49 protein-coding genes (1 of these 49 running past the window's edge) are annotated in these 57,671 nt (G+C 60.8%); 24 read left to right on the top strand and 25 right to left on the bottom strand.

The window, feature by feature from the left end; translation table 11 throughout:
* The 7 genes from flgK to PMI25_RS12890 all read right to left on the bottom strand — a co-directional run.
* A protein-coding gene (flgK, locus tag PMI25_RS12920; RefSeq protein WP_007965497.1) for a flagellar hook-associated protein FlgK crosses the window boundary here: on the bottom strand, positions 1-543 show its 5' end (the start). It extends 1,503 nt beyond the left edge of the window; only the first 543 of its 2,046 coding nucleotides appear in the window; its start codon is at positions 541-543; its stop codon lies beyond the left edge, outside the window.
* 21 nt (positions 544-564) lie between these two features.
* Complete coding sequence (gene flgJ, locus PMI25_RS12915) at positions 565-1,851, bottom strand: flagellar assembly peptidoglycan hydrolase FlgJ (RefSeq protein WP_007965499.1); 1,287 nt, start codon at positions 1,849-1,851, stop codon at positions 565-567.
* A gap of 11 nt (positions 1,852-1,862) precedes the next feature.
* Complete coding sequence (locus PMI25_RS12910; protein ID WP_150113624.1) at positions 1,863-2,951, bottom strand: flagellar basal body P-ring protein FlgI; 1,089 nt, start codon at positions 2,949-2,951, stop codon at positions 1,863-1,865.
* Positions 2,952-2,978: 27 nt separating this feature from the next.
* Entirely contained in the window at positions 2,979-3,674 is a 696-nt protein-coding gene (gene flgH, locus PMI25_RS12905) for a flagellar basal body L-ring protein FlgH (protein WP_007965503.1), read from the bottom strand.
* A gap of 52 nt (positions 3,675-3,726) precedes the next feature.
* Complete coding sequence (gene flgG / locus PMI25_RS12900; protein ID WP_003222804.1) at positions 3,727-4,512, bottom strand: flagellar basal-body rod protein FlgG; 786 nt, start codon at positions 4,510-4,512, stop codon at positions 3,727-3,729.
* A 45-nt stretch (positions 4,513-4,557) separates the two neighbouring features.
* On the bottom strand, positions 4,558-5,298 hold the full coding sequence (locus tag PMI25_RS12895) for a flagellar basal body rod protein FlgF (protein WP_007965507.1): 741 nt from the start codon (positions 5,296-5,298) through the stop codon (positions 4,558-4,560).
* Positions 5,299-5,650: 352 nt separating this feature from the next.
* On the bottom strand, positions 5,651-7,213 hold the full coding sequence (locus PMI25_RS12890) for a sigma-54-dependent phenylalanine hydroxylase transcriptional regulator PhhR (protein ID WP_045122050.1): 1,563 nt from the start codon (positions 7,211-7,213) through the stop codon (positions 5,651-5,653).
* A gap of 389 nt (positions 7,214-7,602) precedes the next feature.
* Between PMI25_RS12890 and phhA the strand changes: the two genes are divergently transcribed.
* The 6 genes from phhA to PMI25_RS12865 all read left to right on the top strand — a co-directional run bounded on the left by phhA (position 7,603) and on the right by PMI25_RS12865 (position 12,077).
* Positions 7,603-8,394, top strand: coding sequence for a phenylalanine 4-monooxygenase (gene phhA, locus PMI25_RS12885; RefSeq protein ID WP_007965510.1), 792 nt, complete (start codon positions 7,603-7,605; stop codon positions 8,392-8,394).
* A 118-nt stretch (positions 8,395-8,512) separates the two neighbouring features.
* On the top strand, positions 8,513-8,869 hold the full coding sequence (locus tag PMI25_RS12880) for a 4a-hydroxytetrahydrobiopterin dehydratase (RefSeq protein ID WP_003222798.1): 357 nt from the start codon (positions 8,513-8,515) through the stop codon (positions 8,867-8,869).
* Positions 8,869-10,062 (top strand): amino acid aminotransferase, encoded by a 1,194-nt coding sequence (locus tag PMI25_RS12875; RefSeq protein ID WP_007965512.1) that lies wholly within the window; start codon positions 8,869-8,871, stop codon positions 10,060-10,062. The genes PMI25_RS12880 and PMI25_RS12875 overlap by 1 nt, the downstream gene beginning before the upstream one ends.
* Positions 10,063-10,390: 328 nt before the next feature.
* Positions 10,391-10,522, top strand: coding sequence for a hypothetical protein (locus tag PMI25_RS29775; protein WP_007965514.1), 132 nt, complete (start codon positions 10,391-10,393; stop codon positions 10,520-10,522).
* Between the two features lie 69 nt (positions 10,523-10,591).
* Positions 10,592-10,774, top strand: a complete 183-nt coding sequence (locus PMI25_RS12870; protein WP_007965516.1) for a hypothetical protein — start codon at positions 10,592-10,594, stop codon at positions 10,772-10,774.
* A 115-nt stretch (positions 10,775-10,889) separates the two neighbouring features.
* Entirely contained in the window at positions 10,890-12,077 is a 1,188-nt protein-coding gene (locus tag PMI25_RS12865) for an MFS transporter (protein WP_177325720.1), read from the top strand.
* Here the strand turns inward: PMI25_RS12865 and arfB are convergent.
* Positions 12,074-12,487 (bottom strand): alternative ribosome rescue aminoacyl-tRNA hydrolase ArfB, encoded by a 414-nt coding sequence (arfB, locus tag PMI25_RS12860; RefSeq protein ID WP_007965520.1) that lies wholly within the window; start codon positions 12,485-12,487, stop codon positions 12,074-12,076. The two genes, PMI25_RS12865 and arfB, sit on opposite strands and share 4 nt — an antisense overlap.
* Positions 12,488-12,671: 184 nt before the next feature.
* A complete protein-coding gene (locus PMI25_RS12855) occupies positions 12,672-14,090 on the bottom strand; it encodes an amino acid permease (protein ID WP_007966008.1) in 1,419 nt (472 codons plus the stop codon).
* An 892-nt stretch (positions 14,091-14,982) separates the two neighbouring features.
* On the opposite strand from PMI25_RS12855, the gene PMI25_RS29475 reads away from it, so the two are divergent.
* Both PMI25_RS29475 and PMI25_RS12845 read left to right on the top strand, forming a co-directional pair.
* On the top strand, positions 14,983-15,120 hold the full coding sequence (locus tag PMI25_RS29475; RefSeq protein ID WP_003222780.1) for a hypothetical protein: 138 nt from the start codon (positions 14,983-14,985) through the stop codon (positions 15,118-15,120).
* Between the two features lie 71 nt (positions 15,121-15,191).
* Positions 15,192-16,157: a hypothetical protein gene (locus tag PMI25_RS12845; RefSeq protein ID WP_007966010.1), complete on the top strand. Its 966-nt coding sequence runs from the start codon at positions 15,192-15,194 to the stop codon at positions 16,155-16,157.
* Between the two features lie 198 nt (positions 16,158-16,355).
* Here PMI25_RS12845 and rluB read toward each other — a convergent pair whose 3' ends face one another.
* From rluB to PMI25_RS12815, 6 genes are all read right to left on the bottom strand, one after another.
* Positions 16,356-17,576, bottom strand: a complete 1,221-nt coding sequence (rluB, locus tag PMI25_RS12840; RefSeq protein ID WP_007966012.1) for a 23S rRNA pseudouridine(2605) synthase RluB — start codon at positions 17,574-17,576, stop codon at positions 16,356-16,358.
* Between the two features lie 142 nt (positions 17,577-17,718).
* Positions 17,719-17,910 carry a DUF1289 domain-containing protein gene (locus PMI25_RS12835; RefSeq protein ID WP_003222773.1) on the bottom strand — a complete coding sequence of 64 codons (192 nt, stop codon included), beginning with the start codon at positions 17,908-17,910 and terminating at the stop codon, positions 17,719-17,721.
* Positions 17,911-18,053: 143 nt separating this feature from the next.
* Entirely contained in the window at positions 18,054-19,031 is a 978-nt protein-coding gene (gene scpB, locus PMI25_RS12830; RefSeq protein ID WP_007966014.1) for an SMC-Scp complex subunit ScpB, read from the bottom strand.
* 11 nt (positions 19,032-19,042) lie between these two features.
* Positions 19,043-19,741, bottom strand: coding sequence for a segregation and condensation protein A (locus PMI25_RS12825; RefSeq protein WP_171061841.1), 699 nt, complete (start codon positions 19,739-19,741; stop codon positions 19,043-19,045).
* 123 nt (positions 19,742-19,864) lie between these two features.
* Positions 19,865-20,494, bottom strand: a complete 630-nt coding sequence (locus PMI25_RS12820; RefSeq protein WP_007966016.1) for an L-threonylcarbamoyladenylate synthase — start codon at positions 20,492-20,494, stop codon at positions 19,865-19,867.
* Between the two features lie 13 nt (positions 20,495-20,507).
* Positions 20,508-21,371: a PHP domain-containing protein gene (locus tag PMI25_RS12815; RefSeq protein WP_007966017.1), complete on the bottom strand. Its 864-nt coding sequence runs from the start codon at positions 21,369-21,371 to the stop codon at positions 20,508-20,510.
* An 87-nt stretch (positions 21,372-21,458) separates the two neighbouring features.
* On the opposite strand from PMI25_RS12815, the gene PMI25_RS12810 reads away from it, so the two are divergent.
* The 6 genes from PMI25_RS12810 (at position 21,459) to PMI25_RS12785 (ending at position 25,971) form a co-directional block, all read left to right on the top strand.
* The gene (locus tag PMI25_RS12810) at positions 21,459-22,055 is read left to right on the top strand and encodes a septation protein A (RefSeq protein WP_007966018.1); all 597 of its coding nucleotides are present in this window, start codon (positions 21,459-21,461) and stop codon (positions 22,053-22,055) included.
* A gap of 1 nt (position 22,056) precedes the next feature.
* Complete coding sequence (locus tag PMI25_RS12805; protein WP_007966019.1) at positions 22,057-22,356, top strand: YciI family protein; 300 nt, start codon at positions 22,057-22,059, stop codon at positions 22,354-22,356.
* A gap of 283 nt (positions 22,357-22,639) precedes the next feature.
* The gene (locus tag PMI25_RS12800; protein ID WP_007966020.1) at positions 22,640-23,050 is read left to right on the top strand and encodes a hypothetical protein; all 411 of its coding nucleotides are present in this window, start codon (positions 22,640-22,642) and stop codon (positions 23,048-23,050) included.
* Between the two features lie 7 nt (positions 23,051-23,057).
* The gene (locus tag PMI25_RS12795; protein ID WP_007966021.1) at positions 23,058-23,735 is read left to right on the top strand and encodes a response regulator transcription factor; all 678 of its coding nucleotides are present in this window, start codon (positions 23,058-23,060) and stop codon (positions 23,733-23,735) included.
* A 276-nt stretch (positions 23,736-24,011) separates the two neighbouring features.
* The gene (locus tag PMI25_RS12790) at positions 24,012-24,461 is read left to right on the top strand and encodes a hypothetical protein (protein WP_007966022.1); all 450 of its coding nucleotides are present in this window, start codon (positions 24,012-24,014) and stop codon (positions 24,459-24,461) included.
* 169 nt (positions 24,462-24,630) lie between these two features.
* The gene (locus tag PMI25_RS12785; RefSeq protein WP_007966023.1) at positions 24,631-25,971 is read left to right on the top strand and encodes a sensor histidine kinase; all 1,341 of its coding nucleotides are present in this window, start codon (positions 24,631-24,633) and stop codon (positions 25,969-25,971) included.
* Between the two features lie 110 nt (positions 25,972-26,081).
* Here PMI25_RS12785 and PMI25_RS12780 read toward each other — a convergent pair whose 3' ends face one another.
* On the bottom strand, positions 26,082-26,648 hold the full coding sequence (locus PMI25_RS12780) for a nitroreductase family protein (protein WP_007966024.1): 567 nt from the start codon (positions 26,646-26,648) through the stop codon (positions 26,082-26,084).
* Between the two features lie 121 nt (positions 26,649-26,769).
* On the opposite strand from PMI25_RS12780, the gene PMI25_RS12775 reads away from it, so the two are divergent.
* Positions 26,770-28,224 (top strand): TrkH family potassium uptake protein, encoded by a 1,455-nt coding sequence (locus tag PMI25_RS12775; RefSeq protein ID WP_007966025.1) that lies wholly within the window; start codon positions 26,770-26,772, stop codon positions 28,222-28,224.
* On the opposite strand, the gene PMI25_RS12770 is transcribed toward PMI25_RS12775, so the two are convergent.
* Positions 28,181-29,236 carry an AraC family transcriptional regulator gene (locus PMI25_RS12770; protein WP_202962693.1) on the bottom strand — a complete coding sequence of 352 codons (1,056 nt, stop codon included), beginning with the start codon at positions 29,234-29,236 and terminating at the stop codon, positions 28,181-28,183. The two genes, PMI25_RS12775 and PMI25_RS12770, sit on opposite strands and share 44 nt — an antisense overlap.
* Positions 29,237-29,400: 164 nt before the next feature.
* Here PMI25_RS12770 and PMI25_RS12765 point away from each other — a divergent pair, with 164 nt between their 5' ends.
* Both PMI25_RS12765 and PMI25_RS12760 read left to right on the top strand, forming a co-directional pair.
* On the top strand, positions 29,401-29,712 hold the full coding sequence (locus PMI25_RS12765; protein WP_007966027.1) for a DUF962 domain-containing protein: 312 nt from the start codon (positions 29,401-29,403) through the stop codon (positions 29,710-29,712).
* Positions 29,713-29,738: 26 nt separating this feature from the next.
* Complete coding sequence (locus PMI25_RS12760) at positions 29,739-30,329, top strand: HD domain-containing protein (RefSeq protein ID WP_007966029.1); 591 nt, start codon at positions 29,739-29,741, stop codon at positions 30,327-30,329.
* Between the two features lie 116 nt (positions 30,330-30,445).
* Here the strand turns inward: PMI25_RS12760 and PMI25_RS12755 are convergent, their stop codons facing one another.
* Positions 30,446-31,261, bottom strand: coding sequence for a UDP-2,3-diacylglucosamine diphosphatase (locus tag PMI25_RS12755; protein WP_007966031.1), 816 nt, complete (start codon positions 31,259-31,261; stop codon positions 30,446-30,448).
* A gap of 136 nt (positions 31,262-31,397) precedes the next feature.
* Here PMI25_RS12755 and PMI25_RS12750 point away from each other — a divergent pair, with 136 nt between their 5' ends.
* Together PMI25_RS12750 and PMI25_RS12745 are read left to right on the top strand one after the other, a co-directional pair.
* Positions 31,398-32,162 carry an AraC family transcriptional regulator gene (locus PMI25_RS12750; protein WP_007966033.1) on the top strand — a complete coding sequence of 255 codons (765 nt, stop codon included), beginning with the start codon at positions 31,398-31,400 and terminating at the stop codon, positions 32,160-32,162.
* Between the two features lie 157 nt (positions 32,163-32,319).
* Positions 32,320-33,213 (top strand): DMT family transporter, encoded by an 894-nt coding sequence (locus PMI25_RS12745; RefSeq protein ID WP_007966036.1) that lies wholly within the window; start codon positions 32,320-32,322, stop codon positions 33,211-33,213.
* Here the strand turns inward: PMI25_RS12745 and PMI25_RS12740 are convergent.
* A complete protein-coding gene (locus PMI25_RS12740; RefSeq protein WP_007966038.1) occupies positions 33,207-33,494 on the bottom strand; it encodes a SelT/SelW/SelH family protein in 288 nt (95 codons plus the stop codon). The two genes, PMI25_RS12745 and PMI25_RS12740, sit on opposite strands and share 7 nt — an antisense overlap.
* Positions 33,495-33,565: 71 nt before the next feature.
* Here PMI25_RS12740 and PMI25_RS12735 point away from each other — a divergent pair, with 71 nt between their 5' ends.
* The gene (locus PMI25_RS12735) at positions 33,566-35,767 is read left to right on the top strand and encodes a patatin-like phospholipase family protein (protein WP_007966039.1); all 2,202 of its coding nucleotides are present in this window, start codon (positions 33,566-33,568) and stop codon (positions 35,765-35,767) included.
* Between the two features lie 141 nt (positions 35,768-35,908).
* Here the strand turns inward: PMI25_RS12735 and PMI25_RS12730 are convergent, their stop codons facing one another.
* The 3 genes from PMI25_RS12730 to recQ form a co-directional block, all read right to left on the bottom strand.
* Positions 35,909-37,678, bottom strand: a complete 1,770-nt coding sequence (locus tag PMI25_RS12730) for a FimV/HubP family polar landmark protein (RefSeq protein WP_007962150.1) — start codon at positions 37,676-37,678, stop codon at positions 35,909-35,911.
* 127 nt (positions 37,679-37,805) lie between these two features.
* The gene (locus tag PMI25_RS12725; RefSeq protein ID WP_007962151.1) at positions 37,806-38,240 is read right to left on the bottom strand and encodes a MarR family transcriptional regulator; all 435 of its coding nucleotides are present in this window, start codon (positions 38,238-38,240) and stop codon (positions 37,806-37,808) included.
* 133 nt (positions 38,241-38,373) lie between these two features.
* Complete coding sequence (recQ, locus tag PMI25_RS12720; RefSeq protein ID WP_007962153.1) at positions 38,374-40,503, bottom strand: DNA helicase RecQ; 2,130 nt, start codon at positions 40,501-40,503, stop codon at positions 38,374-38,376.
* 393 nt (positions 40,504-40,896) lie between these two features.
* Here recQ and PMI25_RS12715 point away from each other — a divergent pair, with 393 nt between their 5' ends.
* From PMI25_RS12715 to PMI25_RS27710, 4 genes are all read left to right on the top strand, one after another.
* Positions 40,897-41,484: a UPF0149 family protein gene (locus PMI25_RS12715; protein WP_007962155.1), complete on the top strand. Its 588-nt coding sequence runs from the start codon at positions 40,897-40,899 to the stop codon at positions 41,482-41,484.
* Positions 41,485-41,494: 10 nt separating this feature from the next.
* Positions 41,495-41,890 carry a YbaN family protein gene (locus PMI25_RS12710; RefSeq protein WP_007962157.1) on the top strand — a complete coding sequence of 132 codons (396 nt, stop codon included), beginning with the start codon at positions 41,495-41,497 and terminating at the stop codon, positions 41,888-41,890.
* 191 nt (positions 41,891-42,081) lie between these two features.
* Positions 42,082-46,884: an Ig-like domain-containing protein gene (locus PMI25_RS12705; protein WP_007962159.1), complete on the top strand. Its 4,803-nt coding sequence runs from the start codon at positions 42,082-42,084 to the stop codon at positions 46,882-46,884.
* Between the two features lie 183 nt (positions 46,885-47,067).
* The gene (locus PMI25_RS27710) at positions 47,068-50,883 is read left to right on the top strand and encodes a hypothetical protein (RefSeq protein ID WP_024164456.1); all 3,816 of its coding nucleotides are present in this window, start codon (positions 47,068-47,070) and stop codon (positions 50,881-50,883) included.
* 46 nt (positions 50,884-50,929) lie between these two features.
* Here PMI25_RS27710 and PMI25_RS12695 read toward each other — a convergent pair whose 3' ends face one another.
* The 3 genes from PMI25_RS12695 to PMI25_RS12685 form a co-directional block, all read right to left on the bottom strand.
* Positions 50,930-51,307, bottom strand: coding sequence for a DUF6124 family protein (locus PMI25_RS12695; RefSeq protein ID WP_007969716.1), 378 nt, complete (start codon positions 51,305-51,307; stop codon positions 50,930-50,932).
* A gap of 159 nt (positions 51,308-51,466) precedes the next feature.
* Positions 51,467-51,838 carry a DUF6124 family protein gene (locus PMI25_RS12690; protein ID WP_024164455.1) on the bottom strand — a complete coding sequence of 124 codons (372 nt, stop codon included), beginning with the start codon at positions 51,836-51,838 and terminating at the stop codon, positions 51,467-51,469.
* Positions 51,839-52,580: 742 nt separating this feature from the next.
* The coding region (locus tag PMI25_RS12685; protein WP_024164454.1) for a beta strand repeat-containing protein at positions 52,581-57,671 on the bottom strand (5,091 nt) is incomplete at its 5' end.

Genomic DNA, 57,671 nt, shown 5'->3' with positions numbered 1-57,671 from the left:
CTTCTGGTTCAGATTGGCAATCGAAGTGGCCAGCTTGTTGACCTGGGAGGTCATGTCGCCCAAGTTGCCGTTGATCGTGGTGTTCTGATCATTCAGCTGTTTGGCCAGCGCATTGAAACGGCTGGTCAGCGCCTGCGCACCCGTCAGCACCGACTGACGAGAAGTGTCGTCAGTGGCCGAGGTCGCCACGCCCTGCATCGTGGTGAAGAACTTCTGCAGCACACCGGTCAGGCCAGTGTTGGTATCGGACATCGAGGCATCCAGCGCAGTGGCCTGGGCACCGTACGCAGCCGCTTCGCTGTTGAGCGAGGTGGCGGTATGCAGCTGGTTTTCGAGGTAAGAGTTGTAGACCCGGCGCACGTCAGCCAGGGTGGTACCGGTACCGATGAAGACGTTGCCGAACTGCTGCGAGGCTTTGGTGCCCTGCACGGTTTGCTGGCGTGAATAACCGGCGGTGTCGACGTTGGCAATGTTGTTACCTGTCGTCGCCAGAGAGGAAGAGCTCGCGGCCAACCCCGACATCCCGATATTGAGCAAACTCATGATTCAAACCTTACCGTATGTTTATAGAGGCGTCGTGGAAACGCCGGCCGCAGCGTAGTTTTCGAAACTGTTCATCTGCTTGGCTATCTGCGAAATCTTCGTCGCGTAGTTCGGGTCGGTCGCGTAACCGGCCTTTTGCAACTCGCGTACAAACTGTTCTGGGTTATCGGCCGACTTCACGACATCTTGATAGCGATTATTGGTCTGCAGCAAAGTCACCAGATCGTGGAAACTGTCCTTGTACGAGGCGTAGGAACGGAACTGCGCCGTCTCCTTGACCATCTGCCCGTTGCGGAACTCGCTGGTGATCGCCCGGGCCGAATCGCCGGTCCAGTTGCTGCTGGCCTTGATCCCGAACAGGTTGTGACTGCTGCTGCCATCCTGGGCGCGCATGACCGATTTGCCCCAGCCGGTTTCCAGTGCGGCTTGCGCCACCAGATAACGCGGATCGACGCCAATACGCGCAGCGGCTTCTTTGGCCATCGGCAGCATGGTGTTGACGAATTCATCGGCGGAGCTGAAGGCGCGCTTGGCCGGTGCCAGCGGAATCTGCGCCATTGCCCGGCCGTAAATCTGCATCTGCCCGCCGGACGCCTTGGCGTCTTCGGCACGGCTCAGCCAGTCGCCGTTGTACAGCGGGCCGGCGCCGGTGGCGGCCGTGGTCGCGGTGCGTTGCGGCAACGCATTGGCGGCGGCCGGCGTGGCCGACGGCACCAGACCGGCGAGCAATCGATCGGCCAGCTTTGGTGGCAGCGCCAGGCGACGCTTGTTGATCATCGCCATGTCATTGCTGTGCGAGGCTTCGGTATTGGCGACACGCCCGGAACGCGAGGCCCACAACGGACGCTCGCCATTGAGCCGCGATAACGGCCCGCTGGTGGCGGTGGTGCCGGCAGCAATCGGGGTCTGCACCGCAGCGGCTTTCGCCGCCTCTTGCTTGGCGGCGGACGCAGCTGCAGCCTCACCCGGCGCCAGCGGCTTGTTCCTCGACATCTGCTTCATCAGCACGTCGGCCAGACCGATACCACCGCCCTCGCGGGACAGCGACACCGCCAGTTGCTGGTCGTACATTTCCTGATATTGCTTGGCCGCCGGGGTGTTCATCGGGTTGTCTTTACCCAACGCTTCGGTGGCCGAACGCATCGACTTGAGCATTTCGCCGAGGAACAGCGATTCGAATTCCTGCGCCACCTTGCGCATGTTCGCATCGCTGTTCTTGTCGCCGACCTTGAGCTGGTTCAGACGATTGAGGTCGGAGTACGAACCCGAATCGCCCGTGCCCACCAGACTGCCTTTGCGCATATCCATGGTCGCCGTCCTCAGATCACGATCAGGTCGGCTTGCAACGCGCCGGCCTGCTTGAGTGCTTCGAGAATGGCCATCAGGTCACCCGGTGCCGCGCCGACCTGGTTCACCGCCCGCACGATTTCGTCGAGGGTGGTGCCCGGGCCGAACTTGAACATTGGCTTGGCCTCCTGCTGAGCATTGACCCGCGAGCGTGGCACCACGGCGGTCTGCCCATTGGACAGCGGACCCGGCTGGCTGACGATCGGGTCTTCGGTGATGGTCACGGTCAGGCTGCCGTGGGTCACGGCGGCCGGCGAAACTTTCACGTTCTGGCCGATGACGATGGTGCCGGTACGCGAGTTGATGATGACTTTCGCCACCGCCTGACCCGGGTCGACTTCAAGGTTTTCGAGGATCGACAGATAGTCGACGCGCTGGCTCGGATCGAGCGGCGCCGTCACCCGGATCGAGCCACCGTCGATAGCTTGCGCCACGCCAGGGCCGAGCATGTCGTTGATCTTGTCGACGATGCGCTTGGCAGTGGTGAAGTCGGAACGGTTGAGGTTCAGCGTCAGGCTGTTGCCCTGGTTGAAACCGCTCGGCACCGAACGCTCGACCGAAGCACCGCCCGGAATACGACCGGCCGACGGAACGTTGACGGTGATCTTCGAACCGTCACGACCTTCGGCATCGAAACCACCCACCACCAGGTTGCCCTGAGCGATGGCGTAGACGTTGCCGTCGATACCCTTGAGCGGGGTCAGCAACAGGGTGCCGCCGCGCAGGCTCTTGGAGTTACCGATCGAAGACACGGTGATGTCGACCTGCTGCCCCGGTTTGGCGAACGCCGGCAGATCGGCACTCACCGACACCGCCGCAACGTTTTTCAACTGCACGTTGCCCGAGCCTGGCGGCACCTTGATGCCGAACTGCGAGAGCATGTTGTTGAAGGTCTGCAGGGTGAACGGGGTCTGCGTCGTCTGGTCGCCGGTACCGTTAAGCCCGACCACCAGGCCGTAACCGATCAACTGGTTGGAACGCACGCCGGAAATGCTGGCGATATCTTTCAGCCGCTCGGCGTGGGCACCAAAGGCTGCGGACATCATGGCCGCCGCCAGCATGAAGCTTTTCAGATTCAACGTAGCCACCTAGAAAGGGAACAGCGGGCTGAGGAAGAAACGGTCGAACCAGCCTGGCTGACTCGCATCGGCAAACGAACCGGTGCCCGAGTAGGTGATGCGCGCATCGGCGACGCGGGTCGACGACACGGTGTTGTCGGTGGCGATGTCATCGGCACGCACCAGACCTGCGATCCGCACCAGCTCGTCGCCGGTGTTGAGGGTCATCCACTTTTCGCCGCGCACGGCGATGATGCCGTTGGGCAGCACGTCGGCCACGGTCACGGTGATCGAACCGGTCAGGGTGTTGCCCTGCGCCGCCTTGCTGTCGCCCTTGGTCGCGCGGTCGCCGCTGTAGCCGACGTCCAGGCTCAGGTCATTGCCACCCAACGGGTTGTTGGTGGTGCCACTGCCGCCGAACAGCGAAGTCAGGCCGATGCCGGTCTTGCTGTTCTTGGCCACTTGCGAGTTAGCGTTTTTGCTGGCCTGAGTCTTCTCGTTCAGGGTGATGGTGATGATGTCACCGACCCGGAACGCCTTGCGGTCGCTGTACAGGTTCTGCTCGAAGCCGGCCTGATAGATCGAGCCGTTGTTGGCTGCCGCCGGCAACGGCGTGCGTGGCAACACCGGAGCGTAATAAGGGTCATTGGGCTTGGGCGTCGGTGCGACGCAGCCCGCGAGCGAGACGACCCCACCCAATGCCAGAACAGATACGAAGCGTTTCATGACCCTACCTCACGGTGTTGCTGGCGACCGCATGGCCGCCCCATAGACTTGATTACAGATTCTGCGTTACGAACGAGAGCATCTGGTCGGCGGTGGAGATCACCTTGGAGTTCATCTCGTAGGCGCGCTGAGTGGTGATCATGTTGACCATCTCTTCAACGGTGCTGACGTTGGAACCTTCCAGGGTGTTCTGCAGCGTGGTACCGAAACCGTTCAGGCCCGGGGTGCCGATTTGCGGCGCGCCGGATGCAGCGGTTTCCAGGAACAGGTTGTTGCCCACTGCTTGCAGACCGGCCGGGTTGATGAAGTCGGCGGTTTGCAGGTTGCCGATCACCTGAGCGGCCGGGTTGCCTGGCACCGTGATCGACACGGTGCCGTCGGTGCCGACGGTGAAGCTCTGGGCGTTGTTCGGGATGACGATGGCCGGCTCCAGGGCGAAACCGCTGGCGTTGACGATCTGGCCATTGGAATCGAGGTGGAAAGTACCGTCACGGGTGTAGGACGTGGTGCCGTCCGGCTGCAGGATCTGGAAGAAACCGCGACCGTCGATGGCCATGTCCAGCGGCTGCTCGGTGGTTTGCAGGCTGCCGGCGGTGAAGTTTTTCTGGGTGCCGACGATGCGCACACCGGTACCCAGTTGCAGACCCGACGGCAGTTCGCTGTCTTGGGTCGACTGGGCGCCTGGCTGACGCTTGATCTGGTACAGCAGGTCCTGGAACTCGGCACGGTCACGTTTGAAACCCGTGGTCGAGACGTTCGCCAGGTTGTTGGAAATGGTGGTCAGGTTGGTGTCCTGGGCGGACAGACCGGTTTTGGCAACCCATAGAGCCGGAAGCATTCGATTCTCCTCGTGCGCCTGTTTTACGGCGCGACGTTCTGATAATTAGCTGATCTGCAAGACCCGAGCCATGGCCTGGTCGTCGTCTTTGGCGGTGTTCATCATCTTGACGTGCAACTCGAACTGCTTGGCCAGAGCCAGCACCGAGGTCATTTCTTCCACGGCATTGACGTTGCTCGACTCAAGGAAACCCGACACCAGTTTGACGTTGGCATCGGCCGGCGCCGGCTGGCCGTCCTTGGTGTAGATCGAGCCATCGAGGCCTTTGTTGAGGTTCTTGATGTCCGGGTTGACCAGTTTGATCCGGTCGACTTCCGCCATGACGCGCGGGCCTTCGCCCATCGCACGAATACTGATGGTGCCGTCTTCACCGACTTCGACCTGCTGCTCCGGCGGCACGGCGATCGGACCGCCATTGCCCAATACCGGCATGCCGTTGCCGGCGCGCAATACGCCGAGGGCGTCGATATTCAGGCTGCCGGTGCGCACGTAGCTTTCACCACCGTTGGGGTTCTGCACGGCAATAAAACCGTTGCCGGTCACGGCCACGTCGAGATCACGCCCGGTCTGCACCAGCGAACCGGCGGTGAAGTCGGTGGCGGGCCGTTCGCTCATGGCAAACGCACGCGCCGGAAAGCTGTCACCGAACACCGGCATCGAACGCGCCTGCTCCAGGTCGCGCTGAAAACCATTGGTGGAGATGTTCGCCAGGTTGTTGGCATGGGCCTTTTGCGCCAGTGCGTTCTGACTGGCGCCGGTCATTGCCACATAAAGGTACTTGTCCACACTCTTTCCTCTGCATGCCGGACGTTTGCCGCCCACCGCTGTACTGCTGAGCCATAAGCAATTTGCAGACCAACTTTTTTCTGGCGGCTTGCGGCCCGGTAAACAAAGGACTTGAGGGATGGCGAGGGGAAATTTGAAAGGTAGCGAAGTCGAAAAACCGGCGGTGTTATGCCGCTTGGCGGCAATCCCGATTTTTGCAGATGGAAAAAGAACCTTGTGGTGAGGGGATTTATCCCCGATGGGCTGCACAGCAGCCCCAATCCATCCATTGATGGTGTATTGAATGGACCGCATTTGCCGGGTTTGGGGCGGCTTCGCCCCCCATCGGGGATGAATCCCCTCACCACAATAGCTACTCGGCTGGGTCTTTACCGACTTCGTACTCACGCAGCTTGTTGGCAATCGTCGTATGCGAAACCCCCAACCGCTTCCCCAGTTGCCGACTGCTCGGGTGCTCGGAATACAAGCGCTCCAGCACCGCTTTTTCAAAGCGCCCGACGATCTCGTCCAGCCCACCCTCCAGCGAGAAATCGCCAAGCGGCTGACGCACGCCGTAATCCGGCAAGCGAATATGTTCGACCTTGACCGTGCCACCCTCGCACAGCGAAACCGCTTGGAACAGCACGTTCTCCAGCTGCCGCACGTTGCCCGGCCAGTGATAGTGACTGAGGCGATCCATCGCCGCCGGCGCCAGTTTCGGCAGCGAACAGCCGATCTGCCGGCTGGCCTGATCGAGGAAATGCTCGACCAGCGGAGTCAAACCGTCGAGGCATTCGCGCAGCGGCGGGATGTGCAGCGACAGCACGTTCAAGCGGTGATACAGGTCCTGACGAAACTCGCCGCGCGCGCACAGTTCGGACAGGTCGACCTGGGTCGCGCAGATCACCCGCACATCCAGATACACCTCTTCATCACTGCCGACCCGACGGAAGCAGCCGTCCTGCAGAAAGCGCAGCAGCTTCACCTGCAAGCGCGGGCTCATTTCGCCGACGCCATCGAGAAACAGCGTGCCGCCTGCCGTCAGCTCCAGCAGGCCGAGTTTGCCTTCCGCTCGCGCGCCTTCGAACGCGCCGGGGCCGTAGCCGAACAGCTCGGTCTCGGCCATCGACTCCGGAAGTCCTGCGCAGTTAAGCGCCATCAGCGGCGACTGCCCGCGCGGACTGGCGAGGTGACAGGCACGGGCCAGCAACTCTTTGCCGGTGCCGGTTTCGCCTTCTATCAATAGCGGCGCATCCAGTGGCGCCATGCGTCGTGCCTCACGCACCACCGCCGCCATGACTTTTGAACTCTGAAAGATGCTGTCGAAGCCGCGCAATTCCTGTTTGCGCACGTTATAGATGCGCTCGCCGACGCGATCGGCGCGGTGCAAGGTCAGTACCGCACCGGCCATGGCTTCGCTGTCGTCGTGCTCCGATTGCAGCGGCGCGATGTCGGCGAGAAAGATGTCGCCCTTGACCTTGACGCGCATGCCATTGATTCGCGATTTGTTGGCGCGCACCAGTTCCGGCAGGTCGAAATCCTCGGCGTAACGTGACAGCGGAATCCCCGGCACCTCGTCCACCCGCACCCCAAGCAACTGCGCCGCCGCGCGGTTGGCGGCGACGATCGAGCCGCCCATGTCGATCGACAGCACCGGGAACTCCAGCGCACCGAGCAGCGCGTTCAACTCCATGTGCCGACGCTCGCTGGGCATCAACCCGACACGCTTGACGCCAAACACCCCGGCAATCGCCTCGAATTTGGGCCGCAGCGCCTGGAACTGGATGTTGATGAGGTTCGGGCAATGCAGGTAAATCGCATTGCCGTGCTCACCACCGACCTCGCCGCGCGCGACGTTGATCCCGTACTCCACCAGCAGGTTGAGGATGTCGCGCAGGATGCCGATGCGGTTCTGGCAGTGGACTTTGATACGCATATGAATGACCCGAAAAATTGGGATTGAACACAACTCCTGTGGGAGCGAGCTTGCTCGCGAAGGCGTCAGCACATCCAACATTGATGTGTCAGACCTAGCGCTTTCGCGAGCAAGCTCGCTCCCACAGGGTATTGCGGTGCGCCCGGAACCCATTTTTCTGCCGAGGCGCGCAGATTGTTGTCAAGATTATGTGACAGCAACCGCCGTTTTCAAACCTGCAAATCACCGCAAACGCGAGATACGCGCCAAAGCGTAACGATTTTTTTACGAAATCCAGCGGCTTTTCCTACAAGAAGCACATTCAACCTGCTGCATCCACCCCGCTCTCAGGTAATTCTGAAGCCATCGCTGGACATAACAAGAACGAATTCCCCTAGCAGGAGAGCAGTATGAAGCAGACGCAATACGTGGCCCGCGAGCCCGATGCGCAAGGTTTTATCGATTACCCCGCCGAAGAACATGCGGTGTGGAACACGCTGATCACTCGCCAGTTGAAAGTGATCGAGGGTCGGGCGTGCCAGGAGTACCTGGACGGTATCGAAAAACTCGGTCTGCCCCACGACCGCATTCCGCAGCTCGGCGAGATCAACAAGGTGCTCGGTGAGACCACCGGTTGGCAGGTTGCCCGCGTCCCGGCACTGATTCCCTTCCAGACCTTCTTCGAATTGCTCGCCAGCAAACAGTTTCCGGTGGCCACGTTCATTCGTACCCGCGAAGAACTGGACTATCTGCAAGAGCCGGACATTTTCCACGAGATCTTCGGTCACTGCCCGCTGCTGACCAACCCGTGGTTCGCCGAATTCACCCACACCTACGGCAAACTCGGCCTGCAGGCCACCAAGGAAGAGCGTGTGTACCTGGCGCGCCTGTACTGGATGACCATCGAGTTCGGCCTGGTCGATACCCCGCAAGGCAAACGCATCTACGGCGGCGGCATCCTGTCCTCGCCGAAGGAAACCGTTTACTCGCTGTCGGACGAACCCGAGCATCAGGCCTTCGATCCGCTGGAAGCCATGCGCACACCGTATCGCATCGATATCCTGCAGCCGCTGTATTTCGTCCTGCCAAACCTCAAGCGCCTGTTCGACGTTGCCCATGAAGACATCATGGCCATGGTTCGCCAAGGCATGCAGCTGGGATTGCACGCACCGAAATTTCCGCCAAAACCGAAAGCCGCGTGATCCGCGACTTTTGCTGAGAATTGAGTCTGTCAGTCGCCGCCACTTTGGTTTAGCGTGACGGCATTGACAGGCCGATAGTTTCTATAAAAAAAACACACTCGATTTCAGGAATCACACCATGTCCACTTTGAACCAAGCCCACTGCGAAGCCTGCCGCGCGGATGCGCCACAAGTCAGCGACGAAGAACTGCCGATCCTGATCAAGCAGATCCCGGACTGGAACATCGAAGTACGCGACAGCATCATGCAGCTGGAGAAGGTCTTCCTGTTCAAGAACTTCAAACACGCACTGGCCTTCACCAACGCCGTCGGCGAGATCTCCGAGGCCGAAGGTCACCACCCGGGCCTGCTGACCGAGTGGGGCAAAGTTACCGTGACCTGGTGGAGCCACTCGATCAAGGGCCTGCACCGCAACGACTTCATCATGGCCGCACGCACTGACGAAGTGGCCAAGACCGCAGAAGGACGCAAGTAATGCACTTCGACGCCATCGGCCGGGTTCCCGGCGACCCGATCCTCGGTTTGATGGAGGCCTATGCGCAGGACACTAACCCGCGCAAGTTCGACTTGGGCGTTGGCGTCTACAAGGATGCCCAGGGCCTGACGCCGATCCCCGAAGCGGTGAAAATCGCCGAGGCGCGACTGGTCGAAAGCCAGGACACCAAGACTTACATTGGCGGGCACGGCAATCCGCTGTTCGGCAAGCTGATCAATGAGCTGGTGCTTGGCGCCGACTCGAAGCTGATCACCGAACAGCGAGCCGGCGCCACCCAGACTCCGGGCGGCACTGGCGCGCTGCGTCTGGCGGCCGACTTCATTGCCCAGTGCCTGCCGGGCAAGGGCGTGTGGCTGAGCAACCCGACCTGGCCGATCCACGAAACTATCTTTGCTGCGGCCGGGGTCAAGGTCAGTCACTACCCCTACGTGGGCAGCGACAATCGCCTCGACGTCGATGCGATGCTGGCCGTGCTTGACGAAGTACCGCAAGGCGACGTGGTGCTGCTGCATGCGTGCTGCCACAACCCGACCGGTTTCGACCTGAACCACGAAGACTGGCAGCGTGTGCTCGAGGTCGTGCGCCGCCGTGATCTGCTGCCGCTGATCGACTTTGCCTACCAGGGCTTTGGCGATGGTCTGGAGCAGGACGCATGGTCGACCCGACTGTTCGCCGCCGAAGTACCCGAGCTGCTGATTACCAGTTCCTGCTCGAAGAACTTCGGCCTGTATCGCGACCGCACCGGGGCGCTGATTGTCTGCGCGAAAACCGCCGACAAGCTGATCGACATCCGCAGTCAACTGGCCAATATCGCCCGCAACCTGTGGTCGACGCCACCGGATCACGGCGCGGCCGTGGTCGCGACCATCCTCGCCGACCCGGAGCTGAAAGCGCGCTGGGCCGATGAAGTGGAAGCCATGCGCTTGCGCATTGCCCAGTTGCGCAGCGGTCTGGTCGAAGCACTGGAACCGCACGGTCTGCGCGAGCGCTTTGCGCACATTGGCGTGCAACGCGGCATGTTCTCCTACACCGGGCTGTCGCCGGAGCAGGTCAAACAACTGCGTGAGCAACACAGCGTGTACATGGTCAGTTCGGGCCGGGCCAACGTCGCCGGGATCGATGCCACCCGCCTGGCACTGCTGGCCGACGCCATCGCCAACGTCAGCAAGTAACCCCGCAATCCCCCCTTGTAGGAGTGAGCCCTGTGGTGAGGGGATTTATCCCCGATGGGCAGCGAAGCGGCCCCAACACTGCAATCGCGAAATGTCTGACATGGCGCGTGCAATTGTTTTACGGCTGCTTCGCAGCCGATCGGGGATAAATCCCCTCGCCACAGGTTCATTCACACCCACACTTGGAATACGCCCTCCCCCTGCGGCCATCTGTCGCATTATTTTGAATTAAAAGTCTGATTGTCATTTTTCCTGCTGTATCCTGCGCAGGCTTTCAAGAAGCGCGGATCTACCAGATCTATCAACAGACTTAGCGAGGAGCGCAACCATGCACGAGATTCCTAATCTCCCCTTCCCAAGCCTGCACGTACCTGAGCAGACGACCACGCAACAAGCCGGCGCGGAGCAGCCCGAGCCGAAAGAAGCCGTTGAGAGCCGCCAGGCCGACAGCGAAGAGTAAAACCCGCCGTACAGACCGTGTGGAAAGCGCTAAGATGCGCTTTCCACACTGCCTGAAACCGAGCCCGCCATGACCGACGAATTCTCTGAAAGCCAAGCCGCCGTCCTGATCGGCGCCACCGAGAAAATGATCGAGATCTGGCAGCGCCTTTCCCCGGAAAAGCAGGCCGCCCTGCTCGCCCGTTTCGGCAGCGAAGAAAACGCTCTCGCCGCCCTCGTTACCACACAACTGGTCGCCCCGGCCAAACCCTGAAGCCAGCGCCCGGTAAATAGTTTTACTTTTCCCCGCCCCTGACTCGTTAGCGCCGGTATCATAAGCAGCCTATCTAATCCTGCTTTGCCGTGGATCGTTACCCATGTCGTCCTCTATGCCCGAACCGCAGCGCCCCCTGGCGGTCACGCTGCAAGTCGTCTCTATCGTTCTCTTCACCTTTATCGGCTATCTGAACATCGGCATTCCGCTCGCGGTGCTGCCGGGTTACGTCCACAGTGATCTGGGCTTTGGCGCGGTGATCGCCGGGCTGGTGATCAGCGTGCAATACCTCGCCACCCTGCTCAGCCGTCCGTACGCCGGCAAGATCATCGACAACCAGGGCAGCAAGCGCGCGGTGATGATCGGGCTGGCCGGATGCGGCTTGAGCGGTGTGTTCATGCTGATTTCGGCGTGGACACCGAACCTGCCGATGCTCAGCCTGATCAGCCTGTTGATCGGCCGACTGGTGTTGGGCAGCGCGGAAAGCCTGGTCGGCTCCGGCTCGATCGGCTGGGGCATCGGCCGGGTCGGCGCGGCGAACACCGCCAAAGTCATCTCGTGGAACGGCATCGCCAGTTACGGTGCGCTGGCGGTCGGCGCGCCGTTCGGTGTGTGGCTGGTCGGCCAGTTGGGACTGTGGAGCATGGGCGTCAGCATCATCCTGCTGGCGGCGCTGGGCCTGCTGTTGGCGTGGCCGAAAACCGCGGCGCCGATTGTCGCCGGTGAGCGCCTGCCGTTCATGCATGTGCTCGGTCGCGTGTTCCCGCACGGCTGCGGCCTGGCGCTAGGCTCGATCGGGTTCGGTACCATCGCCACCTTCATCACCCTGTATTACGCCACCCGGCACTGGGACAACGCGGTGCTGTGCCTGAGCCTGTTCGGCGCCAGCTTCATCGGCGCGCGCCTGCTGTTCGGCAACCTGATCAACCGTCTCGGCGGCTTTCGCGTGGCGATTGCCTGCCTGTCGGTGGAAACCCTGGGCCTGTTGCTGCTGTGGCTGGCACCCGACGCACATTGGGCGCTGGCCGGGGCGGCACTCAGTGGTTTCGGCTTCTCGCTGGTATTCCCGGCGCTGGGCGTGGAAGCGGTGAATCTGGTGCCAGCCTCCAGCCGAGGCGCGGCAGTCGGCGCCTATTCGTTGTTCATCGATTTGTCGCTGGGGATCACCGGACCGCTGGCCGGGGCCATTGCGTCGGGCTTCGGTTTTGCTTCGATCTTCCTGTTCGCCGCCCTCGCTGCACTGAGCGGTCTGGCGTTGAGCGTGTATCTGTACAAGCACACGGCGAAGTACCGCGAAGACTAGAAATCCACCTTGCCACGCCCGGCCTTGATGTTGCCCCGCTTGGTCTTGGATTCGAGCCGGCGCTTCTTCGAGCCGAGGGTCGGCTTGGTCGGGCGGCGCTTCTTTTCAACCTTGGTGGCGCTGAGGATCAGCTCGACCAGACGCTCCAGCGCATCGGCACGGTTGGCTTCCTGCGTGCGGTACTGCTGGGCCTTGATGATCAGCACGCCATCGCTGGTGATGCGGCTGTCGCGCAGCGCCAGCAGCCGCTCCTTGTAGAACTCGGGCAAGGACGAGGCCGGAATGTCGAAGCGCAGGTGCACGGCGCTGGAGACTTTGTTGACGTTCTGCCCACCGGCGCCTTGCGCGCGAATGGCCGTCAATTCGATCTCGGCATCCGGCAGATGCACGTTGTTGGAAATCACCAGCATGGAAAAGCATCCGTAATCAGAAGCAGCAGGATACGCCATCAACCGTGTAGGAGCTGCCGAAGGCTGCGATCTTTTGATCTGTTTTAAAGATCAAGATACAAAAGATCGCAGCCTTCGGCAGCTCCTACTGGGGCAATAAAAAACCCGGCACATTGGCCGGGTTTGTCGTTTGTTGCTTCAGCGCTTACTTGGAGGCACTCGCCGCGTGCAGCGCCTGCTGCGCACCGCGCTTGTTCTTGATCACGTAGCAGACCCACATGAACACGACCCACACCGGAATCGCGTACACCGAGATCTGGATGCCCGGGATCAGCAGCATCACGCCAAGGATGAACGCGACGAACGCTAGACAGATGTAGTTGCCGTACGGGTACCACAGCGCCTTGAACAATGGCGTCTGCTGCGTCTTGTTCATGTGCTGACGGAACTTGAAGTGCGACAAGCTGATCATCGCCCAGTTGATCACCAGGGTCGCAACCACCAGCGACATCAGCAGTTCCAGCGCCTGCTGCGGGATCAAGTAGTTGAGCAGCACCGCCACTAGCGTGACCGCTGCCGACGCGAGGATCGAACGCACCGGCACGCCGCGCTTGTCGATTTTCGCCAGACCTTTCGGCGCATCGCCCTGCTCGGCCATGCCCAGCAGCATGCGGCTGTTGCAGTAGGTGCCGCTGTTGTACACCGACAGCGCTGCGGTCAGCACCACGAAGTTGAGGATGTGCGCAGCGGTGTTGCTGCCGAGCATCGAGAACACCTGCACGAACGGGCTGCCGCTGTACGAATCGCCGGACGCGTTGAGCGTCGCCAGCAGACTGTCCCATGGGGTCAGCGACAGCAGGATCACCAGCGCGCCGATGTAGAAAATCAGGATGCGGTAAATCACCTGGTTGATCGCTTTCGGGATCACGGTTTTCGGCTTGTCCGCTTCTGCAGCGGTGAAACCGAGCATTTCCAGGCCACCGAAGGAGAACATGATGATCGCCATCGCCATCACCAGACCGCTGACGCCGTTGGGGAAGAACCCGCCGTGCGACCACAGGTTGCTGACCGAGGCCTGCGGGCCGCCATGGCCGCTGACCAGCAGGTAGCTGCCCAGCGCGATCATGCCGACGATCGCCACGACCTTGATGATCGCGAACCAGAATTCGGCTTCACCGAAGACTTTGACGTTGGCCAGGTTGATCGCGTTGATCAGCACGAAGAATGCCGCAGCGGTGACCCAGGTCGGGATGTCCGGCGCCCAGTAATGGATGTATTTGCCGACTGCGGTCAGCTCCGACATGCCTACCAGAATGTACAGAATCCAGCAGTTCCAGCCCGACAGGAAACCGGCAAAACCGCCCCAGTACTTGTGCGCGAAATGGCTGAAGGAACCGGCCACCGGCTCTTCGACGATCATCTCGCCGAGCTGGCGCATGATCATGAAGGCGATGAAGCCGCAGATGGCATAGCCGAGGATCATCGACGGGCCGGCGGATTTCAGCACCCCGGCCGAGCCGAGGAACAATCCGGTACCGATCGCGCCACCGAGGGCGATCAGTTGAATGTGGCGATTTTTCAGGCCGCGTTTCAGCTCGCCTGATTGCGAGGGTTGTCCACTCATGAAAAAGGTCTCACGCAAGGTTTGATGATGTTCAGTAGACGTTGCTGCAAGGTTGCGATTTCAGACAACCCCGATCAAACCCCAGCGCAAGCACCAGGAATTCAGCTTTTTTACAACGGTCATGCGTCACCTGTTTGTTTTTATCTGTGACGAAATCGAACCCGACACGCTTGTGACGCGGCGGAGTGAACAAGGCGGATGGCCTTGAGGTTTCGCGATTACGCAGAGGGTCACAGTTAAAACGCGGCGCATTGTACACCGCCAACCCCCTGCTGCCAGACCCCGCTGGATCAGCGTGGCGCTTGCCGGGATTGCGTGGGTCCGCCTCGAGATGTCCGGGCGGCTGCAAAAATTGAGTCAGGCCTTTGCAGGCCATCGACGGGGACGCGCGAAAAACCGCCCCACGGAGAGAAGTGAAGATCAATCTCGGCGTTCATTGCGCCTCCTTCTTGTTATGTACCTGCACGACAGGCATGAGGCGCATCTCACCCTGCAAACGGCGCTGAAACAAGCGCGCCAGAGCCCTGCGCCACGCCTTTGCAGGCGGGCTTCGGCAGGTTTTCCTTACAGCGTTGGCAACGGGGTGAATCCACTGGTCTTTACCGGGGTTTCCGTAAACTTTTCTTTACTACGCGTAACGCAGATTTTCCATTTCGGAAAATTCTGTAGGACGTCTGCAAATTGACGGTAGCAAGCTTGCTAATGAAAGTTGCCGTTTAGTTTTTTGTTTTCAAATAAGAAAATCGTCGCTTGAAAACAGAATAAAAAGTTTATTTAAATTTTAAATAAATAATTTTTTGCATTACAAAACACCCTGAACTAGGTTCTTCACGTCTTGCCGGCCAACTCGACCGGCCAGTCATAACCGTGAAAGTCATCTAGGAGATCGACCATGCAAGCACTGGAAAAAGACCTGGACACCGAACTGCAACTGGACGAATGGTTCGAAGCACCGACCCATGAGGCCGCCGTGGAAATGATGCAAGCCGACGCGGTGGTTCCGTTCGGCACGGCAATGTGGCCTCTGTAAGACATCCCCGGGCAGGCACGATCCGGCCGGTCGTGCCTGCCGCTTTCTTCACGGTCAGTCAGGGAGGACTCATGGATAAGCCCCGCGCGATCTCGCATTTCCTTTACTACCTCGAACATCACCCTGCCCTTGCCGGTCTCGACTCGGCGAAGGTACTGCTCGGCCACACCGCCGATTACGAAGCCCTGACCGGCGCCATCGCCGAACAGGCCGGCGATCACCCCCGCTTCACCTTCAGCGCCAGACGCCTTGATCTGGAAAGCACCGCAACGCTGACCGCGGCGATTGCCGACAGCGATCTGTACATTTTCTTCTACGACTCTTCCACCCTGCCCAACCCGCGCCCCGACGGCCCGGAGTTCGTTCGCGCCTTGCAAGGCGTGATGGCGGAAAACTGGAAGAAGTCGCTGCTGTTCAAGGATTACGGCGACTATTTCTACGACACCTTCAGCGTCACCCCGCAGCGCATCGCCGGTCTCAACAGCCACTTGATCCAGCGCATGTCCCAGGCCACCACGCTGAGCTTCAAGGACGACCACGGCTCCTGGTTTGAAACACCGCTGAGCAGCATCAAGAAGTGGACCGACATCAACGGCGTCGGCAACTTCGACCTGGCCCCCGGCGAAATCGCCACCCACAGCGAAGCCATCAACGGCCATGTGAAATTCAAGGGTACGTTCCTCAGTACCATCCCGTTTGCGCGCAAGTACGGCGTGCTGGAGTCGCCACTGGAACTGTGGATCGAGAACTCGACCATCAGCCGCATCGCCACCGAGGTGCCGGGGCTGGAGCATGATTTCAACAAGTACCTTGATGCGAATCCGTCGAACCGGCGGATTGAGGAATTGGGGATTGGCACCAATGAAGGCGTGAAGGATTTGTATGCACGCAATGCCGGATTTGAGGAGCGGCATTGTGGGTTGCATCTGGGGCTGGGCGGTGGCGCGAAAGGCAGTCATCACCTGGACCTGATCTTTTCTGGCGGCGTTTTGGCGCTGGATGACAAGCCGGTGTTTGACGGGCGGTTTGTGTTTTAGGCGACTGACGCCTTCGCGAGCAAGCTCGCTCCCACAATGGGAATTGTGTTCAACGCAGATCCAATGTGGGAGCGAGCTTGCTCGCGAAGAGGCCGGTTCAGCCAATGCAACTCTTTCGCCAGACGAAAAAAAACGCCAACCCTGCGGTTGGCGTTTTTGCTTTAGCTCGAAGCTTGCCGCTCAAAGCTCACAGCTGCCTTATTCCGGCTTCTTGCGACCAAAACCCGGACGCTGACCGGAGCCGGCCGGGGCGCCACGGCGCTTGCCCGATGGCTTGTCACCGTCGACCAGTTTGATACCTGGGCGCTTGGCTGCAGGCTTGGCCGGACGCTTGTTGCTCGTGTCGGCAGGACGATCCGCCACTGGCGTACCACGACCGGCAGGCGCTCGACCTTCGCCACGCTCGGTACGACCATTGGCCGGACGCGGTGCGCGCTCGCCATCACGGGCAACCGGCTTGCGGCCAGGACGCTCGCCTTCGATCTGCGGCTCACGGCTCGGACGCGGACCGGTCGGCGCGCCAGCGGCTGGACGCAGGGTACGCACGCGCTCGGTCTTGGCCATCGGCCGCGACGATTTGCGCTGCATACGCTCCAGTTTGTCCTTGCTCTTGGCGTTGAGTTGCGGCATCGCCACCGGGGTCAGGCCGACTTCGGCGCTGAGCACGTCGACTTCGTACTGGCTCATTTCGCGCCAGCGGCCCATCGGCAGGTCGGAGTTGAGGAACACCGGACCGAAACGTACGCGCTTCAGACGGCTGACCACCAGGCCCTGGGATTCCCACAGACGACGAACCTCACGGTTACGGCCTTCCATCACCACGCAGTGATACCAGTGGTTGAAGCCTTCGCCGCCCGGTGCCTGTTGAATGTCGGTGAAACGCGCCGGGCCGTCTTCCAGTACCACGCCGGCCTTCAAGCGCTCGATCATTTCGTCGTCGACTTCACCGCGTACACGCACGGCGTACTCACGGTCCATCTCGTAGGACGGGTGCATCAGGCGGTTGGCCAGCTCACCGTCGGTGGTGAACATCAGCAGACCGGTGGTGTTGATGTCGAGACGACCGATGTTGATCCAGCGGCCTTCTTTCGGACGCGGCAGCTTGTCGAATACGGTCGGACGGCCTTCCGGGTCGTCACGGGTGCAGATCTCGCCATCGGGCTTGTTGTACATGATCACGCGCCGCACCGACTCGGCAGCCTCTTCGCGCTTGATCACCTTGCCATCGATGGTAATGGCGTCGTGCATGTCGACGCGCAGGCCGAGGGTGGCGTCTTTGCCATTGACCTTGATCCGGCCCTGGCTGATCCAGGCTTCAACGTCACGGCGCGAGCCGACGCCGATACGGGCGAGAACCTTCTGCAGTTTTTCGCCTGCTGGGCCGATTTCCTGGTCGTCTTGCTGATTGATGTCACTCATCTGGGCACCTCCCGGTGTGGTCTGTTCAGGCGGCGCCTGAAGCATTGAAATCTGGTTTTCGGGCGAAGGGATCGCCGAAGGGTCGCGAATCATACGCGGATGTGCGCCATCGCGCATCAGAGACTAGCTGATGGTGGGCGACTTATTTCTTTTTCCGCCGACCGGCGCCACCGAGTTTGATCAGGCGCAGCGCGGCTTCGGCCAGTACCGTGCGCTTGTCGTCCTTGTCGAGTTTCTTCCAGGCACGGATCTCGCGCTTGCTGCGGCCACAGCCGAGGCAGATGTCGTCGGTGAATTTGCAGAGGCTGATGCACGGGTCTTTGGTGGAACTCATTTGATATTCCTGGCTTACGCTGAGCCCTGTGGGAGCGAGCTTGCTCGCGAAGGCGGCATGTCAGACGCATCATCTTTGAATGACACACCGCTTTCGCGAGCAAGCTCGCTCCCACAGAGGCCCCATTGCTCCCCGGATTTCGGTCAGTCCTCGAACTCGCGGCGTTCGGCTTCGATCGCTTCGGCCAGGGCACGCGCCTCGGCTTCTTCTTCGCTCAGCTCGGGTTCAGGTTCTGGCACCGGTTGTTCGAGGGCGGCGACGGCGGCCAGGAGTTTTTCCCGGGCCTCGGCAACGCCCAGCACATCCTCTTCCGGTTCGGCTTCAGGCTCGGCCTCAGGTTCAACTTCACTCGTCGGCTCTACGGTCTCGGTTTCAGGCTCAGGCGGATGCGCTTCGCCATCAGCCGCATCCCGCAGCAAGTCATCGAAGTCGGTCTTGATCCCCTCCTCCATGCTGTCCAGTTCCAGCAACAGCGTATGGAAACTGGTTTCCTCCTTCGGCTCTTCCGGTTCGGCACTGGCGTCGGCCTGTTCCTGCAGGCCCTGCGGCACTGGCGCGTCGTCGAAATCGAGGACTGGCTCGGTTTCCATCTCGCGCAGTTCGGCCAGCGGCGGCAGGTCTTCGAGGTTCTTCAGGTTGAAGTGATCGAGAAAGGCCTTGGTGGTGGCGAACATCGCCGGTTTGCCCGGCACGTCGCGGTAACCGACGATGCGGATCCACTCGCGCTCGATCAGCGTCTTGACGATGTTGGTGTTGACCGCCACGCCCCGCACGTCTTCGATCTCGCCGCGAGTGATCGGCTGGCGATAGGCGATCAGCGCCATGGTTTCCAGCAGCGCACGGGAATAGCGCTGCGGGCGTTCTTCCCACAAACGCCCGACCCACGGCGAAAACTTCTCGCGGATCTGCAAGCGGTAGCCGGAGGCGACTTCCTTGAGCTCGAACGCGCGGCCCTCGCAGGACTTGGCCAGCAGGCTCAGGGCTTTCTTGAAGACCGGCGGTTCGGGGCGCTCGCCCTCTTCGAACAGTTCGTAGAGGCGTTCAAGCGATTGCGGCTTTCCCGAGGCCAACAGAAAGGCTTCAAGCAGGGGCGCCAGCTCGCGGGGTTCAGTCAGGTTCATGTTTCGACTCGTTATTCGGCTCGGGCTCGCACGTGGATCGCGGCGAACGGCTCATTCTGCACCAGCTCGACCAAGGATTCCTTGACCAGTTCAAGGATCGCCATAAAGGTCACCACCACACCGAGGCGACCTTCCTCGGCAGTGAACAGCTCGACGAACGGCACAAAGCCGCCGCCCTTGAGCCGTTCCAGCACATCGCTCATGCGCTCGCGGGTCGACAGTGCCTCGCGGCTGACCTGGTGGCTCTCGAACATGTCGCCCCGGCGCAATACTTCTGCCATGGACATCAGAATCTCTTCCAGCGCGACATCCGGCAACAGCTTGCGCGCCCGGGCTTCCGGGGCGTCGAGCTTGGGCACGACCACATCGCGACCGACCCGGCTCAAGCCGTCGATGCCTTCGGCGGCAGCCTTGAAGCGCTCGTATTCCTGCAGGCGACGGATCAGTTCGGCGCGCGGGTCGTCCTCTTCGTCTTCGACGGTTTCGGCGCGCGGCAGGAGCATCCGCGACTTGATCTCGGCCAACATCGCCGCCATCACCAGGTACTCGGCGGCCAGTTCCAGGCGCACCGACTGCATCAACTCGACATAGCCCATGTACTGGCGGGTGATTTCCGCTACCGGGATGTCGAGGATGTTGATGTTCTGTTTGCGGATCAGGTACAGCAGCAGGTCGAGCGGGCCTTCGAAGGCTTCGAGAAACACTTCCAGCGCATCCGGCGGGATGTACAGATCCAGCGGCATTTCCGTGACCGCCTGACCATAGACCATGGCAAACGGCAGTTCCTGCTGGGCGCCGGCCTGGGGATCGACAACGGTTTCCACTGCGGACATTCAGGCCTCGACCATGAACGGCGCGGGGTCGCCGCAACCGACGCGGATCACTTCCGGGTCGTCGCCGGTCAGGTCAATCACGGTGGACGCCTTGATCCCGCCGAAACCGCCGTCGATGATCAGGTCCACCTGATGTTCGAGCAATTGGCGCATTTCGTACGGGTCGCTCAGCGGGTCTTCATCGCCGGGCATGATCAGGGTCACGCTCATCAGCGGCTCGCCGAGTTCGGCCAGCAACGCCAGGGCAATCGGATGGCTCGGCACCCGCAGGCCGATGGTGCGTTTTTTTGGATGCAGCAACAGCCGTGGCACTTCGCGGGTGGCGTTGAGGATAAAGGTGTAAGGCCCCGGCAGATGCGCCTTGAGAATGCGGAAGGTGCCGGTGTCGATCTTGGCGTAGTTGCCCAGTTGCGACAGGTCGCTGCAGATCAGCGCGAAGTTGTGCTTCTCGTCGAGCTGGCGCAGACGGCGCACGCGCTCGATCGCGGTCTTGTCGCCGATCTGGCAACCGATGGCGTAGGAAGAGTCTGTGGGATAAATCACCACCCCGCCTTTGCGGATGATCTCGACCGCCTGTTTGATCAGGCGCGCTTGCGGGTTTTCCGGATGGATCTGGAAAAATTGACTCACGTTTTCTACCTGTTCAGACGGCGGCAATATCTGTGTCATGTTTGAACCGACACCACAGGGGTGGAAGGTCCTCGGGAACCGGCCGGTACTGGCCAATCTCGGACCAGCCACCAGGGCCATGAAAATCACTGCCGGCGCTGACCAGCAGACCGAACTCGCGGGCAAGGATTGCCAGGCTGCCGACCTGTTCCGCAGGCTGATGGCCATTGACCACTTCAATGGCGTGCCCGCCTGCTTGAATATAGTCGGCAATCAGCTTTCGGCGCTTGCTGCGGGTGAAATCGTAGTGCCAGGGATGCGCCAGACTGACCCACGCCCCGGCGGCACGCAGGGTGCCGACGGTGTCTTCCAGGGTCGGCCAGTGCTGCTTGACGTCACCCAACTTGCCGGCGCCGAGCCATTTGCGGAACGCCTCGGCGCGATCCTTTACAAAACCTTCGCGCACCATCCAGTCGGCGAAATGCGGACGGGCCGGGGCGTTGCCGCTGTCGCCCAGTTCCTGCTGGATCTGCCGGGCGCCGTCGAGGGCTCCAGGCATGCCTTTAAGGGCGAGCTTGCGGCTTATTTCTTCCGACCGCAGCCAGCGGCCATCGTGCAATTTGGCGATGGCTTCGACCAGTGGCGCGGCATTGACGTCGAAACCATAGCCCAGCACATGAATGGTCGCGCCGCCCCAGGTGCAGGACAGCTCGACGCCATTGACCAGTTGCATGCCCAGCGCCTCGGCAGCCGTGCGCGCTTCGGCGAGACCTTCGAGGGTGTCGTGGTCGGTCAACGCCAGGACTCGCACGCCGTTTTCGAACGCACGCGCGACCAGAACCGCTGGCGCCAGGGCGCCGTCGGAGGCCGTGCTGTGGCAGTGCAAATCAACATTCACGGGGAGTTGTAACCTCAAATCAGCTGGCGCTATCGCGTGCCCATATGTTTGTTATTATGCCGCCACATCCAGCTTCTGGCTCTCACTGTGAAACAATTCATCGATTTCATCCCGCTTCTGCTGTTTTTCATCGTTTACAAACTGGATCCACGGGTCGTCGACATCGCTGGCCATCAAGTGACTGTAGGCGGTATCTACAGCGCCACGGCGATGCTGATCATCAGCTCCCTGGTGGTCTACGGCGCGTTGTTCATCAAACAGCGCAAGCTGGAAAAGAGCCAATGGCTGACCCTGATCGCCTGCCTGGTGTTCGGCAGCCTGACCCTGGCCTTCCACAGCGAGACCTTCCTCAAATGGAAGGCCCCGGTGGTCAACTGGCTGTTCGCCCTGGCCTTCATCGGCAGTCACTTCATCGGTGACCGCCTGCTGATCAAACGCATCATGGGCCACGCACTGACCCTGCCGGATCCGGTCTGGACCCGCCTGAACATCGCGTGGATCGCCTTCTTCCTGTTCTGCGGCGCCGCCAACCTGTTCGTGGCCTTCACCTTCCAGAGCATCTGGGTCGACTTCAAGGTGTTCGGCAGCCTGGGCATGACCGTGCTGTTCCTGGTCGGTCAGGGCATCTACCTGTCTCGCCATCTGCATGACGCCGATACCACAACGCCAAAAACCGAGGACTGACATGCTCTACGCAATCATTGCCACCGACGTCGCCAACTCGCTCGAAGCCCGCCTCGCCGCGCGCCCGGCCCACCTTGAACGCCTGCAAGTGCTCAAGGGCGAAGGCCGCATCGTACTGGCCGGCCCGCACCCGGCGGTCGACAGCAATGATCCGGGCGCTGCGGGTTTCACCGGCAGCCTGATCGTCGCCGAATTCGACTCCCTGAGCGCCGCCCAGGCCTGGGCCGACGCCGATCCGTACATTGCCGCCGGCGTGTACGCCAACGTGATCGTCAAGCCGTTCAAGCAAGTTTTGCCGTAACCAGCTTCAAAAGATATCGAGGGACTCTGTGGCGAGGGAGCTTGCTCCCGCTGGACTGCGTAGCAGTCCCATTGCCTATGAGTTGAAAAGCGGGGGGCGCTTTGCGTCCCAGCGGGAGCAAGCTCCCTCGCCACAATGATTCCCCAAGCTCAAATTGTTCAACTCTCCACGCTCGACATTGCCTCTGGCACTGAACCTTCCCGGTTCTAACCGCTCTCAATCGCTCATTATTCTCGTTTGCCTGCCGACAACCTGCCCAATATCCATTTAAGCAGGAATCGCAATGCGCAAAGGTCCGTTGTGTCTGATGTGGTTCACGTTGACGATCATGGCGCCCGCCCATGGTGAGGAAACCACCGAAAGCGGCAGCTCCACGCCATTGTCGTTAAGTGCCGGCAGCCAGATTACCGAGCTGCAGCAGCGCCTCAAGGCCAGTGAGCAGCAGCGGGAAGAACTGAGCAAACAACTGCAAAATGCCGACAACACCCGCGAAAGCGCCCAGCTCGCCCGGTTGCGCCAGGAGAACCAGCGCCTGAAGCTGCAACTCAAGGAAGTCCAGGCCAGTCCCTTGCCACGACTGTTGACCGAACAGCAGCAATGGTTCGTCACCGGCGCCGGGGTAGCGCTATTGGCGCTGCTGTGCGGTATCTTTGCCAGTGGAGCAAGCCGAAAACGTCGGCAATGGCTAAATTGAGTGAGTCATGAGCGAGCTGTTACTGATTGATGATGACCAGGAGTTGTGCGAACTCCTGAGTAGCTGGTTGAGCCAGGAAGGCTTCCAGGTACGCGCCTGCCATGATGGCCAGAGCGCGCGCAAGGCGTTGGCCGAATCCGCCCCGGCGGCGGTGGTGCTGGACGTGATGCTGCCCGACGGCAGCGGTCTGGAACTGCTCAAGCAGTTGCGCAGCGAACACGCCGATCTGCCGGTGCTGATGCTCTCGGCCCGGGGCGAACCGCTGGACCGCATCCTCGGTCTGGAGCTGGGCGCCGACGATTATCTGGCCAAACCCTGCGATCCGCGTGAACTCACCGCGCGTCTGCGCGCCGTGCTGCGCCGCAGTCACCCGGCCGCCGTGTCGACCCAGCTCGAACTGGGCGATCTGAGCTTCAGCCCGGTACGCGGCGTGGTCAGCATCGACGAGAAAGAACTGACCCTCACCGTTTCCGAAAGCCGTTTGCTCGAAGCCCTGCTCAAGCAGCCCGGCGAGCCGCTGGATAAACAGGAACTGGCGCAACTGGCCCTCGGCCGCAAGCTGACCCTGTACGACCGCAGCCTCGACATGCACGTCAGCAACCTGCGCAAGAAGATCGGCCCCCACCCCGACGGCCGCCCGCGGATCGTCGCCCTGCGCAGCCGTGGTTACTACTACAGCCTGTAAATCGGGAAAGACCTGCCTGAATGCTATATGTGGCGAGGGAGCTTGCTCCCGCTGGGCAGCGAAGCGGCCCTCGTTTTTCAAATCAAAAAAGAGGGACTGCTGCGCAGTCCAGCGGGAGCAAGCTCCCTCGCCACAGGTGGATTGCCAGTGATATTTGTCAGGTCAGGACCGAAGCGTCTTTACCCAAGCTTTACTTTGGGCTGACCGCCGCTGACCTTGATCTCCGTAATCTGAACTCATCCGGAACGTACCGGGAACGAGACAAGGAGATACACCATGCGCAAGACTCTTATCGCTCTGATGTTCGCTGCCGCTCTGCCAACCGTCGCCATGGCTGTGCCACAGGATGGCGGCCCGATGGGTGGCCCGATGGACGGTGCACGCCACGGCGGTCAGATGCACGGTATGCACGGCAAAGGCCCGTACAGCCAACTCGACCTGTCCCGCGAACAGCGCGATCAGATCCGCAAGATCATGGGCGAGCAGATGCACGAGCGTCGCCAGGTAGTCGAGAAGTACCTGGAAAAACTCTCGCCGGCTGACCAGAAAGCCATGAAAGACGAGATGGCCGCCAACCACAAGAAAGCCGAAGCTGACGTACGCAACCTGCTGAAACCGGATCAACAGAAGAAATTCGACGAGATCCAGAAGAAACAGGCTGAACGCCGCGCCGAATGGGCCGAGTTCAAGGCGTGGAAAGCGCAGCAACCGCAAAAAGCGCAATAATGTTCTGACCCGGGCCCGACGGCTAACCCCGTCGGGCCTGTTCACATCCGCCCTCTGTAGGAGCTGCGGCACGCTGCGATCTTTTGATTTTGCTTCTGAAAAATAAGATCAAAAGATCGCAGCGTGCCGCAGCTCCTACAGGGGTTACGCGTTTGATTGAGGATTTTCTGTGCGTTCATTGTTCTGGCGTATTCTCGCGAGCTTCTGGCTGGCCATCGCTCTGGTGGCCGGGCTGTCGATCCTGCTCGGGCACATGCTCAACCAGGACGCGTGGATTCTCAGCCGCCACCCGGGCCTCAACACCCTGGCCGCCGAATGGACGCAAACCTACGAAGCCCAGGGCGAAGACGCCGCGCAGGACATCCTCGAACAGCGCAAGCGCCAATATCACATCGACGTCCAGGTGCTGAACGAGAGCGGCGACCCCGTGGTGCGCGGCACCTTCCCGCGCCGCGCCGCAGCGTTTGAAGCCCGGCAGAACAACGATGACCGGCGCCTGCCCTGGCGGCGCCTGACCGACGAGTTCACCAGCGAAAAAACCGGCGACACCTACCTGTTCATCTTCCGCATCCCGCACCCGGAACTCGACGCCTGGCACCGTGAAAGTCTGCTCTGGCCGCTGAGTGCGCTGGGCATCGCGCTGGTGGTGCTGACCCTGTTCAGCCTGCTGGTGACCTTCTCCATCACCCGCCCGCTCAGCCGTTTGCGCGGCGCGGTGCATGATCTGGGGCAGACCACCTATCAACAGAACAGCCTGGCTAAACTCGCCAACCGCCGCGACGAATTCGGCGTGCTCGCCACCGACTTCAACCGCATGGGCGCGCGCCTGCAAAGCCTGATCGGCAGCCAGCGTCAGTTGCTGCGCGATGTGTCCCACGAGTTGCGCTCACCGCTGGCGCGACTGCGGATTGCTCTGGCACTGGCCGAGCGCGCCAGCCCGCAGGAACGCGAAAAACTCTGGCCGCGCCTGACCCGCGAATGTGACCGTCTCGAAGCGCTGATCAGCGAGATTCTGGTGCTGGCGCGGGTCGATGCCGACAATGCCAGTGCGGAAGAAGTAGACCTGAATGCGCTGCTCGGCACCTTGCAAAAGGACGCCCAGCTCGGCTCACCGGAGCAGACCGTGCAACTGAATGCCGAGCCGCAGCTGAATCTGACCGGCTGGCCGACCATGATCGAGCGCGCCGTCGACAACCTGTTGCGCAACGCTCAACGCTTCAATCCCGAGGGGCAGGCGATTGAAATGCAGGCTGCGCGTCAGGGCGAGCGGATTGTGGTGAGTGTGCGCGATCACGGGCCGGGCGTGCAGGCCGAGCATCTGAGCCAGTTGGGCGAGCCGTTCTACCGGGCGCCGGGGCAGACGGCGGCGGGACATGGGTTGGGCCTGGCGATTGCAAAGCGCGCGGCAGAGCGGCATGGCGGGAGTCTGGTGTTGGCCAATCATCCTGATGGCGGGTTTATCGCCAGTCTGGAATTGCCGTTGGTACCGGGCGCTGTCGTGCAACCCTGATCAAAACTGTAGGAGTGAGCCTGCTCGCGATAGCGGTGGATCAGTCAATGAATTTTCGTCTGATACACCGCTATCGCGAGCAGGCTCACTCCTACATTTGATCGGTGGTGTCAGGCCTTGCCGGGCCAGGCGCTGACGAACTCCGCCAGATCGACCTTCTCCGCCACACGCGGCTCCTTCTGTGGCGTGCCGAGGTACAGGAACGCGATCACCTCTTCGCCTTCCGCCAGCCCCAACCCTTGGGCCACATGTTTCGAATACGCCAGTTCACCAGTACGCCACACCGCACCAATCCCCTGCGCATACGCCGCCAGCAGAATCCCGTGTGCCGCACACCCCGCCGCCAGCAACTGCTCGGCCTTCGGATACTTAACGTGGTCCTGCAGTTTTGCGATCACCACGATCACCAGCGGCGCCCGCAGCGGGCCGTTACGCGCCTTGTCGATCATCGCTTCAGTGACTTCGCCTTCCTGCATCTGCGCCGCTTCGGCCAGCAATTCGCCCATTTGCTCACGTGCCGCGCCTTCGACGGTGAGGAAACGGTACGGCTGCAAGTGGCCGTGATCAGGGGCGCGCAGGGCTGCACCAAACAGCGCTTCGCGCTGCTCGGCAGTAGGGGCCGGTTCGACCAGACGTGGAACGGAAACACGGTTGAGCAAAGCGTCGAGAGCCTGCATCGGCCACCTCCTGAGAAAAATGTGCGGCTATTCTAGCGGTATCCGGCAACAGGGTGCCGGTTTACATGCCCTGCCCCACGGGTAGAATGGCGCCCTTCCTCCTTCAGCCCGAGCGGACTTCATGGCGTTGCCGACCTTACGGATCATTGGTTTCATCATCGGCATCTTCCTGATCACCCTGGCCATCGCCATGGTCGTACCCATGGCCACCCTGGTGATTTTCGAGCGCACCGGCGATCTGCCGTCGTTCCTTTGGGCGAGCATGATCACCTTCGTCGCCGGCCTCGCACTGGTAATCCCCGGCCGCCCCGAACACATCCACCTGCGCCCGCGCGACATGTATCTGCTGACCGTCAGCAGCTGGCTGGTGGTGTGCATTTTCGCCGCGCTGCCGTTTTTGCTGACCCAGCACATCAGCTACACCGATTCGTTCTTCGAAAGCATGTCCGGCATCACCGCCACCGGCTCGACCGTGCTCAGCGGACTCGACACGATGTCCCCCGGCATTCTGATGTGGCGCTCGCTGCTGCACTGGCTCGGCGGCATCGGCTTCATCGGCATGGCGGTGGCGATCCTGCCGTTGCTGCGCATCGGTGGCATGCGCCTGTTCCAGACCGAATCGTCCGACCGCTCGGAAAAGGTCATGCCGCGCTCGCACATGGTGGCGCGTCTGATCGTGGCGGCTTACGTCGGCATCACCATCCTCGGCAGCCTGGCGTTCTGGTGGGCCGGGATGAGCCCGTTCGATGCGATCAACCACGCGATGTCGGCGATTTCCACGGGCGGTTTCTCGACCTCCGACCAGTCGCTGGCGAAGTGGACCCAACCGGCGGTGCACTGGGTCGCGGTGGTGATCATGATCCTCGGCAGCCTGCCGTTCACCCTGTACGTCGCGACCATGCGTGGCAATCGCAAGGCGCTGATCAAGGATCAGCAAGTGCAGGGTTTGCTCGGGATGTTGCTGGTGACCTGGCTGGTGCTCGGCACCTGGTACTGGTGGACCACCAATCTGCACTGGCTGGATGCGCTGCGGCATGTGGCGCTGAACGTGACCTCGGTAGTCACCACCACCGGTTTTGCCCTCGGCGACTACAGCCTGTGGGGCAACTTCTCGCTGATGCTGTTTTTCTATCTGGGCTTTGTCGGCGGCTGCTCCGGCTCGACGGCGGGCGGGATCAAGATCTTCCGTTTCCAGGTCGCCTACATCCTGCTCAAGGCCAACCTTAACCAGCTGATTCACCCGCGCGCGGTGATCAAGCAGAAGTACAACGGTCACCGACTCGACGAAGAGATCGTGCGTTCGATTCTGACTTTTTCGTTCTTCTTCGCCATCACGATTTGCGTGATCGCCCTGCTGCTGTCGCTGCTCGGCGTGGACTGGATGACCGCACTGACCGGCGCCGCCAGCACCGTGTCCGGCGTCGGCCCGGGTCTGGGCGAAACCATCGGCCCGGCAGGCAACTTCGCCACCCTGCCGGATGCGGCCAAGTGGATCCTGTCGTTCGGCATGCTGCTTGGCCGACTGGAGATCATTACGGTGTTTGTGCTGTGTATTCCGGCCTTTTGGCGTCATTGATCGGCGCCTGCAACAGGCGCGCCCGGTAATCGCCGGGCGTGGTGTCGAACCAGCGACGGAACGCGCGGAAGAAGTTGCTCGGATCAGCAAACCCCAACAGATAGGCAATCTCCAGCAAGGTCATGCTCGGCTGCGCCAGGTACTGCTCGGCCAGTTCGCGGCGAGTGTCGTCGAGCAACTGCTGAAAACTGGTGCCCTCCTCCTGCAACCGGCGCTGCAAGGTGCGCTGCGACAGATGCAGAGTCTGCGCCACGGTATCGCGCTTGGGTTCGCCCTGCGGCAGTAAACGGCACAACACCTGGCGCGCCTTGTGGGTCACGCGACTTTCAGAGAATCGCGCCAGGTATTCCCCGGCAAACCGGTCGTGCAGCAGCGCCATGGCTTCGTTGGCGGTGGGCAGCGGTGCTTCCATGTCGGCGCGTTCGAAAATCAGCGCATCGTACGGCGCGTTGAACATCAGCGGCGCGTGGAAGGCTTGCCGGTAAGGTTGCAGATCTGCGGGTTCGTCGCCCTGAAACAGCACTTTGACCGGATGCAGGGTGCGCCCGGTCAACCAGCCGCACAGCCCCAGCGCGCAGGCCAGCGAGGCTTCGGCGCTCTGCCGGGTTGGCGGCAGGTGATCGCCATGCACGGTCAGAATCAGCGCGTAGCCTTCTTCGAGCAGACGAAAACTCAGGTCGGCGCTCTCGGCGATGATCCGCTGATAACGCACCAGCCGTTGAAAGCCTTCGGCCAGGGTGTTGCTCGACATCAAGGCGTAGCCGGCAACGTGGAATGAGGCCGGACGCACTACTTTGCCCATGTTCAGGCCGATCGCCGGGTTGCCGGACAGCTCGACCGCCCGCTGCCAGAGGCGGGTCATGGAATCTTGCGGGAAGCGCGCATCCGGATCATTCAGGGCGGCGTAATCGAGCCCCAGTTGCTTGAACAGTACCCGGCAATCCAGGCCGTCCATCTCCAATGCTTTGACAATCCCCATCGCCCAGCTTGCAGAAGTCGTTCGTTCGCTCATGGCGTTATTCTTTTACATGATGGATCGCATCTGACGACCCGATTTGCGAAGGATACTAAAGTGGCGCCCATTGTCACTGGCTGATGCCAGTGTTCACTCTAGACTCAAATAAGCTACCCGCCGAACAACTTGCCGTCAGAACAATAACCACAGAGATCGCAGTCGTGGAAAACATCAAGCAATTCAACAGCTTCGCTGAGTTCTACCCGTATTACCTCAGCGAACACGCCAACAGTACCTGCCGCCGATTGCATTTCATCGGCACCACGCTGGTGATATTCATTCTGGCCATGACCATTGCCAAGGGTGCATGGCTGCTGTTGCTGGCCCTGCCGCTGGCCGGTTACAGCTTTGCCTGGGTCGGCCACTTCTTCTTTGAAAAGAACCGTCCGGCGACTTTCCAGCATCCGCTGTACAGCCTGCTCGGCGATTTCGTCATGTACCGCGACATGATCCTCGGCCGCGTGGCGTTCTGAAACCCGACCCACCTGGAGGCTTGCCGATGAACGCCAATGCGCGCTTCACCCACATGCAGGACGGCACCGAAGAAGACTGGGCGATCATCGCCGCCGACTTCAGCGCCTACGCCCGGCAATTGCCGTCGCGGATCGTCGCGCACCTGAAGTTGCTCGAAGGTGATTTCGGCGGCTTTCCGGTGGATCGCCTGACCCATTCGCTGCAAACCGCGACCCGCGCCTATCGCGACGGGCGTGACGAGGAATATGTGGTCTGCGCGCTGCTGCATGACATTGGCGACACCCTCGGCTCCTACAACCACCCGGACATCGCGGCGGCGATTCTCAAGCCGTTTGTCAGTGCCGAAAATCTGTGGATGGTCGAAAAGCACGGGATCTTTCAGGGCTACTACTTCTTCCATCATCTGGGCATGGATCGGCACCTGCGCGAGCAATTCGCCGCGCATCCGCAGTATCAGGCGACGGTGGAATTCTGCGCCAGGTACGATGCGGCGGCGTTCGACCCGGCGTATGACAGCCTGCCGTTGAGTTTTTTTGAGCCGATGCTGGAGCGGCTGTTTGCGCAGCCGAAGCACTCGATCTACAAGGCGGCGATGGAAGAACACGCCCCCGCCTGATGTTGTCTGCACCGGCCTCATCGCTGGCAAGCCAGCTCCCACAGTGATCTGTGGTGTTCACAATACCTGTGGGAGCTGGCTTGCCAGCGATGAGGCCCTTTTGTACACCTGAAAAATCAGGCGATCTCGGCGACCTTGGCCGCCTTGAGCTGCGCCTCCCGCGCCTGCGCATCGGCCAGCCGATACAGCTCGATCGTGCCGTCCCAGTGTTCGATCAGCGCCGTGCACGACTCCACCCAATCGCCGCAATTGAGGTAGTCCACCTCGCCGACTTTACGAATCTCGGCATGGTGAATGTGCCCGCAGACCACGCCGTGCAACTCGCGCTTCACGCATTCGTGGGCGATGGCTTCTTCGAAGTCGCTGATGAAGCTCACCGCCGTCTTCACCTTGTGCTTCAGGTACGCCGACAACGACCAATAACCGTAGCCATAGCGCGCACGCCAGTGGTTGAGCCAGCGGTTGAGGGTCAGGGTGAACTCGTAGGCCGAGTCGCCGAGAAACGCCAGCCAGCGGTGATAGCGGGTGATCACGTCGAACTGATCGCCGTGAATCACCAGCAGGTGCCGGCCGTCCGCCGTGACATGTACCGCCTCGTCGACCAACTGGATATTGCCGAGGATCAGCTTCGAATAACGGCGCAGGAATTCGTCGTGGTTGCCGGTGACGTAGATCACCTCGGTGCCGCGCTTGCTCATGGTCAGCAGGCGACGGATCACGTTGGTGTGGGCTTGCGGCCAGTACATGCCGCCGCGCAGCTTCCAGCCGTCGATGATGTCACCGACCAGATAGATCTTGTCGGCGTGGTAGCCCTTGAGAAATTGCGACAAGTGCTCGGCCTGGCAATCCCGCGTGCCCAGGTGCACGTCGGAAATCCACAAGGTACGCACCCGTTGTTTGCGGCTGGGTTTGGCGAGCTCGGCGCTGGTCATGGGCAACCCTCTGCGATGTTTTCGCCACTGTGCACGCGCCGGGTGAATCGACCATGACAGGCAGGCGTCAGTCGTGTGACAGCGCGCAAGCCCGTTGCCCCGGTGTAGACTGGCGCTCACTTCGGAGACTTCTGCCATGCGCCCGATCCTGACACTGCGCCAGTACACCCACGATCTGATCATCCACAGCCACGACCACGCGCAACTGGTGTTCGGCCTGTCCGGCGCGCTGGATTTCGAAGTCGAGGGTCAGGGCAGCCAGGTGCGTCAGCAGAGTTTCGTGGTCGTCCCCGGCGGCGCACATCACGCCTGCGGCAGCCCCGATGGCAGTCGTTGCCTGGTGCTGGACGTGCCCGACGGGCAATGGCTGAACGAGTCGCTGGGCGAGCATGCCGATGCCAGCCAGCGCTTGCTCGACCAGCCTGCGCGGTTGTCGCTGGATGCCGGGCAAAGCCAATTGGTCAACTGGCTGGCGAACAGCCCGGTCACTGATCCGCTGATCGCCCAACAAGGCGCGGTATTGCTGCTGGCCAGCCTGAATCACGCCAGACCTGCCGAACATTCGGCGCGGCGCCTGCCCTATGCGGCGCTGGATGCGCACATCGAGCAACACGCCGCCTACCCGCTGCAAGTGGCCGATCTGGCGCAGATCGCCGGGCTGTCCAGCGCCCGGCTGCACGCGCGGTTCATGGCCGAATGCGGGCAAACGCCGATGGACTACATTCGCAGCCGACGCCTGCACAAGGCAGTAGGCTTGCTGCGCGAGACCGCGTTGCCGATCGGCGAAATCGCCAGTCGGGTCGGTTACAGCTCGCAGAGCGCGTTCGCGGCGGCGGTGCTGCGCGAGTTCGGCGCGTCACCGGGGCAGTTGCGCCGCGACTCCTGCGACAAAAAACGCTAGTTCGCCGACAGACTTCTGCGCCGCAACACGTTTCAATGTGCATTCACGTGTAGGAGCTGCCGCAGGCTGCGATCTTTTGACTTTGGCTTTTCAAGAGCAAAAGATCGCAGCCTGCGGCAGCTCCTACATTGAGACTGTGTTCGGATTAAGGATTGCAATGACTCCGCGTACCGCCCTCGGCGCCCTGCATATCGGCGCTTTAATGTTCGGTCTGACCGGTGTGTTCGGCAAACTCGCTGCCGCCTCGCCGGCGGTGATCGTCTTCGGACGTGCAGCGTTTGCCGTGCTCGCCCTGGCCTTTTTCGCCCGCTTCGCCAGTCAGAACGGCTGGCAGAAACTGCAGGCGGTCGACTGGCGGCGTCTGGCGCTCAGCGGCGTGTTGCTGGCCGGGCACTGGGTGAGTTTTTTCATCGCGGTGAAGGTCGCTGGCGTCGCCATCGCGACCTTGGGTTTTGCCAGTTTCCCGGCGTTCACGGTGATTCTCGAAGGGCTGATTTTCCGCGAACGCATCCGCGCCAATGAAATCGTGTTGGTAGTGCTGGTCAGCGTCGGTCTGGTGCTGGTGACCCCGGCGTTCGATCTGGCCAGCGGCGCCACCACCGGGTTGCTCTGGGCGGTGCTGTCGGGCTTGCTGTTCGCCCTGCTGTCGCTGACCAACCGCGCCAGCTCCGGACGCATCCCGGCGGTGCAGGCCGCGCTGTGCCAGAACGTGGTGGTGGCGCTGTGTCTGCTGCCGGTGGCTGCGCCGCAACTGAGCGAAGTGCGCGCGCTGGACTGGCTGTGGATCGGTCTGCTCGGGGTGTTCTGCACCGGCGTCGCCCACAGCCTGTTCGTCGCCAGCCTCGCGGTGATCAAGGCGCGCACCGCCGCCGTGGTGTTCGCCATGGAACCGGTTTACGGCATCACCATCGCCTGGCTGCTGTTCGATGAAACCCCCACCGTGCGCATGCTGATCGGGGGGGCGCTGATCATCATCGCCATCGTGGTCTCGGCGCGGATGTCAGGCAGCGCCGACAAGAAAACCGTGGCTGCCGAAGCCGCGTCTCACTGAGTACGGTCGTTGTGACCGAGGTCGCGGTCAGGATCGATCTGATCGCGCACCCGCTGCTTGAGCACCTTGGCCTCGGGAAAACCGCCGTCGGCCTTGCGCTCCCAGATCTGCACATCGTCGCAGGTAACGTGGAATACCCCGCCGGTGCCCGGCACCAGCGAGACCTTGCCGAGGTCGTCGCCGAAGGTGCTGAGCAGCTCCTGCGCCAGCCACGCGGCGCGCAGCAGCCACTGGCATTGGGTGCAATACGTAATGACGACTTCCGCTTTTTTCACGGTCATGTTCGCTGAAACTCCTGAGACAGAGGGCGCCGCTATAATAGCCGGCTTTATCGCTTGCCCCGAGACTCACCATGCGCCGTTTGCTGTTCTGCCTGCTGCTTGGCTTCCTGCCCCTCTTTGCTAATGTCACCGTGCATGCCGCCGAAGCCCCCCGCCCCAAAGTCGGCCTGGTGTTGTCCGGTGGTGCCGCCCGTGGCCTGGCGCACATCGGCGTGCTCAAGGCGCTTGAGGAGCAAGGCATCAAGATCGATGCGATTGCCGGCACCAGCATGGGCGCAGTGGTCGGTGGCCTGTATGCCTCGGGCTACAAGATCGATGAACTGGAAAAACTCGCGCTGAACATCGACTGGCAGCAGGCGCTGTCCGACGCGCCGCCACGCGAAGACGTGCCGTTTCGCCGCAAGCAGGACGACCGCGACTTTCTGGTGAAACAGCAGCTGAGTTTTCGCGATGACGGTAGCCTCGGCCTGCCGCTGGGGGTGATTCAGGGCCAGAACCTGGCGCTGATGCTGGAGAGCCTGCTGGCGCACACCAGTGACACCCGCGACTTCGACAAACTGCCGATCCCGTTCCGCGCCGTCGCCACCGACATCGCCAATGGCGAAAAAGTGGTGTTCCGCAAAGGTCACTTGCCGCAGGTGATCCGCGCCAGCATGTCGATTCCGGCGGTGTTTGCCCCGGTCGAACTGGACGGGCGGCTGCTGGTGGACGGTGGCATGACTGACAACATCCCGCTCGACGTCGCGCGGGAGATGGGTGTCGACGTGGCAATCGTGGTCGACATCGGTACGCCGCTGCGCAACCGCAAACAACTGACGACCGTGGTTGATGTGCTGAACCAGTCGATCACCCTGATGACCCGGCGCAACTCCGAAGAGCAACTGGCCGCCCTCAAACCCAGCGACGTGCTGATCCAGCCAGCGCTGGCGGCATTCGGCGTGACCGATTTCGGCAAGGCCCAGGAAATGATCGACGCCGGTTACCGCGCCACACGGATTCTCGACGCCCGCCTCGCTCAACTCAAACCTCACGAATCTCAGGACGCCGAACTGAACGCAGCCCGTGCCCCGGGCCAGCGCACGCCGATCATCACCGCGATCAGGGTCGAGAACGACTCGAAAGTCGGCGACGAAGTGATCCGCTATTACATCCGTCAGCCGATCGGCGAGCCGCTGGACCTCGGTCGATTGCACTCGGACATGGGCACGCTGTACGGCCTCGATTACTTCGAACAGGTGCAATACCGCGTGGTGCACAAGGGCCAGGATCACACCTTGGTGATCAGCGCCCGGGGCAAACGCAGCGGCACCGATTACCTGCGGGTCGGCCTGAGTCTGTCGGACGACATGCGCGGTGACAGCGCCTTCAACCTCGGCGCCAGCTACCGCATCAACGGCATCAACCGCCTCGGCGCGGAATGGCTGACCCGGGCGCAGATCGGCGACAAGCAGGAACTCTATACCGAGTTCTATCAGCCACTGGACGTCGGCTCGCGTTACTTCGTCGCCCCGTATGCTGCGTTTGAAGCGCAGAACGTCGATTCAATACTCGACAACGATCCGATCGCTCAATACCGCGTCGAGCGCTATGGTTTCGGCCTCAATTTCGGTCGGCAGATCGGCAACAACGGCGAAATCCGTTTCGGCGTCGGCGAGGCCTGGGGCAAAGCGGATGTGCGCATCGGCGATCAGGATCTGCCGAGGGAAAACTTCACTGAAGGTTTCTACTCGCTGAAGTACTCGTTCGACTCGCTGGACAATGTCTACTTCCCCCACGAGGGCAAGGACGTCAGCCTGACCCTGATGCAATTCGAACCGGGCCTCGGCTCGGACACGCGCTACCGACAGTGGGAATTCAAGCTCGATAAAGCCATGAGCCATGGTCCGGATACGCTGATTCTCGGCGGCCGTTATGGCCGAACGCTGGACGATGCCAACGTGGTGACGTCGAGCTTCCTGCTCGGCGGTGCACGACAGTTGTCGGGCTTTCGCGAGGATTCGATTTCCGGGCAAAACGTCAGCCTGATGCGCGCGGTGTACTACCGCCGGTTGACGCCGCGTTCCTATCTGCCGCTGGACTTCCCGCTGTATGCCGGGGCTTCGCTGGAACGTGGGCGGGCGTGGAACAACGACAATGAATTCGACAGCGGCTACATCAATGCCGCCAGTGTGTTTATCGGTTTCGATACGCCGCTGGGGCCGCTGAACTTCACCTATGGCTTGAATGATGCGAATGAGCAGGCGGTTTATTTGAATCTGGGGCAGACGTTCTGAATACTCAGGTGGATTGATGTTGTCGGCGCTGACGCCTTCGCGAGCAAGCTCGCTCCCACAATGGAACGCATTCCAACTGTGGGAGCGAGCTTGCTCGCGAAGGCGTCAGTACAGGCACCGCATCAGCCAATGGCACTCAGATCAGCGGATACCTGCCAATAACGTCCGCGCCGTTTGCTTGAGGGGCTCGTCCCCCTCCTTGAGCAACTCATTGAGCAAGGCAATCGCGCTGTCGATATCCCCGTCATCAATGCAGGTCTGCGCCTGTTCGAGCTTCTCAGAACCGTGTTCCGGCTCAGTGGCCGCAAGATCCAGCGGTTCCAGCGCCAGCGACTCGCCCGGATCACCGAACTCATTGAGAAAGTCATCGTCCAGCGGCTGCGCGTCCGGTTCGGGGATCCACTCCAGCTCCGCCTCTTCGCTGGCCACCGTTTCGGGCAGCTCGAAGTCCGGCGGGAGGATCTCGAGATCGGAGTTCGATGCAGTCCGTTCTGCGGGCGGCTCAGGTGTCGAACGACTGTCTTCAAGATCCCAACTGGACGCCATCGACAGCTCACCCAGATTCAATTCGAAATCATCCTCGGGCGCCGGTGGCGCAGGCACCACCGCTGCGGCTGCGACCATCGACACCGCCGGGGTTATCGGCGCAGCGCCGGTCAATTTTGGATGCCGCTCACGGATCGCGGCCAGTTGCTGCGGATCCACCCCGGCATCACGCAGGCGGTTTTCCTGTTGTTCATAAGCTGCGCTGTCCCCTTGCCGCCCCAACACTTCGAGCAATTGCACACCCAGCTCCGTACGCTCGGGCTCCTTGTCCATGGCATTGCGCAACAGCCCGACCGCCTCACCCAAACGCCCATAGGCCAGATAAATCCCCACCGCCTCCAGCACATCGCCGGCCGCCGGTTCTTCGCGGTGTTCGGTGGCTGCGCGGATGTTTGCCGATTGGGTGGTTGGCGGCTCTTCAGGATCTGTTTGTCGAGCGGCGGGCAGAACTTCCAGTGGCGCCGTGACTTCCGCCAGTTGCCGGCGACGTCGTACGAAAAGCCCGGCACCCAACAATCCCAACAGCACCAGCAAGCCACCGAGCAGCGGCCAGTTGAGGCCATCGTCGGCAGCTTCAGGCGCGGTGGTGACTGGCGCGGGTATTGGCGGCGTGATGGCTGGCGCCGGTGGCTGTTGCAGTTCGCTCAATCGCGTTTGCAGATCACTGATCTGCTTTTTGCCGTCGACAATCTGCACATCCTGCGCCTGCAGTCTGGCGTTGAGTTCCTCGACGGTCTTTTGCAGTTGCTGATTGAGCAACACACTGGCCGCCAATTGCTCGGCCACGGCATCGTTGGCTGGCGCAGCCGCCGGAGGGACAGGCGCTGAAGGGGCGGCGTCGCGTTTGCCCTGGGCAGCCTGTGGCGCCGTCGTGGCGGGTTCGACGGTGGGGAATTCAGAGGATTGCGGACGTGGATCGGGTTCGTCGGTGGCCGGCACGATGCTCGGTGATCCGGGCGGATCGATCAGCAGCGTGTACTCGCGCAGCAGGCGGCCATTGGGCTGATTGAGCTGCACCAGAAAATTCAGAAAGGGTTCATTGACCGGTTTGCGCGAGGTCACCCGGATCATCTGGCGATTGCCATGCAGGATCGGGGTGAACTTGAGGTCATTGAGGAAAAACACCCGCTCGACCCCGGCCCGGGCGAATTCATCGGCCGTGGCGAGGCTGGCCGAGAGGTCGCCGGCACTGAGGCCAGCGGCATCCACCAGCGCGATGTCGGCCTTGAGCGGCTGATTGAGGGCCGAGTGGACGGTGATGTCGCCCAGCCCCAGTGCCATCGACCAGGTCGAATAGCTGAATACACCAGCGACCAGCAGCCATCTGGCGCCACCGCGCAGTACAACGTGCCGACTTGCGAGCATGAGCATCCCTTAAATAAGCAAAACCGGTTTCTATGCGTTCGCACATCCGGTACGAACACGATATTGCCCAGTAGTTCTTATAGTCTGCTCTGCGCGATCCCTCAAAAAACCTGCGCGCGGTTATGCCTCAAGATTTTTCCAGGTTGGCCAGAATGTGCCCGTGAACGCGCATGCAAACCTTCAAATCGGCCTCGTCGACGCCTTCGAACAATTCGTGACGCAACTGTGTAGCGATGGTTTCGATTTGTTCGATCAGCGGCAGTGCCGGGGCGCAAAGCACGATTTTTTTCGCCCGGCGGTCTTCCATCACCGACTGACGTTGCACCAGGCCCTGGCTTTCCAGGCTGTCGAGCAAACGCGCGAGGGTCGGCCCTTCGACACCGACGCTTTGCGCCAGCTCGCGTTGGGTCGGCGCGTCTTCGAAACGTGCCAGGTGCAGCAGCACCAGCCAGCGTGCCTGGGACAAACCCAGACCGGCCAGCCGGCGATCCAGTTCGGCACGCCAGCCTCGGGACATCTGGGCCAGTTGCATGCCAAAGCGGTGTTGATCGGTTAACGGCATAAAACACTCATGAGTAGACTGACAAATAGAGAAAAACTAATTATTAGTCAGCTAAGCATGACATTTGGCTATAGGCAAGAGCCGACCTTTACTGAATCGTTACAACTGCCTGACGGTTGGCGCAAACGCCCTCTTACATTTCAAACTCGGATTGCAACGCAGCCCTTACGCAGTAAAGAACGCCTTCCGGAACCCGACCGGCGAACAGTTCGGCCACTTCGGCGACCGACGGTAATTCGCCCTCGCCGTCCAGGAACGCGTCCTGCACTTCGCCCATCAGTTCTTCCGGCAAGTCCAAGGCCTGCTCCAGCGACAACTGCTGTTTGCCAATGGCCTCGGCAAGCATGGTGTAGACGTTCTTTTCCGAGCACTGCAGTTGCCCGGCGATCTGCATCGGGGTCATGCCGGCGCGGGCCAGGGTGATCAGTTCGTGGCGCACGTCGGCCACCGCTTTCGGCGCTTCGGCCTCGCCGCCAAGTACTTCGAGGAAAGCCTCACCGTAACGCTCCAGCTTGCGTGCACCGACGCCGCTGACCCGGGCCATGTCGGCCAGCGAGGTCGGCTGGCTGCGCAGCATTTCCAGCAGGGTCGAGTCGGGGAAGATAACGTACGGCGGCACACCATGCTCCTCGGCGAGTTTGCGCCGCAGCGCACGCAGGGCTTCCCACTGTTCCCGCTCTTCGCCACGCACCAGTTGGCTGGCCGGACTCTTGCTGGCGGTCTTGGCGGTGACCTGCGGCTTGAGGTCGCGGCGCAGTTCCAGGGTCACTTCGCCCTTGAGCAATGGCCGGCAAGTGTCGCTCAGGCGCAGGCCTCCGTAGCCCTCATGATCGACATCGGCCAGACCACGCGCCACCAGTTGCCGGAACAACGAGCGCCATTCGCTCTCGCTCAGCGCCTTGCCGACGCCGTACACCGACAGATGCTGATGGCCGAAGCTGCGCACCTTCTCGTTGTCCTTGCCCAGCAACACGTCCACCAAGTGGCCGACGCCATAGCGCTGGCCGGTGCGATAGATCGCCGACAGTGCCTGGCGCGCCGGTTCGGTGGCGTCCCAGGTCTGCACACCGTCGACGCAATTGTCGCAGTGGCCGCACGGCTCGGGCATGTCTTCGTCGAAGTACGCCAGCAGGGTCTGCCGGCGGCAGCGGGTTTCTTCGCAGAGCGAGAGCATGGCGTCGAGCTTGTGCTGCTCCAGACGCTTGTGACGCTCATCGCCTTCGGAGTTCTGCAGCATCTGCTTGAGCATCACCACGTCCTGCAGACCGTAGGCCATCCACGCGTCCGCCGGCAGGCCATCACGGCCGCCGCGCCCGGTTTCCTGGTAATAGGCCTCAAGGGATTTCGGCAGGTCGAGGTGCGCGACGAAACGCACGTTGGGCTTGTCGATGCCCATGCCGAACGCCACGGTGGCGACCATGATCAGGCCTTCCTCGTTGAGGAAGCGCTTCTGGTGATAGGCGCGCAAATCGTTGGGCAAACCGGCGTGATACGGCAGCGCCGGGAAGCCCTGCTCGCTGAGAAACGCAGCAACTTCCTCGACCTTCTTGCGCGACAGGCAATAGACGATGCCGGCATCGCTGCGCCGCTCGGCGAGGAACGCCAGCAACTGCTTGCGCGGCTGCTCCTTGGGCACGATGCGGTAAAAGATGTTCGGCCGGTCGAAGCTCGACAGAAAGCGCTCGGCGTTCTGCAGGTGCAAGCGGGTGACGATTTCTTCGCGGGTACGCTTGTCGGCGGTGGCGGTCAGGGCGATGCGCGGCACGTCGGGGAACATTTCCGCCAACTGGCCCAATTGCAGGTATTCCGGACGGAAGTCGTGGCCCCATTGCGACACGCAGTGCGCTTCGTCGATAGCGAACAAGGCAATGTTCAAGCCCTGCAGGAACGACAGCATGCGCGGCTGTACCAGACGCTCGGGCGCCAGATAGAGCATCTTCACTTCGCCACGCTTGATCCGCGCCGCCAGATCGCGCTGCTGTTCGGCGCTCAGGGTGGAGTTCAGTGCAGCGGCGGCCACGCCCAGCTCTTCGAGGGTGGCGACCTGATCGTCCATCAAGGCGATCAACGGCGACACCACCACCGCCAGGCCTTCGCGCAGCAGCGCCGGCACCTGGAAACACAAGGATTTGCCGCCACCGGTAGGCATCAGCACCAGCGCATCACCGCCGCTGGCCACGCGCTCAATGATTGCACCCTGACGGCCACGGAAACTGTCGTAGCCGAAGATGTCCTTGAGGACGCGTTGAGCCTGTTCGAGCATAAAAACTCCAAAAATCTACCGAAACATCCCTGCACAGGCTGGTTCAGGACAGCCACAGCTGCTTAAACAAAACGTAAGAGCGCATTGCCAGACCACCGCAATACGAGCAGGGAGCGCAAAACGCGGCAGTATACCCGAGCCCTCCCCGGCAGGGGGTGCCGCTGAGAAGACACCGATAAACCTGCCACACATAAATCATCTGTGGGGAGCCTGCTCGCGAATCGGTGGAGCAGTCGATGCAAAGGTGCCTGATGGGCCGCTTTCGCGAGCAGGCTCGCTCCTACAGCTTTGTATGCAGTCCGGCAATTGCGGCAAATCTGCCGTGCGGCTGGCTTGAGCGCGCAAGAAGGCCTAGAATTCCCGCATTGTTTATTCCCCCAAGGTAGCCCCGTAATGTCCTTCGCTGAGCAACTAACCCGCCTGCAAGTCTTTCTCGACGCCGACGAGCTGCACGAAGAGGCGCTGGATTACGTGGCCGCCCACGGTTACCTGACCGCCCTGTCGATCTGTGCAGAAGATGTACCGGAGCGTGAGTGGATCGACGCCCTGTTCGCCGAAGAGCCGCATTACAGCAGCGAGGCCCAGCGCGAAGAGATCGAAGCCACGCTGATCGGCCTCAAGGCGCACATCGCCCGTCAACTGGCGTCCGACGAAGAATTCGAACTGCCGTGCGACCTGGACCTGGGTGACGAGCCGGACGACTCCGAACTGCGCGGCTGGTGCATCGGCTTCATGGAAGGCGTATTCCTGCGTGAAGCGGCCTGGTTCGAAACCGCCGAAGAAGAAGTCAGCGAAATGCTCCTGCCGATCATGGTCGGTTCGGGCTTGTTCGACGAGCAGCCAGAGTTCGAAGACATCGCCAAGGACGCCAACCTGATGGACGACATGATCGTGCAGATCCCGGAAGCCCTGACCGCGCTGTACCTGCTGTGCCAGGCGCCAGACGAAAAACCGGCGATCCTCAAGCCACGTCACCACTAAGATCCGGCCTATGGACAACCCCATAGGCAACCGCTCCCTGATGTTGCGCTACTTCTTGCTGGCCGTCGGCTGGCTCAGCGTAGCATTGGGGGTGATCGGGATTTTCCTGCCCGTGCTGCCCACCACCCCTTTCCTTTTGCTGGCGGCCGCCTGTTTCGCGCGCAGCTCTCCGCGTTTCTATCAATGGCTGATCGAGCACCCGAAGCTCGGGCCATGGATCCGCGACTACCTCGACGGCAACGGCATACCGCTCAAGGGCAAGGTCTACGCGATCGGCTTGATGTGGGCGAGCATTCTGTTCTCGTGCTACCTGGTGCCACTGCCGTGGGCGCGGGGGTTCATGTTGACCAGCGCGGTATTGGTGACGGTGTATATCCTCAAACAGAAAACCTTGCGCAATCCCTGATTTCACCCTGCTCTCACTCTCGTAAAAGCGACCAACCGTTCATCGGAAATACCCGCCCACCTGTTATTTCTGACAGTAGCCAGCCCCTCCCCTTCAAGCCTTAAATCACTCCTGCCCCTGATCCACAGCTCGAACTTCCAGAGCCAGAAATCCTTGAGTTCACGGGTGCACCAATCTGGATGGAGTTGATCATGTTCACTTTCCGTCGGTCCCTGTTCCCCAGTCGCAATGAACTGCCCGCCCCGTTGTCAGGATTGTACCCACCCTACTTCGCCGACATGGTCATCCCGGTGCCGGGTGCTGACGGAGGGATCAACAAAAAAGCATTTGAGGCGTTCCCTGACGGTCTGTTTGCCCTTATCGACCCCTACCTAGGCATGGCGATCGATGATCTGCTGGAAGTTTTCCTGAATGACGAAAAGGTCGCCGAACTCAAGGTCAGCGATGAACACCTCAATCAGCGATGGTTCTTCTTCGCTCCCAAGGACGGGTTGCTACCGGGATTATTCACCTGCCACTACCTGTTGACCCGGGCCGGCGAAACCGTGCCCGACGATCCATCGGCCAAATTGACGCTGTTGCTGGAAATCGACGACCCGGCCGGTGACGACACGCGTCCCTTCGAGCCTTGGCATTCGGAGCTGAAGATGGTCGGGTTACCGCAGGATGTCATCGATAACGGTGTGACCAAGCCGTGGCTCGACACGGGCGTGCCAATGACCATCACGCGCTATCCGAATATCGCGGAGGGCGACATCATTCTCGCAATGTGGGGTAGCGTTTTTCTTCTGCCACATGTGCTGACAGAGGCAGAAGTGGAAGGCACCGTCGACATTGTCGTCATGGCCCGGCCCGAAGATATCCTCACGGCCGGTGACAGTGCGGCAATGAAGATCCACTACGATGTTTGCGATGTGGTTTACAACTGGAGTGTGAAGTGGTCAGAAGCTACCTTCGTGCAAGTTGATGCCGGGGTATCACGCCTCGATGCGCTCATCATCAAGGAAGCGGACGACGGGAAAATCATTCTTGCGGACCTGGACGCCAACCCTGTCACTCTGCAGATCCTGATCAAACCCAACGACGTCTTCACTGCCGGTGACACGCTCGTGATCACTGTAGTCGGCACGCCGATTCCCGGCAGACCACCTCAGACATTCAGCGTTGAAGCCATCGTCCGCAACCCGCCCTATTTGCATGAAATCCCGGTTGCCTACGAGTTCGTGAAACTCTTTGCCCAAGGCACCCTCGACGCCTCCTATGCATTGCGCAAGCAGGATGGCAGCCCGACGCTTTATTCCAGGCGCACCTTCGCTACGGTGATCGGTAATCCGTCTTTGCTGCCGGCTCCGACCATCAACGAGGTGGTCGGGAACATTTTGCCTGTCACGGTAATGGCGGCATCCGTGGTGGTCAGGTACCCGGGTATCCGCAATGGCGATCACCTGACGTTGATCTGGCTGGGCAAAAAGTCCAACGACGATGCCTACCTGCACGAAGAAGAGCACACCGTCTCAGGTGAAGAGCAGAAAGCCGGCGAGGTGACGATTTACGTCAGCAGCGAGCACGTTTTAGCGCTGGACAACGGCAGCCTCAAACTGCAATACCGGGTATTCAACGATGCTACCGGCCAGTATGGAACCAGTGAGTCCGAGTTTCTGCGGGTCAGCGTGGGCACATGGCAAGCAACGCTTCCAGCGCCCAAGGTCGAAGAAGCACCGGATGACATTCTCGATCCGTCTCAAACAGACAAACTGGTGCATGTGCTGGTCAGACCGGTGGACTGGGTCAAGGGCGATACGCTGACTTACCACTGGATCGGGGTCACCCTTTACGGCAGCACCACCGCAAGCGTGCCGATCACCCTGGCAACAGTCGGCCAACCCGTAAGGTTCCGCGTGGACAAACGCTATGTCTCGGCCAATATCGGCTACTACGTGACCGTCATCTACACGTTGCTGCACGCTGCCTCCGGGGAATACAGCTATTCCGCGCCTCTGGAGGTGATGGTCGGCATCCCTCTGGGCAAATTACCGCCACCTACGGTTGTCCAGGCCCCCGGCGGCATGCTGAATCCAATGGACGCACGTAATGGCGTGGACATCGATTGCAGCTACGCGACCATGGACACCTTGCTCGACACACTCGGATTGAAATGGCGGGGCACGCCAGGCGCCGGGACCTCGGAAGACCTGGAGAAACCCGCCGAGGCCACCGGCACCGTGAGGTTCCACCTGCCACCTTCGTTTGTCGGCGCCAATATCAATCGCGAGGTAGCGGTCAATTACGACGTCCAGCGCTATGGCTTGTGGACCGCTTCGGAAACCCTCCCGCTGAAAGTTCTCACTTTTCAAGACCCTGAAACGGAGCTGCCAAGACCCGAGGTTCCACAGTCGACCGCAGGTGAATTGCTGGTAATGGAGCTCAGCGGGAACGCGAACGTTCTGGTCAAGGCATGGCCGTTTATTGCCTTGAAGCAACGGGTCTGGCTGTACATCGATGGCCTGACCAGCACGGGTGCGTATCGAATCGATCTGCTCAGCGCGCATGAAGTGAACTCAACGCAACTCACTCAAGGTCTGAATGAAATCCTGCTCAAAACGGAACTGCTGAAATTGCTTCACGGCTCCAACGCCATCGTGGTTTGCAAAGTCATTTTCGATAACGGCACGGATGAAGATGCCGCGATCGCTTTCCCGAAACTGCCGCTGATCATTCACCAGCACTACGAGTACGTCACACCCGTCATCACCACCGTGAAGACGGCACAAGGCACGGTCATTCCCGAAGCGGGCCAGACCTATGACAAGCGTGTGACGATCGAAGGGACAGCCACGCGGGCCGAAGAAGTCGATGTCCAGATCAATGGCGTATCCAAAGGCATGCCAAGCGTGGATGCCAGCAGCAAATGGACATTGACGGTGGATTTGATTGAGGGTTTGCAACGGGTGGAGGCAATTGCCCTATACGACGTCGATGACAAAATCAGCGAGCCGCGAACCTTCACGATTGCCGTCGCTACGAAGCCAAGCATTACTGCCGTTACGGACGCCAACGGTCCCGTTGATGACAACGACACGACCTATTTCACTGAGGTCACCGTATCGGTTCACGCGGACAGTCATCAGGTGGTGCAGCTTTACGACGGGGCAACGGCAATCGGAAACCCGATAACACTTGGCGGCAATGGCGAAGGAAGCACCCGGCTGCAGAATCTGACGCCAAGGACTTACCCGATCAAAGCCAAGGCAACCTATGGCGATCAACTGGAGTCGACAGTCCGGACATTTAAAGTGGCGCAAGCTACGGCGCCAGCCATATCCGGGGTGCGCGACTCAAAAGGTGATATCAGCAACAATGGCACGACGTTCGAAACTGACGTGGACATCTTTGGCACTGCCGTCGCCAACCAGCGTATCCAGATTTACAACGGCACGACGCCCATTGCACCCGACACACCCGTCGATAACAATCGGAACTGGACCAAGACGCTGACCAACCTGACTCCGTCCGTGTACCGAATCTCGGCAAAGGGACTGTACGGTAGTCAGCCAGAATCTGCGGTTAGAGTTTTCACTGTGCTGGAAGCGTTGGCTCCAATCATTTCCCTGATCAGTGATTCAAAGGGAGAAATCCCTCCCAATGGCACAACGTTCGACGCCACGGTGACGGTTACCGGCACTGCGAGTAACGGCCAGAGCGTGCAAATCTACGATAACAACACGGCTATCGCTCCCGTCACACCTGTAGATTCCAGTGGCAATTGGACCAAAACACTGACCGGTCTGAGCGCCATCACCCATACCATCAAGGCCAGGGCTTTGTACGGTACGCAACCGGAATCTGCGACTCGTGCCTTTACCGTGGCAGTTTCTACGACTCCTCGTATCGTTTCCGTCACCGACGTCAAAGGCTCCATTGGCCACAATGGCACGACGTACGAAAGCGAGGTCACGGTAACCGTCAGTGCGAACAGCAATCAGCGTGTCCAGCTATACAACGGTGCAGCACCCATTGGTGCGCCGATACCACTGGGCCTCAATGGCAGCGGCAGCATTCGACTTTCCAGCCTCAGTCAGAACACCACCTACACCCTCAAAGCCAAAGCACTCTATGGAGGTCAGCTTGAGTCACCCCTCCACTCATTTACCGTCAGGGCCCACCGCACCACTACGCTGACTTCGGTCCGACATTCAGGCGGCGAACTGGGCCCGGGCGGGACAACCACCGATACCTCGGTGGTCGTGAGCGGAGCAGCAACGCCGCTGTACAGCGTGCAGGTTTTTCTCAACAACGTGGCGGGGCAAACCGTGCCTGCCAACGGCAGCGGTGACTGGTCACTCAGCCTCGGCATTCATCTGGGCTCGAACACGGTGTACGCGAAGTCGGTAGCCAACAATCAACAGACCGCGTCGCGCAGTTTTATTCGGGAAAATCCGTTGGCACCGTTGAACTTCAATACCAGCCCGGTCACGTTGGGTGGCAAGACTTACATCATTCCGGGCAACCCCGAAGTTCTTCCTGCTTTCGACTCTGGTAACTCGGTGCGACATCAGGCCTCCGGTGGCCTGCCAGGTTATACCTATGTCTCAAGCAACACGGGAGTAGCGGTAGTCGATGGAACCGGGTTAGTGACCGTGCGCGGCAGGGGGGTAGCGACCATCACCGCCCGAGACAGCGCCAACCAGTCCAAGAGCTACAACGTGACGGTGACGAACGTAATCCACTGCATAGGCTTAGGGAATGCAACCTGGGTGCAGGCCAACTCATCGGCCGCGTCGGCAGACGCTCGGATCCCCAGCATGGCGGAGTTGTACGAAATACATGTGGCTTATGGAAGTCGGTGGCCCATGGGAAATCATCATTACTGGTCAACCGAGGACAGTAACTACTGGTGGCCATTTCCGGCAAAAAAAACCAGGTATCTGGTTTCAGGAGGTGAAGGATCCGTCAAGACAGGGGGTGGTTATTCTAACGTTGTAGGCATTCGCTGATGAAGGGGACAACGGCCCTCGCTGGCCGTTGTCTTTTTGGCTGAGAAACACCGTATAGCGAATCCAAGGGCACGACCGCTGGTCGAAAATCGATACTCACCTGTCAGATCTGACAGTAGCCAAATCCCCCGTCTGATCGCTCAATCACTCCACCGCCCACACCGTTCGGCAGGAGTTCCCGTCATGCTCGTCCAACCCAAAAAGGCCATCGGCACACGCGCCCTGCTCGACCCCGAAATCCCCGGCGCCAAGTTGCTTCCGGACGGAAAGTGGGCCATCAACCGCGCCGCCGCACTGCTCAATTTTCCGGCTCTGGGCCTGAAGGTGCAGGTCCCGGTCTGGTCGAACAAAGATCTGGGCGACAAGGTCGAGCTGCTGCTCAACAACGTTCCGGTCGACCAGCAAACCGTTACCCAGCCGGCCGAGCAGACCCAGCGCACCACCCTGTTCGTCGCACCGGGCCGCTTTCAGACCGGCGCCTGGGAGCTGGCCTATCGGGTGACACGAGTCGCTCAACAGCCGGAGCCTTTTGCTCCGCCGCTCCAACTCGCGGTCAAACTGGAAATCCCCGCCGGCCAGGACACCAACCCAGAGCAGGGTCATTCCAACCTGCACATGGCTTTCAGGCCATCGGAAATTGTTCAGGACGGTGTCGACAAGGACACTGCCGACAAGGGGGTGGACATTGTGGTGAATGCCGTACCCGGCAGTGGCTCCAACCTGCCTTATCCCGAGATCGCCGTGGGCGACGTGATCATCGCGAGCTGGGGTGGCAAGCTGGTGGCGTCGGCGCCGGTCACTCAAGCGCAGATCGACGATCCGCTGAATAACCCGATCGTCATCCATATCAGTAAAGACATCATCCTGGCGGCGGGTGATTCCGGGAACGAAGGGCTGGCGGTGTCATTCCTGGTCAGAGACTTTGTCGACAACGACTCCGAGGACTGGTGCAAGGAAGCGCGCATTGTCGTCGACACCGGCAACTCGCGGCTGGATGCGCCGATTCTCAAACAGGCTGACGGCAACGAACTCGACCTCGACCAGTTAGGCAATGAACAATTGCTGCTCCAGGTCTTTGCTGCATCGTCCGACGACTTCAAACTCGGCGACATCATCATCATGCACTTGCAGGGCACCACCCTCGACGGCGACCCCGTGGCGGTCGACGCTCGCCAGCGCGTCGACAAAAATCCACCGCTTGTGGTCGAGGTGCCGATGGACAACGACGGTGCCCGGGCACTGGCAAAAACCCAGGGGGTGTTTTTCTTCGATCTGGAACGTGACGGCCGCATCATTCAACGCTCCAGAGGCCGCTTCATCAACATGAAGGGCGAACCCAAACGTCTGGCAGCCCCCATCGTCGAAAGCGCCGTAAGCGGTGCGCTGGATCCGGACCTGGCGAACGTGATCGTACGCTTCCCCTTCGATCCGCTGATTACCCCGGACAACGCCATCGAACTGCTCTGGAGCATCACCTTGGCGGACGGCACCGTTTTCGAACCCGAGCTGGACTGGATCTTTCCGACCCTGCAGGAGGCCAGTGACCCCGACGGCTTCATCGTCATCATTTCAGGCCCCGACTACCTGAAACCCGGCGAAGGCGGCACGCTGAAGGTGTCGTATAACCTGCTCAGCGAAGGCGAGAACGACGAGGTCATTCGCCGGCCTTCCCTGCCCGCCGCGCCGCTGAACATCGGCGACCCCAGGCTTGAGCTGGTTCCGCCCATCCTGCTCGGTGAACAGGACGGTGCGCTGGAACCCAAGGACCTGCCCAACGGCATCAGCGAAGTCACCTGCCCCAACCCGGTGAACAATCCGACCCTGCCCAAGGATGTGGTGCACTGGCAATTGCATGATGCGTCGAACAAGTTGCTGTTCGAAGACGACAAGACACTCAATGCCCTGAGCGCCGGCAAACCGGTGAAATTTCCGCTCAACGCCGCGTTTGTGCAGCAGTACTTTGAAGCCCGCCGCGGTGAACAGTTAAGTGTGCGCTACCACATCGTTCGGGATGCAACGGACAAGATCAGTTATTCGAATCCGTTGGTTTTTGTCGTCGGGGAAGTGGTGGAATTGGTACCACCAACTATTGACTCGGTGAAGGGTTTACCTGGCGAGGTGGAAATCCCGGATGGCGGTACGACCGTTGACACCACCGTCACGCTTAAAGGTAAAGGGGCCAAAGGTCAGAAAGTCCAGATCAAGGATGGCGCCGCCGTCAAAGGTATGGCTGACGTCGATCCACAGCGTGGTGACTGGGAGTTGGCGGTGACGGACTTGAGCCTGGGTGACCACCGTTTCACCGCCATCGCTCTGTATGGAAATGAGCAGGTATCGGATCCGTGGGTCGTGGTCGTGACCGAAAACGTCCCGCTGACCATCAGATCAATGAAAGACCAGAGCAACTGGGACATCCCCGATAATGGCTATACCGTGCACACCATTATCACACTCACCGGCTCCGCCCCTGCCGGCCAGAAGGTAGAAGTTTTCCTCGGTGCGATATCCAAAGGCATCGCGGAGGCTGGCTCCGACAGGATCTGGACCCACACCGTCAGCGGGTTAACGCTCAACGTGCTGCACACCCTCAAGGCCGTTGGCCAATACGCGAATAATCCGACGTCGAACCTCTGGCGTTTGACCGTGTTGAACGGCGTGGCGCCGACCATCACCGCCGCGCATGATTCCAACGGGCAGCCGATCATTAATGGTGGCAACACTGTTGACCGCACTGTTCATCTGACGGGGACGGCGAATACGTTTCTTGAGGTGGAGATTTACGACGGTGCCATCTCCACTGGCAAAAAGGTCAGGGCCAATGACAAAGGTGAATGGACGGTTGAGCTGACGGGGCTGTCGATCGCACGCCATGATTACAAGGCCAAGGCGTTGTATGGCACCGGGACGGAGTCGGGAGTGTGGGGGGTGAACGTGGTGGCAGCTGCTGCACCCACGATCACCTCGGTTCAAGACGAGAGCAAATGGGACATCCCCGATAACGGCTATACCGTGCACACCCGTATCACGCTTGAGGGCTTCGCGCCTGCCGGCCAGAAGGTGGAAGTTTTCCTCGGTACGATCTCCAAAGGCCTCGCGGAGGCTGGACCCGACACGATCTGGACACGAACCGTAAGCGGATTAGCGCTCAACGTGCTGCACACACTCAAGGCCGTTGGCCAATACCCGAACAACCCGACGTCTAACCTCTGGCGTTTGACCGTGTTGAATGGCGTGACGCCGGCCATCACCGCCGCGCATGATTCCAACGGGCAGCCGATCAGTAATGGTGGCAACACTGCTGACCGCACTGTTCATCTGACGGGGACGGCGAATACGTTTCTTGAGGTGGAGATTTACGACGGTGCCATCACCACTGGCCAAAAGGTCAGGGCCAATGACAAAGGTGAATGGACGGTTGAGCTGACGGGGCTGTCGATCGCACGACATGATTACAAGGCCAAGGCGTTGTATGGCAGCGGGACGGAGTCAGGAGTGTGGGCGTTGACTGTGGCCGCTCTCGTTGATCTCGTTGAAGACTTTAAGTCATATCCACAAGAAGGATATATCAAAAACCCAGGGGAATCCTTAGAGGGGATAAACACCAAAGTAACATTAAATACAAATATCGGAAGGTCGTACCAAGGCGTTTTGGTGACTTCGTCGAGCTCGCATTTACGGGGGGTTGCACATGAGTGGAATGGCTCATTCACACTTGCGTACTCCTTGGCACTGAAAGAAGGGTTTACCAAGAGCGCGACAATCTACGGCTTCTTTGCCGTAGTTGTTCCTATCCGCATCCAACTTGAGTTCCTACGGGAAAATGTTGTGGTGTCCACAATGTTGTATTACGAAGGTACAACTCCTGAAGGACCTGATGAACGGGACGTCGCACCGGACAATGGCCAAGAGTTCGATACACTCAAGTTCGTGACAACCGGGTATTTTGGGAATGAGGGTGTTCATTGGATTGACATTGTGAGGGTCACCTTCAAAAGCTAAACAGTTCCCGTGACCTTTCCAACAGGGGATCAGGGGACGAATTCATTTAATCCGTCCCCTGGCACGATTCCTTTGGCACGACTCTATCCAGCGCTTGATTCACTACCAACTCCCCGAGCATCACCACCTGCGCAATGCCCAACGCGGTATTGCGGCTCGGCCCCTCCAGCGTCCCGGCGAAATCGCCGAGCATCACCGTGGCCGAAGCCAGGGATTCGCAGGCGTTGGCCAGCAGGGACTCGGTGTCGGTTTGCGGGTTGACCAAGAACATGCTGCTGGGGGTGTAGGGCGTCGCCATGATTTGCGCGGGCGCGAGGTAGTGGTCGAGGGCGCGTTCGGCGGCTTCGTGGAGTTTTTTGGAGTTGCGGGATTCGTAGGGTGATACCGATTCTGTGATCGGCGGATTGGTTGGGGTTTCGGGCATCAGTTGGAACTCCGATCAAGGTACTTTGAAAGGATTACGACCTGTAGGAGCTGCCGCAGGCTCGGGCCGCGTTCGGACGATCTTTTGATCTTGATCTTGATCTTGAAAAACAAGATCAAAAGATCGCAGCCTGCGGCAGCTCCTACAGGGGACCGGTGATTAGTTCGGGATGCGACGGCCGTCCAGTACCCGGTTGACCATCAGTTCACTGAGCATGATCACCTGATGCAGCATCAGCATGGCCCGGCGCTGTGAGTGGTCGACGGTGTCGCCGATATCGCGGGCCATGTCGCTGGCGGCGGCCAGCGATTCACAGGCTTCGACAAGCAAAGTTTCTTCGTCCACGGTGGGGTCGATGAGGAAGATTCTGCTCGACTGGCGTGACGAGGCTGTAGGGATCGAAATCTTCAGTGCGCCGGGGTTGAGGTAGAAGTTGATGGCGCGGTCGGTTGCCGCTTTTATCTTCTGCGGGTCGAGCGCTGGGTCGTACGGGATCGAGGTGTTTGGGGGGTTGGGTGTGGCTTTGAACATAGATGAAGCTCCAATTTGAAAAATGGGAGCCATCACCCCTCGCTACCAAACGATGGGTGGCGGCCATGCGCGGGTTGGTAGACCGGTCGAATTGGCAAAACCCGGCGCTCACGAATGAGCCCCACGCATGACCACCATACAAAGCCGTTCTCAATAAGAGGCAGCATTTGGAGGTGTCGCAAGAACGACAATTCAAGACGGGCTACCAAACCCGATCACTGATTTTCAGTGACAGGCAAACGATATAGCCCGGCCCATAGCCGTGTAAGCCGGCGGATTCTGGTGGACGCGTAGGTAACGGCGCAAGGCGTTGTAGCCGTTATGGCGTAACGGTTTGTGTATTTTAAACGTGCTCATGCTAGTTACGTTTATGTGCAGAAAGTGGCCGAATAATTCACCCGCGATGTTGATGTTGTTTGCCAGGCCGCTATCGCCAGCAGGCTGGCTCCCACAGTTGGAATGGGTGCATCCAGTCGGGTATTGGTCGGCTCGCAGGCTGGCACACTCTCTGTAGGAGCTGTCGAGTGCAACGAGGCTGCGATCTTTTGATCTTGTTTGATGACGAGAAGAGCAACGGCAAAAGATCGCAGCCTGCGGCAGCTCCTACAGGGGATAGGGTGCATTCAGATGTGAAGCGGGCTTGCTCGCGAAGGCTGATTCGCCGGCAACACATTGCGTCAGGCAGAAAAAACCCGCCGCCCCGATCAACCGGAGCGGCGGGTTTTGTCGTTTCAGGCCTCGATCACACCGTGTCCACCTTCAGTGAATGATCATTGAGCATCCCGCTGATGATCGTCGCCGTGTCGTGCCCGCCGGCCACCACCCCACCCGCCCCCGGCGTCACGCCGTAGTGGCTGGCGAGGTTGACGCCGGCCAGGTCGATGGTCTGGTTCGGCGTGGCGCCGGCCAGGGCGCTGACGTCGATGCTGGTGAGCACCGAGGCGCCGCTGCCGGTGACGGTGAAGTGCAGGTAGTCGTCGAGCGACGCCGTGGTGCCGTTTTCACCTTGCAGCAGTTGCGACAGGTCGAGCTTGTCGGTGCCGGGGGTGAAGTCGGTGATGGTGTCGTGGCCGCTGTTGCCCTTCAGGTACTGGAAGGTGTCCGCGCCCGGGCCGCCGGTCAGGGTGTTGTTGCCTATGCCGCCGATCAGCAGGTCATCGCCGCCGCCACCGTTGAGGATGTCGTTGCCCAGGCCGCCGTTGATCACGTTGTTATTGTTGTCGCCGGTCAGGGTGTCGTTGAAGTTCGAGCCGACCAGGTTCTCGATGTTGCTGATCGTGTCGGTGCCGGCGCCGAGGGTGTTTTGCGCACCGAGCAGGCCGAGGTTGACCGTGACCCCGGCGGTGGCATGCGCATAGCTGACCGTGTCGATGCCGGTGCCGCCGTCGAGAATGTCATTGCCCGGGCCGCTGTAGAGCAAGTCGTTGCCCGCACCGCCGTGCATCTCGTTGTTGCCGGAACCGGCGGTGAGTACGTCGTTGCCGTCGCCGCCATTGAGGATGTTATTGCCGGTGCCCGCCACCAGAATGTCATCCCCGGCCGTGCCGGTGAGGGTGTGGCCATCCTGATAGGTGATGCTGACGTTGGCGGTGTCGCTGCCGCCATGGTTGTCATTGGCGGTGTAGGTGCCGTGGAAGTCCGGCGTCACGTCGTGGGCGCCGGCGTAGTTGACCGTCATGGTCAGTTGGTAGTTTTCCGCGGCCGTCGGATTGCTGCCGCTGGTGTTGCTGATGTTGGTCACGTGGATCTGGTAGGTGCCATCGGCGCCGGCGGTGATGGTGCCGCCATCGGCAATACTGACAAACGCCCCGCCGTTCACCGAGTATTCCATCGTGACGTGACCGGCCGCCAGATTGTGGTCCAGGTTCAGCGTCTCGCCCTGTTTCAGTTTGACGGTGATCAGGTCTTCATCGTTGGCATTGGCACTGGTCACCGCACCGAGGTAACCGCTGACCACCAGCACTGCGGTCATCGCGGCGGTGTTGGCGGCGAACGCGTTGCGCACGTCGGCCAAGGCCTGGTTGGCGGCGGTGTTGCCGGTGCCGGCGAAGTTGATTGCGCCGGTACCGGTGAAGTCCGCACCCTTGGCCGCCCAGCCAGTGTTGAAGGTGGTTGGCGAGGCGTTGAGCGGGTCGCCGTCCGGATCGGTGTCGTTGGCCAGCAACAGTTCGCCCGGCACCGTGACACTGCTCGACAGCACGTTGGTGATGACGTGGTCGTCCGTCGCCACCGGTGGCGAGTTGGGGATCACTTTCACCGTCAGCGTCGAGCTGGCGAGGTCGCCGTCGTTGTCGCTGAGGGTGAAGCCGATGTTCTCGGTGATCACCGTGGTCGTGGTTTTCTGCGAGGTGTAGCTGTAGTCACCGGTGTCGAGGTTGATCACCAGCGTGCCGCTGTTGTTGGTGGCGATGCTGATCGTGTTGTTCACGGTGTTGAACGTACCGTGGTTGGTGCCGCCGCTGGCGGTCAGCGAACCCTGGCCGCTGTTGGCGCGCGGGTCATAGGTGTAGGTGGTGCCGTCGACCACGATGGATTTGATGAAACCGCCATCGGCGCCGAACGTACCGCCCTCGCCCAGCAGCGAACCGGTGACCGGCGCACCTTCGACGGTGCCCGACAGCACCGAGTTGAGCTGATTGAGGTCGGTGACCACCACCGCGTTGGTGTTGGTGTGGCTGATGCCGTCATAGGCCAGCGGATCGAGGTTGGCGTTGCTCACGCCGCTGCCCAGACCGATGGCGTAGTTCTTGATGTTGTTGGCATCGAGGAAGTTTTTCAGCGCGGCTTCATCAGCGGCGTTGATGTCGCCTTCGTTGGGCTTGCCGTCGGAGAAGAAGTAGCCAACGTTCTGCGCCCCGGTGAGTTTGCCCGAGGTGTTGAACGCGGTCTGCATCACCGCCACGGCAGCGTCGTAGTTGGTACCGCCACCGGCGGTGAGGCCGGCGAGTATGGACTTGGCCGTCGCCACATCGACCCACACCGAAGTCCGGTCAGTGGCATTACTGCTGAAGGTGACGAGTTGTACCTTCACATCGCCGAGATCATCGTACTTGTCGAGCAAGGCACTGATGGCCTGCTTGGCCAGCGCCAGCCGTGACAGCCCCGGCACACCGGAGGCGTCGGCCATACTGCCGGAGATGTCGAGGACGATCAGCAGGTTGGAATCGATCTCCACCGCCGCCACCGAGCGATCCGACGCCACGGCTTTCGGCACGTCGTCGACGATGTTGACCACGATCGTGCTGGTGGTGCTGTTGCCCAGCGCATCGGTGGCCTTGTAGGTGAAACTTTCGCTCAGGGTGTTGGCGCCGTCGTTGGCGTTCGGCGTGGTTTTCGGCGCCGAGGTCAGGGTGTAGGTGTAAGTGCCATCGGCGTTGAGCTGGATCTGCCCGTAAGTGCCGGTGGCGCTGCCGACCAGGGTGTAGGTGAGCGCCCCGCTGCCGCCGGTAACCGCGCCGACCAGGGTGCCGGTGGCGGTTTCGCCGGTGTTGCTCGGGTCGCTGCCGGTGACGGTGCCGGGGGCCAGGTCCTGGCCGTCCTTGGTCAGGTCGAGGGCTTTTTCGTAGACCGTGACGTCCTGATCCACCGACGCCACCAGTTTGCTGTCGGCGACATTGATGGTGATGGTGGTGGTGCTTTCGTCGCCATCACCGTCGCGGATGGTGTAGGTGAAGGTGTCGGTGGCGCCCGGCGGGCTCACCGAGTTCGGGTTGCTGTGGTAGATGGCGTTGCCTGCCGCGTCGAGGGTCAGGTAACCGTAGGTGCCATTGATGTTGCTGTTGAGGCCGCCGATCGCCGAGGTCGCGGTGTTGCTGCCGGCGCGCACGCCGACCACTGCTCCGCCTGCCGCTGCGCCATCGGCGCCGGTGACGTCGTTGCCGAGCACGCTGAGGTTGACCGTACCGCCCTCCGCCACCGAGCCGGTGTCGGCCTTGGCGGTCGGCAGGTCATCGATGATGTTGACGTTGATCTGGCCGCTGGCAGTACTGCCATCGGTGTCCGTCGCGACCACGTTGAAATTTTCGGTGAGGCTGTTGGCGCCGTTGCCGGTCGGGTGGTTTTCGTTGTCCACCAGGGTGTAGCTGTAGCTGACCACGCCGGTCGCCGGGTTGTAACCGGTGATGGTGAACGTGCTGCCCAGCGGCGACACCACCGATTGCGGGAAGCCTGCGGCGACCCCGTTGGTCACGACGGCAATGCCACCGACGGTGAGGGTTTGCAGGCCATCAAGGGCTGTGACGGTGAAGGTACCGCTCTGGGTCAGCGCCGGGGTGTCCGGGCTGGTGCCGTCACTGAGGTTTTTCTCGTAGACGGTGAGTTCGCCGCCATTGACGTCGAGGCCGTTGAGCACCACCGGATCGTCGTTGTTGTGGATGTTCAGCACCAGGTTGGCGGTGCTGGTATCACCGTCGGCATCGGTGAGCGTGTAGGTGAATGTCTCGGTGCCGTTTCCACCGCCGTGCAGCGCTTTGAAGTCGGCGTCAGCCGGGTTGAGCGTGTAGGTGTAAGTGCCATTGGCGTTGAGCACCAGCGTGCCGTAAGTCCCGGTGAACGTACCGGCAGTGATCGGCCCGGCATTCGGACCGGTGGCGACCACGTCCGCGCCTTGCACGTCGTTAGTCAGCACGTTGCCGGTCAGGGTCAGCTGGGTTTCCGAGGCGCTGGTGGCGTTACTGTCGTTCATCGCCTTGGGCACGTCATCGACGATGCTGACGACGATGGTGCTGGTGACCACATTGCCCAGCGAGTCGGTCGCCTGATAGGTGAAGGTTTCAGTCAGGGTATTGGCCCCGTCGTCGGCATGCGGTGTGGTGGTCGCGGGCGAGGTCAGGGTGTAGGTGTAAGTGCCGTTGGGGTTGAGCACGATCTGCCCGTAGTTGCCGGTGGCACTGCCAACCAGCGCATAGCTGATGGCGCCGACCGCACCGGTGACCGAACCGACCAGCGTGCCGGACGCGGTTTCACCCGTATTGGTCGGGTCGCTGCCGGTGACCGTACCCGGGGCCAGATCGGCGCCGTCCTTGGTCAGGTCCAGGGCTTTTTCGTAGACGGTGACGTCGGTATCGCTGGTCGCATTCAGCTTGCTGTTGGCGACATCGATGGTGATGGTGGTGGTGCTTTCATCGCCATCGGAATCGCGCACGGTGTAGGTGAACACATCCACCGCGCCGGGGCCATTCACGGCATTGGGGTTGCTGTGATAGACCGCGTTGCCATTGGCATCGAGGGTCAGGTAACCGTAGGTGCCATTGATGTTGCTGTTGAGGCCGCCAATGGCCGAGGTCGAGGTGTCGGAGCCGGCGCGCACACCGACCACCGCGCCGGTCACGGCCGGGCCGTCGGCGCCGCCGATGTCATTGTCGAGCACGTTGCCGCTGACGGTGCCGCCCTCCGCCACTGACGCGGCATCGGCGTGCGCGCTCGGCAGGTCATCGATGATGTTGACGTTGATCTGGCCGCTGGCGGTGCTGCCGTCAGTGTCAGTCGCCACCACGTTGAAGTTCTCGGTGATGCTGTTGGCGCCGTTGCCGTTGGGATGGGTTTCGTTATCGACCAGGGTGTAGCTGTAGCTGACCACGCCAGTCGCCGCGTTGTAGCCGGTGATGGTCAGCGTGCTGCCCAACGGCGTGACGGTTGATTGCGGGAAGCCTGCGGCCACACCACCAGTGACGACGTTGATGCCGCCCACGGTCAGGGTTTGCAAACCGTCGAGGGCCGTTACCGTGAAGGTACCGCTCTGGGTCAGCGCCGGAGTATCGGGACTGGTGCCGTCGCTGAGGTTTTTCTCGTAGACAGTGAGTTCGCCGCCATTTACGTCGAGCCCGTTGATGAT

The organism is Pseudomonas sp. GM30, assembly GCF_000282275.2.
In the GTDB taxonomy this organism is placed as follows: Bacteria; Pseudomonadota; Gammaproteobacteria; order Pseudomonadales; family Pseudomonadaceae; genus Aquipseudomonas.
The sequence above is the reverse complement of the archived record's forward strand: the minus strand, read 5'-3'. Positions and strand labels throughout refer to the sequence as shown.

Bases quoted from the DNA above. Each gene is read 5' to 3' on its own strand.
- PMI25_RS12770 (WP_202962693.1), bottom strand. From the start codon at position 29,236: ATGAGCGAACGAACGACTTCTGCAAGCTGGGCGATGGGGATTGTCAAA.
- PMI25_RS12880 (WP_003222798.1), top strand. From the start codon at position 8,513: ATGTCCACTTTGAACCAAGCCCACTGCGAAGCCTGCCGCGCGGATGCG.
- PMI25_RS12790 (WP_007966022.1), top strand. From the start codon at position 24,012: ATGCGCAAGACTCTTATCGCTCTGATGTTCGCTGCCGCTCTGCCAACC.
- PMI25_RS12735 (WP_007966039.1), top strand. From the start codon at position 33,566: ATGCGCCGTTTGCTGTTCTGCCTGCTGCTTGGCTTCCTGCCCCTCTTT.
- arfB (WP_007965520.1), bottom strand. From the start codon at position 12,487: ATGCTGGTGATTTCCAACAACGTGCATCTGCCGGATGCCGAGATCGAA.
- PMI25_RS12870 (WP_007965516.1), top strand. From the start codon at position 10,592: ATGACCGACGAATTCTCTGAAAGCCAAGCCGCCGTCCTGATCGGCGCC.
- PMI25_RS12725 (WP_007962151.1), bottom strand. From the start codon at position 38,240: ATGCCGTTAACCGATCAACACCGCTTTGGCATGCAACTGGCCCAGATG.
- PMI25_RS12695 (WP_007969716.1), bottom strand. From the start codon at position 51,307: ATGCCCGAAACCCCAACCAATCCGCCGATCACAGAATCGGTATCACCC.
- PMI25_RS12750 (WP_007966033.1), top strand. From the start codon at position 31,398: ATGCGCCCGATCCTGACACTGCGCCAGTACACCCACGATCTGATCATC.
- PMI25_RS12865 (WP_177325720.1), top strand. From the start codon at position 10,890: ATGCCCGAACCGCAGCGCCCCCTGGCGGTCACGCTGCAAGTCGTCTCT.
- PMI25_RS12805 (WP_007966019.1), top strand. From the start codon at position 22,057: ATGCTCTACGCAATCATTGCCACCGACGTCGCCAACTCGCTCGAAGCC.
- PMI25_RS12715 (WP_007962155.1), top strand. From the start codon at position 40,897: ATGTCCTTCGCTGAGCAACTAACCCGCCTGCAAGTCTTTCTCGACGCC.
- PMI25_RS29775 (WP_007965514.1), top strand. From the start codon at position 10,391: ATGCACGAGATTCCTAATCTCCCCTTCCCAAGCCTGCACGTACCTGAG.
- PMI25_RS12705 (WP_007962159.1), top strand. From the start codon at position 42,082: ATGTTCACTTTCCGTCGGTCCCTGTTCCCCAGTCGCAATGAACTGCCC.
- PMI25_RS12710 (WP_007962157.1), top strand. From the start codon at position 41,495: ATGGACAACCCCATAGGCAACCGCTCCCTGATGTTGCGCTACTTCTTG.
- PMI25_RS12795 (WP_007966021.1), top strand. From the start codon at position 23,058: ATGAGCGAGCTGTTACTGATTGATGATGACCAGGAGTTGTGCGAACTC.
- flgH (WP_007965503.1), bottom strand. From the start codon at position 3,674: ATGAAACGCTTCGTATCTGTTCTGGCATTGGGTGGGGTCGTCTCGCTC.
- PMI25_RS12855 (WP_007966008.1), bottom strand. From the start codon at position 14,090: ATGAGTGGACAACCCTCGCAATCAGGCGAGCTGAAACGCGGCCTGAAA.
- PMI25_RS12910 (WP_150113624.1), bottom strand. From the start codon at position 2,951: ATGCTGGCGGCGGCCATGATGTCCGCAGCCTTTGGTGCCCACGCCGAG.
- PMI25_RS27710 (WP_024164456.1), top strand. From the start codon at position 47,068: ATGCTCGTCCAACCCAAAAAGGCCATCGGCACACGCGCCCTGCTCGAC.
- PMI25_RS12835 (WP_003222773.1), bottom strand. From the start codon at position 17,910: ATGAGTTCCACCAAAGACCCGTGCATCAGCCTCTGCAAATTCACCGAC.
- PMI25_RS12875 (WP_007965512.1), top strand. From the start codon at position 8,869: ATGCACTTCGACGCCATCGGCCGGGTTCCCGGCGACCCGATCCTCGGT.
- flgJ (WP_007965499.1), bottom strand. From the start codon at position 1,851: ATGGATATGCGCAAAGGCAGTCTGGTGGGCACGGGCGATTCGGGTTCG.
- PMI25_RS12845 (WP_007966010.1), top strand. From the start codon at position 15,192: ATGGATAAGCCCCGCGCGATCTCGCATTTCCTTTACTACCTCGAACAT.
- rluB (WP_007966012.1), bottom strand. From the start codon at position 17,576: ATGAGTGACATCAATCAGCAAGACGACCAGGAAATCGGCCCAGCAGGC.
- PMI25_RS12690 (WP_024164455.1), bottom strand. From the start codon at position 51,838: ATGTTCAAAGCCACACCCAACCCCCCAAACACCTCGATCCCGTACGAC.
- PMI25_RS12745 (WP_007966036.1), top strand. From the start codon at position 32,320: ATGACTCCGCGTACCGCCCTCGGCGCCCTGCATATCGGCGCTTTAATG.
- PMI25_RS12730 (WP_007962150.1), bottom strand. From the start codon at position 37,678: ATGCTCGCAAGTCGGCACGTTGTACTGCGCGGTGGCGCCAGATGGCTG.
- PMI25_RS12890 (WP_045122050.1), bottom strand. From the start codon at position 7,213: ATGCGTATCAAAGTCCACTGCCAGAACCGCATCGGCATCCTGCGCGAC.
- PMI25_RS12800 (WP_007966020.1), top strand. From the start codon at position 22,640: ATGCGCAAAGGTCCGTTGTGTCTGATGTGGTTCACGTTGACGATCATG.
- phhA (WP_007965510.1), top strand. From the start codon at position 7,603: ATGAAGCAGACGCAATACGTGGCCCGCGAGCCCGATGCGCAAGGTTTT.
- scpB (WP_007966014.1), bottom strand. From the start codon at position 19,031: ATGAACCTGACTGAACCCCGCGAGCTGGCGCCCCTGCTTGAAGCCTTT.
- PMI25_RS12740 (WP_007966038.1), bottom strand. From the start codon at position 33,494: ATGACCGTGAAAAAAGCGGAAGTCGTCATTACGTATTGCACCCAATGC.
- PMI25_RS29475 (WP_003222780.1), top strand. From the start codon at position 14,983: ATGCAAGCACTGGAAAAAGACCTGGACACCGAACTGCAACTGGACGAA.
- PMI25_RS12760 (WP_007966029.1), top strand. From the start codon at position 29,739: ATGAACGCCAATGCGCGCTTCACCCACATGCAGGACGGCACCGAAGAA.
- PMI25_RS12775 (WP_007966025.1), top strand. From the start codon at position 26,770: ATGGCGTTGCCGACCTTACGGATCATTGGTTTCATCATCGGCATCTTC.
- PMI25_RS12755 (WP_007966031.1), bottom strand. From the start codon at position 31,261: ATGACCAGCGCCGAGCTCGCCAAACCCAGCCGCAAACAACGGGTGCGT.
- PMI25_RS12780 (WP_007966024.1), bottom strand. From the start codon at position 26,648: ATGCAGGCTCTCGACGCTTTGCTCAACCGTGTTTCCGTTCCACGTCTG.
- recQ (WP_007962153.1), bottom strand. From the start codon at position 40,503: ATGCTCGAACAGGCTCAACGCGTCCTCAAGGACATCTTCGGCTACGAC.
- flgG (WP_003222804.1), bottom strand. From the start codon at position 4,512: ATGCTTCCGGCTCTATGGGTTGCCAAAACCGGTCTGTCCGCCCAGGAC.